The following is a 57671-nucleotide window of genomic DNA, read 5'->3' as shown; positions in this document are numbered from 1 at the left end:
TATGCGTGTGTCCGAAGAAGCAAATAGGCGTTGGCTGCGTGAGCATCGCTATTTCAGCGTCGAAGCTGTTTCGGAGATATTCCCATTCCCCAGGGTTTTCTAGAGCCGCATGTACCAGCATGTTTCTTCCCAGTCTTCTTTTGTATGGAAGGTTTGCCAGCCAAGATTTTTGTGACTCACTTAGCATGCTTCTTGTCCACTCTAGAGAAGCACGAGCTTGGTCATTTAAATTATCAAGCACTCTATCATTTGATGCATCCTCATCATGGTTGCCTTTTACGCAAACACAGTCGATGGCCTGTACTGCTGCTATGCAGTCAATAGGATTGGGGCCGTAACCTACAACATCTCCTAAGCATGCGAAATTTTGTACACCTTGGCTTTTTGCATCGTTAATGACTGCTTCGAGAGCATTCAGGTTCGCGTGGATATCTGAAAATAGTGCGGTTTTAGACATTAATTCTTGGGGGTAGATATATATCACTCTTAATTACATAGGTTTAAAAGAGTGCGTTTCTTGGGTGGTGATGTTTCGTAATCTTCTGAAAGTCAATATATTGAGCTCGATTCAATATGAAACGTTTTACGTGTATCCATGAATTACATTAATATGTTAAATATAAACTATAGTTTGAATTATGATGATATTTTGGAGGTAATGATGAGTTATATTATACAAATCCAGTAGAGAAGGTAACGCCTACTTAGGTTTGGTTAAGTCACCCTCACTCAGGCTAAGGGCGAGCTCTACTACCTCACATATCCGACGATAAATCGAATAAACGACACCGGCGAGTACATGCAAACACCCTCACGCTTCTTCGACGACTTTGACCAAAACCTGGTCGGAAAATGACAAGTCGAGAGCAGCGGATGGTAGAGGGGAGGGGGCTTAATCGCACACACGCCAAAACTCCACCTAATATCGCCTATTTTTCTTAAAGCTCTCCGCGCGACTCTGGCCTCCTCTAGATTGGCACCTACCAATCTAGCTGATTGGCAAGCGTCCTCGGCACTCGAGCATCACCACCCGCACCGGAAATTTCCTGAGGCTTCCACTTACTCGTATCAGTTCTAATTTCCTGATTTCTTACGTCTAATTTCAAACTTCAATCCCCACCACGATGGCGATCTTGAAATTGGACTCCGCCTTTTTAAACTGGATATCGAACTTCTTGCGCTCGTCCTTGCCCTGACCAACGGACGAACAATTCACTGCATACTGGCTTTCTAGCAAGAAATATTGCCTGGCCCCTATACGTGCGCATCCACCGTCGATTTCCTGAAACCAACAGCGCATTTCACGGACCGAAGCCCTCGAGGCGTCGAATTCCGGCAAGACTATCTTATTCAGAATCAGTCTCTATATGGGTCTCGTTTAGTTTCGCGCTCCGCATCGCGTTCAAAACCTTCAGCCAGACCACGAAGGCTCGTTGCAATGCGCGTAAATTTGGCCAAATCATACTGATCGGCACGCGAGCGATAGTTTTCAGCTAACTCCAACTCCGCTTTCCCACCGCTAAAACCATGGACTCCGCGGCTGTTGAACAGTTCTGTAGTTAAACCTCTGCGCATATGCTCGTGTTCGGAGGCATCCAAGCAATTCGCCACTGCTGGGTACTTCAATATACCCTCTAAACCAGCAGGAGAATATTTCAAACTGTGCCCAATCATCTGCTGAGCTATTGTCCAATGTCCCGATTCTTCGCAAAGATCTCGAGATTTTTCAATCCACTTAATAAAGGCGGGTTCGTCAATAGTTTGCTCCAATGTCGTGCCTGGCGGAGTGTGCCAGTTATGTAACAGTCGGTATGCCTGTTCCGCCATAATCTTCGTTTGTTCGTCCACTTCCGGCGACTTGTCGCGATCTTTCTCCGAACGAAAGCAAGTTTTAACGACATCATGAAAAAATAGAGGTTCCGTTGCCAAATTGCGCTCCAAAAACACTGGACTCCCGCCCGAGAACCGATCTAGCAGCTTAAGGCATTGAAATTCTATCCAGGTCATATCGTCAGCATCCACATCATTTGCAGATTGAAGATGTTTAATAACTTCGAGCAAGTGGTGTTGATCGAAGTTTCCAACAGCCCGTTCATCGGTCAAAAGCTGTTTTACTGCCCGAGTCGCTAAGCCGGTAGGAATCTCCTTATTCTCATGCTTGAGGGCGTTTATGCAATCAATGGCGATTTCTGGTCGATCATTTTCAAGAGACTTTTCAGCTGCCTCAATAAAATTACCCTTCACCTGAAAAACATTAGGCCAAATCCGACTCCAATACTCTGACAACTTATCACCGAGAAATAGCTCGGCTAAGCGCCAGACATCAGCAGTGAAAGGAAGATACGACAAGAATAAGCCTCTCTGCTTTAAAGTCCAAGTATTTAGATCTAAGCCTGTGACCCAATCTCCAGGAACATTCTGGTATCGTGCCCATAAATAGCCACGCACGAGCTCCACCACAGGCTTGTCGGTGTTCTGTAGGTATTTCGGCAGAAGAAATCGATCCAAATTCTCGGTGCCGATTCGTCCTAAGGCACTACCTACTTCAACAGGAAAATTTACCACTCTAGCCAATTCTATTACTCGCTGTGGGTCATATTTCTCCAGCACTTCAGTCACAGCATCTTCACGTCTCTTAGCGAGTGCCTTTTCTTCCTCCGCGTAATTATCCGTTACATAGAATTCATGAGCATACGAATTGAAGATCCTTTGATGAATTATTGCAGGATCAGTCGGCTTGATAGCCAGTGCAGCTTTCTCTAATCTTACGATTTCCTCCTCTGGCATCGCCCAGTCGGATTCCGCATATTTGCGGTGACGATCGATTTGTTCAGTAAGTTTCTCCCACAGTTTAAAGCGCTCCTCATTCGGACGTCTCAGAGCTTCCGGCGTCTCCAAATGATCCAACACTTTCTGGAAAATCTCCCGAGGCAGGTGATCCCAGCGAGAAATCAATTCGGTGAGTTTATCAAGATCACCCATTGCAATGTTAACTGCTAAGTTCGTATAGTTTTGAACCTGCTTATGCATTACTGAACGGGTAGTTCCTTCGGACCAGTCACTGGGAAACCAATCTCTCCACGCCGGCTTTTGATTGTGGCTTCCAACTTGGTGACTATCCGGCAAGACTCCAAGCAGAAGATCCCAACCGCATTCTACGTTTTCTTGAATTACTCGCTCCACCGCGGCACGACGCGCATCCACACTAGCCAGTGTTTGCGGCAACCATGTCAAAAACATGCTTCGCAATGTTGCCGCTGGATTATTTCCTGAATTCTGGGGCAGATCGAATTGACAAAGCTTAGCTAGTGCGACGGAAACACGACTCAAGTGATCCGCATTCCAAGCAAGCACTTCAAGTGCCCATAGCAATCCGCAGTGATAGTTCCGCCCGAAAATCGAACCCTCGTAAATAGCGAATAGCTCCTTCAGAGGACTCGATTCTAAATCTTTTAAAGCTTCGTCGACGGCATCGAGAAATACAGTTGGAGCAGCTTCGGCCAATTGTGGCATGATCGAACCCAAACTAGCCCAGCGTTGCCAATCTGCCTCCTTGAATAACGAAAATACGACATTGTCAGCAACTGTCCTTGCGAGATTGGGACTACAGGAAAGTTTACTTCCTTGTCCGCCTAGCAAGGCGAGAGATTCTGCGATACCTTTGCGGAGCGCTGCTGAATGGGTTTCTCGGTTGGTTTTGAAACCTGCAAGATGACGTTCGTCCGCTGGAAGTTCGAGTTCAGGTGAAATATCCGCAAGCAGATGTTCACACGCTGTTTGAAACCGACGAAGGTCTCCGTCGGTCAGAAAATGACCCAATTGTTGCCAAGACTCGTAACGGGAAACAGGTCGGAACAAATTTCCATCCAACAAGATTGGTGGTTCATCATTCCTGGTGAGCGGATAGACCCGCTGAACCCAAATCTCATAATGCTCGCCGATGATTTCAGTGAGAGCTGATCGGTCATGTTCCGATGAATCGCTCCAACCGCCTAAAAGCGCCAGACAACGCAAATGGTAACCTAAGTCTCCCTTTGCCCACTCCGGACGGTCATTGGTTCCAGTTAAAAGCCGAGTCAATATGTGGATATTCCCATTGCTCTGTTGGGCAAGTTGCTCCGCCTTACCTGCGGGATATTCATGCTTTTTTAGAAGCTCTAGAACATCAAACTGCTGTGGCTCATTGAGTGTAACCACCTCCGTAGTATCTGGACGAGGGTTAGCAAGACTGAAGATGACAGCATGGCCACGTTGCCGAGCATGCGGCAGCAGCTCACTGCGGGCAGAATCAAAGTCGAGTTCTGGATCGGCTATGAGGATCTGGTTTGTGACACTCTCAGGTGAGCAAAGAGAGTGCCAAGTTGATTTATCACTAACGAATGAGCAGCGTGGACCGGCTCCCGTTTCGAGTTCACCACGCTGGGCAAGACAGGCCGATATGAATCCGGCAACCTCTTTCGGATATCGAGTACGAATACATAACTCTCTCGTTTTTCCGTCAAACACGGCATTCACTTTTTCGACTGCCTGATCACGCTTGAGAAGGAAAACTTCCTGCATCAGGGAAGGTGTCAGCGTTGCGTTTGGAGTTTCCATATATCGAAGGGCTTTAGTGGTTTTGAAATTGAGTCAGCTTTCAATCCTGTGACTGGGACAAGCGGAGGATTGGTTGCTTCAGACGATGTTCCACTCTCTTTTCCAATTTCTTCTAAAAAAGGACTGAGGGAATCATAGCTGTCTCCGTAGACTAGGGTGTCCAGATAACCATGTTCCTGAAGTGAGTTGAAGAGCCCCGGCTCATCTGACTGCCTACACAAAATATAGTGCCTATGTTGAACTCCCTGAAGCGCATCTCTCGCCCAACGAAGTAATGTCTGGAAATTCGGGTCGAAGAAAGTGTCGCCACACCCAACAAAAAGAAGTGTGTAGTTCCGAGAAAAGTCGCGAAGGAGATCGCGGGTATCCTCGTGAACGCTAATTTTTTCATACGATAGTCGATCCAGAATAATTGAATCGGGGTTTTTCCAAAATCCGTGGAGGTGCAGTACTACGTCCCTCTCTCGGTCGTGCATACAGCGTGTAACCTCAGTCCGTTGATGCCATTCAATAGGGCGCCATTCGGTGACATCTTCCACAAGACTGTCATAATTCAGAGTCGTGACTAGGCCTCCCATCCCTTGAATCGCCCGAATCAGACGGGGTTCTTTTACCGTAAGTTGACCGATTGAATCATGAAGCCACCAATAACGCCCGTTGGTTCTCTTATCTAGGCTGTCGTGAATTCTTTGAGCTGCTTCGATTAGATAGTCGGTTTTGCCATTGTTGGTGCCTATCCTGATCTGCTCCCTAACAAGATTCGCCTCGTCAGCAACGAGAAGTTGATGCTTCAAGCAGTGTTCCACTCCGTGGGTCAAAAGTCCAGGCCAGCCTGCGACATCAGTTGATTGCCCCGGATGACCAACCGATTGAAGCGAGACGCCCGCACCGATAACAACGACTAATCCGTTTCGTCCAATACTATCGAGAACCTCGTCTCGCTTCTGCATGTTTGAGGGATCATCAACCGGTGTTCCTATAGCGGCATCCGCACTTATCCCTGTCGTTTCTGATTTAGAGACGTCGCCTGCTTTCTGGGCTTCAGGATTTGATGTAGTTAGCTGGGCGTCCATAAGTATGCGACTAAAAGCTTAGTTGAGAGACGGGTGGAAAGAGAATCGCATTAATGACCGGAACAAACTAAGAGCGATCATGCAGTCGACGAGGTAGTTCTCGACGATCTTCTGACGGATCGCGCCTTCGCCTTTGGTGTTGGTCGATATGGAGCCGTTGACAAGCACGAAGCCGACGACCCCGTGCTCGGAGACCTTGGAGACCTTGGAGAGAATCCAGGCGTAGTTGGCAGTGTCGGCGACGCGCACGTCCGAGGACTCGACGGAACCGCGGAGCTTGGTCTCGGTTTCCAAGAGAGATTCCGCGAAGGATTTGGTCGGTTTCGCCTGAGCGGATTTTTTAGCAGTCTTCTTTGAGCGGGCATGTTGAGGATGGTCGGAGAGTGGCGCGTTTAGAGTGAAATGGAATGGGGGGCGCACGTGGGTGCGACAGTAGTAAAACAATGACTGAGCGACACATGCTGAGATCACTCTCACTCATAAAAAGTGAGGTCCGTGATGGCGAGGATAAAGTTGTATAAAACGCAAAGTTAACCCTACTGAAGGGTGAGTAAATGGGGCGATGATGGCATTTACTCTTGATGTCATTATTCTAGGAGCTAACTATCCGCCTAGACATCTGTTAGTTGTTATTGCCCCCCATAAAACTACAGGGAGAATTGTAGAAAAAATTTCATGATTGAAGAGAATTACCAGATTGAGGAGATGGTGGAGCAAGCTCCGTTATTTGTGATCTATAGCGCCATTGAGAAGGAATCTGGTCAACAGTGCCTGATCAAACGTTATATGACTGATGATTCTTCTGAGATAGGGAAAGTAGATGGGTGGTCAGAGAAATTCACCCAACTCATCAGTGAATTTAGCGGACAGAATATACCGAGTGTTAGATCTATCATGGATGGTGGTCTAGACCCATGCGATGGCAAGGCTTGTACCATTTTTGAGCAAATCGAAGTCAGCTCCCTAAAGGAGCAACTGTATGAGCGTACTGGACTAGGACTAGAGCTCACTTATGAAATAGCAAAGTCTGTTCTCGAAGGATTTGTAAGTCTACATGCGATGGGAGTCCTACAGGCAAAACTAGCTCCAGATTCACTTTTCTACACCAATGCGGAACACAAGTCTCCATGGGTGATCACCTGGGACCCTATCCGAGCACTGCGCTGTAAATATGGTGTGAACCATTTTAAGAATGATGGTTTCACGGCTCCTGAGCTGATCGCTCGCGAACACGCTTCTGCTCAGTCTGATCTGTTTTGCTTAGGGAAGACATTAGAAGTAGCAGCGGGGGATTTAGCCGCAGACCCAGCATTCAGCGCGTGGAATGCCGCGATGGTTCACGATGATCCACAACAACGCTATGCCAGCGCACAAGTAGCTTTAGACGCACTGATCGCAATGACTCCTGAGCCACAGCCGGTTGCTCAAATCATCCAAACAGCGGCACCAGAAAATCCTGTTGCTCAAGCAGTTGCTTTTGCTGGTCTTTCTGAAGAGTTAGCCACAGACGAAACCGAGGACACGGCACCGGCAGTAGCAGGGGTGACTTCGCTCCCTGTGGCCACAAAGAGCAAACCACCTGTGTTACTCATCGCAGTCTTAGCATGTCTTGTGCTAGCTGGTGGCGCGTACATATTTAGTCAGGGCTCTGATGATGAGGGTGGCTTTGAAGTGGTTTCTGAATATGAGCTGGAGGACATCGATAGCCAGCCACGTAATACGGCAAAGAAAGAAGCCTCAAAGAAGCAGAAGGCGAAGCAGCAAAGTATCCAGCAAGAAGCTAAGATGGTGGCGCAGCAAGAAGCTGAGAAAAAGACTCAGGAGGAAGCTGTAGACGAGATCTCAGTAGACACTTCTGATATTCCAGAAACAGGAGTTATCCTTAAATATAAGGATGTCAAAAAAGCCAAAGCGCATGTTGGTGAGGAAGTGCTGCTCAAAGGTGTGCTCAAGGATATCATTATCGCAAAAGGCAACCTCTACGTCCTTACATTCACTTCAGCAAAATCCCGCAAGGGCACAATCTGTATGTCAGCGGACACAGACAAGTTTTATCCCGAGTTAAAACTCCCAGAACTCAGGCATAAGCTACTGAACCAAAATATAATAGCTACTGGAAAGCTTGTTGAAAACCCACATACCTTTAGTATCCATCTTGTCGATAAAGACGCGATTAAGTTAGTCGATAACGACTAAGTAGCGCGTTCTACCCCTCAGGGTACTGCATGCAGTATTCTAACACGCACATGCTCGTGGCTGTGGCTACATTGTAGCTGAAGGGAAGCCCCCAGATAGGGATCTCTACGACAGCATCGAGCAGGTCTAAGCTGTCTTGAGCTAAGCCTTCTCGCTCAGAGCCTATCACTAAGACACATTTGTGTGGGAAGCGGTAGGTCCCTAGCTTGCTCGAATTCGTCGTTTGCTCAAGTCCGACGAGCTTATAGCCATCAAGCTTCAACTTTTTTAAGACCGGGACTAAGCTCCGTTTTACCGTGAGCTTCACATTCTCCGCGCCATCTCGAGCGATCTTAGGATTCACTTTCGCGCTCCCAGTGGCGATGACTTCTGTCACTCCACAGCAGCCAGCTGTACGAAGAATAGTGGAGAGGTTCACATTGCTGCGCAGGGGCGAGCAGGCAATAATAAGAGGCCGCGGCTGATCGAGCTCAGTCGGTGGTTTATACCGCACATGCTCAAACTTAGGAGCATCACTCAAGTAAACCGCCCACTAATAGTGGGCACGGAGCACAAAGGGTTTTGAAAAACATAGCGCGAAGCTAGGGCGATCCCCGGCTCAAGCAAGGGAAATACGCTGATCAGCGCTAAAGGTTTTCGTAGCTTCGCTGACCCTTATCGATGAGTACAGTCTCCATGTAGCCCGCAGCCTTCGCGACAGCTTTGGCTTTTTCAAAATCCCGGGCCACTTCCGCTGGGTGGTGGGCATCTGAGGAGATAACGAGACCTATACCACCATCGCGAGCGAGTTCTAGGAATTCGCTGTGAGGGTATTGTTCGGCACAGGGTTTGTGCCAGCCAGCGGTATTGAGCTCGATGATGGCTCCGGAGGTGGCGAGCGCATCGATCGCTGGTTCGTAAAAGCGACTCAAATCTCCAGCTGGCTTGTGACCAAATTTCTTAATGAGATCGGGATGTCCGAAAATATCAAACAAGCCACTGTCAATCATGTCAATGTAGGTGCTCCAGTAGGTTTCCCAAACCTGGTCGATATCTGCTTCTGCCCATTTTGAGCCCACCCATTTTGGGTTATCGAAATCCCATTGATCATTGATGTAATGCACGGAGCCAATGAGGTAATCCCAGTCGTATCGTGAGCGTAGGTCTTGAATCCAGCTCTCGCAGCCTGGAAGCCAATCGCATTCCATACCGACGCGGACAGGAAGTTTATCTCCAGCGTGTGCCTTAGCGCGTTCTACCCAGGAAAAGTACTCGGGCAATTGAGATTCAAGCATCCGCCAGTCATCGAAAAACTCTTCACCCACTGGAGCATGGTCTGAAATCCCATATTCAGTCACACCAGCCGCTATTGCAGCATCAATGTATTGCTCGGGTTCTCCCTCTGCATGCATACAGAGGGGTGTGTGCGTGTGGTAATCAGCTGGCATCGCATTGTCGTTTGGAATTTCAGAGTGTGTGATGATGGTTAGCTGATTTCACTAACCATCATCTCAAGATCTTAATTAGCGGGATGGTGCTAATTCAAAGGTGAAGCCTTTGAGGTATTCTGTTTCAGGAATCGCAGGAAGGACTGGGTGATCAAGTCGTTGACCGTGGTTCATAATCATACGCAGTGTGCGTTTAGCGTCGACGGATGCTTGCACCACATTTTGAAGGAAAAGCTCACGTGTAGCATGGTGAGAACAACAATAGGTCGAAATAATTCCGTTCGGGTTGAGGAGTTTCAGTCCGCGAAGGTGGATTTCTTTATAGCCACGCATTGCGTCATTGAGAGTCTTCTTGTTGCGAGTGAACGATGGGGGATCCAGAATAATCAGGTCGTACGTCTCTTCGTGATGCTTTAGGAAGTCGAAAGCGTTGTGTTTGATCGCTTCGATTTCAACACCATTGAGTTCAGCATTACGATTAGTCGCTGCGATAGCGCTTTCTGAAACATCCACAGCAGTCACGCTAGCAGCACCAGCCTTGGCACAAGCGAGTGCGAAGCCACCTTGATTACAGAATACATCGAGCACCTTTTTACCTTTAGCGAGTTTCGCGATGGCGGCATGCGCATCGAGCTGATCGAGATAGAGGCCCGTCTTCTGTCCATCTAGTAGGTCTACTTCGAAAAGTACGCCATTGGCGTCGACAACAAAAGGTCCAGGGTTCTCGCCATGGAGTAGTGTGACTTCTTGCTCAATACCTTCAGCCTTGAGCATAGGGGAGTCATTTCTGAGAATGATAGTTTTTGGCTCGAGCAATGTAAGTAGAGCAGCCACGATAATATCTCTGCGCTGGTGCATAGCAAGCGTCAGAGTCTGCAGCACTAAATGGTCACCATAGCAGTCTACAATAACACCGGGAAGGGCGTCAGATTCACTCCAGACAAGACGACAAAGCTTCATATCCACTCCTTCAGCGCGCTCACGCACGTCAATTGCTTGCTGAATACGGCGTTCGAAAAATTCTTGGTCGAGCTTTTGCTTACGGCGGGAAATACGGCGAGCTACGATCTGGGAATCAGGATTATAAATCGCAGTTCCTAGTGGGCGATCGCGGAAATCTTTCAGAGAGATGACATCGCCAGGCTCTGGAGCTCCAAAGGTTTTCTGAATCTCAGATGAATAGACCCAGTCGTGACCGTGGTATATGCGGGAGCGAGGTTTGATAATTAGTCCAGCCATGATGTAATTGAAATTCAGTAAGTTAAAATGGGTTGTGAATCTGTCTTCTTCTCGAAGATCTCGCTCACAGCACACAGCTACTCGCAGGAGAGCCTGTGGTCAACACTGGAAGCATTGTAAGGTCTCGCAATTTTTCGTCTTGCTAGACCTGCTTGGTAAAGATTAAATGCATCTCACATATATTATGGGACAGCAATTCAACAAAGTAATCAAACGTCGTCGTCGTAAGCAGTATCTTCGTCGTCAAAAAGCAAATGCAGCATTAGCGGCGAAATCTTCGGTAAAGAAGGTGGCAAAGCCAGCTACAGAGGCAAAGCCTGCAGCTAAGAAAGCTACTAAGAAAACAGCAGCTAAGAAAGCTACTAAGAAAACAGCAGCTAAGAAGACAGCAGCTAAAAAAGTTGAGGAAAAAACTGAAGAGTAAGCTTTCTTACTAATTAGATTTATCAAAAAGACCGATTCAGGAAACTGGGTCGGTCTTTTCTGTTTTTAGGGCATGATCGAATTAGCCATTTGAAAGTATCGATAATATAGAGTACTGCTTGGCAAGTAGTTCATGAAGCCCATCTACCACATACAGTTTCTTTTGCTGTGCGCGCACACTTCTCTAGTAGCATCAGCGCCGACCATTACTGAATCGGCCACAGAAAATGTGGAACTATTAGATATGCAGCTCCTTAAGCAGCTCGGCTCAGGTAGTTTTAGTGAACGCGAATCGGCGACTCGTACAATATGGGAGCTCGGTGATGTGATGTTGCCACATTTGAAGTCCGTCAGCGCCTCAGATGACCCAGAGCTAGCCTCAAGAGCAACCATGCTAATTCAGAATATCGAGGCTGGAATTTTCCCGACGACAAACAAAGCCGTGCTGCAGGCGATTGCTGAATACAACAACAGCCAATCACTGCATTCGAAAATTGAGGCACTAGAATCACTGCGAGAGCTCAGAGCCTATAAGCAGGCCTTGTATCTACTGCGCAACGAAAAGGATGATGCCGTACGCAAAAAATTAAGCCGCGAGCACAGCATTCGCCAGCTAGCGAGAGCCGCGGCATACTCTGAGCTCACAGAAGGGAGAATTGACGAAGCCATCTCTATCCTACGGCTAGCACCCTATGAGGAATTTAATCTACGGGCTCTGGCGCACCTGCTGAAACAGAATGGTCAACTCGACCAAGAACTCGAACAGCTCGAAGCACAAGAGATGAATGCCGAGCGCCAACTTTGGAAGCTCACACTCCTACAGACCAAAGGGGATATAGCTCTGCTCAAAGAATTTGCCCAAGACCAGCGTCTCGACGCTATTCTCAGTGTGATAGCGATGCTCGAGGGTAACCCACATCTCATCTTAAACGAATTGATCGAGCGTAGTCATGAAGATCTACATAGGAATGCGCTCAAGACCCTTAAAAGCACCTACCAAAAAAATAGCACTGATTTAGCAGCGGAGTTCACTCAGTCACTAGATGACCCACAGGACGACACCCTACTACTCTACCAAAGTGCTATCTCGATGCTTTTAGGTCAGCGCAGCACTGGTGAGTCTCTACTTGAACTAGCCAGTAAGTCACTAGCTAGCGGATACTATCAGGGGCTCGAATCATCAGCTCAGGAGCTTCGCTTGTTTGGCTGCCCGGATCCAAACCTTGACTACGCATCGTTTCAGAAATGGGTCGTGCAACAAATCTCACTTGAACTCGATTTAGACCAAAACCATCTCGACCACGAATCGGATAGCAAGATCGAGAGCCTCGCTAGATTTTACTACCAGAGAGGTAAAAAGGAGGAGGCTGGCTTCATCTACAAAGAATACCTTCAAGCAGTTAGAAAAAACGATGAAGAGAGCTGGCGTGATACTCTAGCCAATATGCCACAATATGGAATGGCCGAGCTCATGCTCAAATTCATCTATGAATCTAAACCGAGTGATGAAGACCTCCATATTCTGAGTAATAGGATTTTCGGGGATTCTCCAGATGTGGATAAACTCTGGGAAGAGCTAGCAAAGCACAACCAAGGCAAGCAAGAGCAGTTCAGAGAACTCTGCACACTCATGTCACTCCCACGCAGTTCGTCCGAGGGAGCCACCCTAGAAAAGCAGTTACGAGAAAACGCTAAAGACTACGAAGCGGCCGAGCGCCTAGAGCTCATCGAAGCTCTAGCCTACGCCGCCGAGCAAAGGGGCGATTACGTGCAAATGCTCAATTACTACAAACAGCTTACAGCCTTAGATGTCGAAACCGAGCACTACATCACCAAATATAGAGAAGCGGCAACACTCCAATTAGACTGGCAGGGTATTATCGATTCCTACGCGCTCCAGCCTGAGTTCGTTAGAAATAACCCTATTGCTTTAACGCGCTACGCACTCGCTCACAAAGAACTTGGCAAGGAAGGTGATTATCAAGAGCTAATCCAGCGCGCCAAGACTCTCACTCTAGGCGATGCGAAAATCCTTAATAACATGGCCATGGTATTTCACGAATGTGGTTATCAAGAAGAGGCTCTGGAGGTATGGATGCAAAATCTAGCGGGCTCTACCTCTACAAGCTGGGGATTCTTCATGTCCCTCAGCAGTATTAACAATTTTTCTTACCAACTAATTAACCAAGAGGAATGGAAAAAAGCCTCCGCATTTTCTATCGTCGAGGCTGCTATCCATATGGATCCAAGTGCTTACCCCCTGAATTCGGCCATCACTCCATTGCGTCTCGGGTTTGCGGCAAATTTCACCTACGGCATGGCTTTACTAGAAAGCGGCAAAAGGAAGCAAGCTATAGAGTTCCTCAACTACGCACATAATTCTCTCACGGGAGACGGCGTATTAGCCAATCACTTTTTCCCGAGCCTTTTAAAAGTCAGCCTCAAGAAGGAACGAGACCGTTGGTTTCGCGCATCATGGGAGAAGTTAGAGAATGAGCTCAAGATGTTCCCAGAGGCTCACAATACGCACAATACGATAGCATGGCTTGGTTCACGCGCAACGTCGAATCTCCCAGACTCTATGCGTCACTCTGAAATTGCCTTGCGGATTCAGCCGAACCAGCCAGCATACTTAGACTCCTTGGCAGAGGTGTATTTTGCGATGGGAGATCGTAAATCTGCTATCAAAACCAGCCATAAAGCATTGCACGCATTGACCACACAAGCAGGAGAATACAAGCGTAGATCTAGTCTTCGACAGCAACATGCAACTATTTCCAGCATGTTCTGGGATCTCAGCCACCAGCATGCTCGCTTCGTGCACAGTCCGCTTCCAGCTAGTATCACTATAGACTAGTCAGCTATGTGGAGATTATTGATATTGGTGTCTTTGGCACCCTTCATTGCAGGTGGCTTGTTCGCTAATATTTTTGGCCTCCGGCATCTAGTCGGTGATCAGAAAATAAGCCTCAGCGTGAAGGTTTTTCTCGATAAATTTTTAGCCACTACTGGCCGAGAGGACATTACCATCCAGTATAAAGGAAAGCGTGGGGCTATCAATTGCCCCGGCAGGACTCTCACTTTACCTGCAAGCTACGAGACTAGCTATCACACCGCGCACCATGCCAGAGCTTCGCTAGATTTGGGCATGCTACTGCTACATGAGAATCATTCTGGCCCAATCGAGTTTAGACTGAAGATGTTAAAACTCGGTCATCTAGCACCACTCTTCATGACCCTCATAGTAAGCTTCAGTTGTCTACTAGGGAAACTCCCGCCCATCATAGGGATCTCTCTCTTTGCCTTCAGCCTGGGACTCAGCGCTGTTATGCTCTGGCTCAGTATGCCAGTGGAAAAAGAAGCGGCCCACCTAATGGTGAGCCGCATCGAAAAATTACGTCTTGTTCCGAGATTATCAGAAGAAGAGTCATTGGTCTGCTCCATTCGTGCCGTACCTTGGTCGCGGCTTATCCCTGGAGTTCTTCTAAAGCTGGTCCTTAAAGATTAGCAATTTCAGCTGCGAGGATATCCTCAACAGTCTGACGTGGGCGAATCACTTTTCTAGCTGCGCCATCCACTAACACCTCGGCTGGAAGACCGCGTGTGTTATAATTAGAAGCCATCACGAATCCGTAAGCGCCAGCGCTTAGGAGGGCAACAAACTCACCTTCAGCAAAGTCTGGAAGATCGCGATTCTGACAGAAGAAATCACCTGTCTCGCAAATAGGGCCAACCACATCCATAGCGATGTGTGGAGTCTCTTTAGTAGGCTCAGCTACTGGGACGATCTCGTGGTGACCTTCGTAGAGAGCTGGGCGGATTAAGTCATTCATACCAGCATCCACTATCTTAAATGTTTTAGCTGAACCTTTCTTCTCATAGAGACATTCGGTGAGTAAAACACCCGCATTTCCAGAGATATAGCGACCTGGCTCAACAAGAATTTTCAAACCAAGATCTTTAAGGAACGGCACAACACCAGCTGCATATTTTTCTGGTGTGAGTGGACGAGCTTCTTCTGTGTGGCTGTCCCACCAAGCCTGAGAACCGGAAGCAAGAGCAGGGGAATAAACTATGCCGACACCACCACCGATAGAGAAAAACTCGATGCTGTATAGCTCTTTGAGCTTCGCTGCAAGTGGAGCCACTTTTTCAGCAGCTTCGATAAATGGCTTCACGTCAGTGAGCTGAGAACCGATATGCATTTGAAGTCCACGAAGTGTGATGTTTTCTAACTTCGATGCGCGCTCATATGCTGCTTCGATAGATTCAAAATCGACACCAAACTTATTCTCTGACTTACCAGTCGAAATATACTTGTGAGTCTTCGCGTCCACATTTGGATTCACGCGAATCGCAACAGGGGCCTTCTTACCAAGCTCACCAGCGACTTTATCAATGAAGGCAACCTCAGCTTCAGACTCAGCATTGAAGCAATAAATTTCTTGTTCAATAGCGTACACGATCTCTGCACGAGTTTTACCAACACCCGCGAAAGTACATTTCCCTGGATCTCCACCAGCGGCGATGATGCGCTTGAGCTCACCAGCTGAAACGATATCAAATCCAGACCCAAGCTCAGCAAGAAGCTTGAGAACTGAGAGGTTGGAATTCGCTTTCACAGCGTACTCGATGCCGTGATCGAGCCCAGTTAGAGCATTGTCGAGACGTGTGTAGTTATCACGAAGCGTGCCAGCGCTGTACACATAAGTAGGTGTACCAAACTCCTCAGCAACTTGCTGAAGGTTTACGTCTTCACAATAAAGTGAGCCATTCTTGTATTCGAAGGAGTGCATGATTGTTAGTTAGTTGTGTTTGAAATTTTCATATCTTGATAGCTGCCTAGAATCTTAATCATCGAGCAATGCTCCTCAAGTTGGGCGAGGGCGCGTACTACATTGGCATCTTCAGCATGAGCTGAAATATCGACGTAGAAGTAATACTCCCAGACGCGTTGTTTCGATGGACGAGATTCGATCTTAGACATGTTGATCGATTGACCTTGAAAGGTTTGCAGAGCTTTGACTAGGGATCCTGGCTCGTCTTTAACGGAAAAGAGCAGGGAGGTCCTGTCGTCACCAGTAGGCGGACATGTTTTCTCGCCAATCACTAGAAAGCGTGTGGTATTATTAGAGTTATCCTGGATGCCAGACTCCAGCATGTTCAAGCCATACATTTCAGCAGCTAAAGGGCCACCCATAGCGGCAGCACCTTCATTTGCTTTATCTTTGGCGATGCTAGCAGCCTTAGTGGTCGAAGAGACTTCTACGAGGTCGGCATCCGGAAGATTGTCTATTATCCAATGCTTACATTGCCCGAACACCTGTGGGTGTGAATAAAGAGTTTTTATGGAATCGCGTGAAATACTAGCCATGAGACCATTTTCGATACGCATCAAAATCTGAGCGCAAATCTTTAATGGAGAATCTACAAATAGATCGAGCGTGTGAGAAACGGCTCCTTCGGTTGAATTCTCAATAGGAACAACGCCATAACTGGCTTCGCCATCATTAACACATTCGAAAACATCCGCAAAATTAGCCTGAGGTAAATAGGTAACACTGTGGCCAAATTTAGAAATGGCAGCTTGGTGTGTCCAAGTACCTTCAGGTCCGAGGTAGGCAATTTTAAGATCATCCTCGAGCGCTAGAGCTGCAGACATGATCTCACGATAAATCGCTCGGATAGATTTCTCAGGGATTACGCCATCACTGAGCGCTGAAAGCTTACGAAGGAGAGATTCTTCACGCTCAGGTGCATAAATCTGCAAACCTTCTTTTTTCTTAATTTCACCAACGACGTGAACACAATCCGCACGGTCATTGAGGAGCTCAACGAGTTTTGCTAGCTGAGAATCATCGCTGAGAGCCAAACCAGATGAGACGATTTCGCGGTAAATGTAGAACATCGAATCCGCTGGGATGCGCCCATCACTGAGGCTGTCCAATTTGTTGCGCAACTCTGACTCGGTTTGTAGGGACTCAGTGCCGGAACTCAAAGCGCGGTCGTTGAGGATCTGAATGAGCTGGGAATCAATCTCATCGATTTTTTTGCGTATGTCGTTGAGTGGCACTTGAAATATAAAGTTGTGTTGGTGTTGGCTCTAATGAGCGTGTACGCAAATTCAATAAATCTGCATGCGCAAGCAAGCAAGCCTACAGTGCTTCTCAAAAGCACAATTCACACAGAAACATTACAATATGGTTAAATCAAAGCTCATTTAAACACATTAATAACTTAACACAATGTATGTAATGCGGAATTAATAAGTGTTGCACGTGCCCTGCTTGATCTTGACGCATTAGACTATCCGTAAAAGATGTGCGCATGCATTCATTCATAGCAAGAGGTCTCACAGTAATTGCCTCCGCTTTAGTAGCCATCAACCTCACGAACTGCGCTGGCACGATCGGCGGCTCAGGCTCGTCCTCCAGTCTTGGAGGTAAAGAGATTACTGCAGAGCAACGTCAGCTAGATATCCTCACGGAGCCAACTGGCGACTTCTACTATGCTCGCCGCTACTTTGTCTCTAAGACCCGCTTCTGGGGCTACGTGCGTAAACCACGTCAACCTTGGTCAGAGGCCAAGCTCGTCATGATGAATGAATCCGTGCGCCCGCAGCCAGACCGCCTCCCGGAAGATGGTCCATCAAACGCCCGCCACGGGTATGATCAGAATTACGAATACAAGCTCACAGGCTCCTACACCGGTCGCAAAATTTACGATCCAGCCAGCAACCTCTTTTTACCTGAATTTAAAGCCTCTGGCTACCAAGTGCTCGACCGCGCACCGGGCTGGATTTTCTCACCGAGAGATAATTACGATCCATATAAAATCACTCTCGTGAACAAAAACGTAGGTCTTACAACCCGCTAATTTTCACGAAATCCCCCTCTCGACCTCCAGCCAATCTCCACTCGGGATTTTCTGGAGGTTTTTTGTATCCTGACTGTAAGCATAAACCAGCACATCATGAGTCACGCCAACTGAATCCTCTACAGATACGCGAGTGCACTCATATTCATACCCCTCGTACCTATCGAGCTCCTTAAGGAGTTCCAGTGACACCTCGTAAACTTCTCCGATAACCTTAGACCCTTCGCCCAAAACCACACCGGGATACCAATCCACTCGGTACATTTCTCCAGGCAAGAATGCTGCAAATAAAAAACGCGCAGACGTCATGCGTTGCGCGTTTGATGCCCCCTTCCGTAAAGTTCCGTATACGAAAACTAATTCAGAAGGGCTCATTTCAATTTCAATAGAGTGCGTAAATTCACACCCCTAAGATCTAAGGGTTAACTCATTAAGCCTCTTCAGGAGCATCTGATTCTTCACTAGATTCAGTATCCTCTTCAAGATTCACTGCATGCAAGTGATAGCCCACAGTTTCATCGAGATACTCACGTAGATCGCCGAGCCCCAATTCACTTTCTGCTGAAATCGGAATGATTTTCACCTTAGGGAAACGTATTTTGAAGTTTGCGAGATTCTCCTCAGCACCCTCGAGATCCATCTTGTTAGCTACCACGATCCATGGAAACTCAGCGAGCTCTTCATCATACATCTTAACTTCTGTACGAAGTGTTTGCAGATCTTCGATAGGATCACGACCGTCAAATCCAGCCATATCAACTACGAATAGAAGAAGGTGACAACGAGTGATGTGTCTTAAAAATTCGTGCCCGAGGCCACGATTCTCGTGCGCGCCCTCAATAAGTCCCGGAATGTCCGCTACAGTACAGCGACGGAAACCTGGAAACTCAACCACACCTACAGTGGGCTTCAACGTGGTGAAGGGATAGTTGCCAATCTTAGGAGCGGCAGCAGAAAGCTTTCCTACCAATGTTGACTTACCCGCATTAGGGAAACCAACCATACCTGCCTCAGCGATACGGCGTAGCTCAAAGTAGTAGACCGACTCATCACCTTCAGTCCCGAGAGTGTGCTCCTCAGGAGCCCGGTTTATGGATGACTTATAGTGCCAGTTACCCTTGCCGCCCTTACCGCCTTGGCAGAGCACGAAAGTGTCTCCTGGCTTAGTGAGGTCAGCAATAGGCTCAAGGTCGATTCCCTCGTTGCGCTCAAGTTCAACTGCATCCTTAATGGTGAGTGCAGGGCTTTTGTAGATGACGGTTCCTGGAGGAACACGTGCGATCACTTTCTTGCCGTTTTTACCGTGCTTACGTGCTCCTGCACCATGGGCGCCTCCTTTAGCAACTAGCTTAGGGTCGTAGAAGAACTCACGTAGATTATCAGTGTTTGCACTGCATTCAATAATGATGTCACCACCATCACCACCGTCGCCACCATCAGGACCACCTTTTGGTAAATACTTTTCACGACGGAAGTGTACTACTCCGTTACCACCGTCCCCGGCCTTACAGTATACGCGGATATTATCGACAAACATGGCTTCGTTAATGAGTTAAATAATGGTGCTAAAAGTTCTTAGCGGAGCGACTTCTTAGCACCAATTCCCATTTCAGCAACCAACAATCTAGGTGATATTCGACTTTTTTTGACATAGCTGCGTCAAGATCAATCAATTTCGGTAGATTTGACTTGGCAATACACCTAGTTCTGTGCAAGTTCCGCGCACCCGCCGACCCACCAATGGGAAAGCGTTTATCAAATAAACACATATTATTATGGTAGCACTAAGACTAAATCGCCAAGGCACGAAAGATCGTCCTTACTACAAGATCGTAGCAGTTGACAGCCGCGCACGTCGTGACGGCCGTTACATCGATCAGCTCGGAACATATAACCCAATGCAAGAAGGCACTAACTTCACAATTGATCTTGTGAAAGTAGACAGCTGGATCGGCAATGGCGCACAGCCTTCTGACACAGTACGTGACATCATCAAGAAAGCGAAGAAAGCAGCTCTCGAAGCTTAATTCTTACTTCAAGATTTTACACGAAAAGGCCATCCATTCATTTGGGTGGCCTTTTTTATTTAGCGTGACTCGACGTTATGTCGACCTATTCGAGCAGGCTTTTTAAGCCATCGAAGAAACTCTCGGTCTCCTCTTCGGTCGCCTCAGCTCCCATAATGTCGTCGTAATCCTGTTCGATGATGTCTGCGAAAGAAAGCTCCTTGAGGAATTGGCTCGGTTCACAGCTAGCTTTTTCACCGTACTTAGTACGCCAAGCGCAATAACTCATAGTAAACTCATCCTGCGCACGAGTAATCCCAACGTAGAGTAATCGACGTTCCTCATCCGTTGTCCCTTCTTCAAGACTACGTTTGTGAGGGAGGATACCATTTTCGAGACCCACAAGATAAACATTAGGGAATTCTAGCCCCTTGGAGGCGTGCAGTGTGATCATGCAAACTCCTTTTTGCTTTTCAATATCATCGTCTTTATCTGACTGCAGCGCCATATGATCGAGAAACTTCTGAAGTGTCTTATTTTTGGACGAGGCAAAATTCAGGTCTGAGATCAGATCATTTATACCCTCGGAGCGCTGTTGCTTTTCATTATCAGTCTTACAGTAACGCCAGATCCATTCTTCAAAGCCAACTTCACCAAGGAACTCCTTAAAAACCAGCCCCATTGGCTCTTCATTTTTAAGAATCCGTTCATGGTATTTTAGGGTCAACTCGACAAAGGCGTTTACAGAGTTACGCACCTTAGTACTGACTTGGCTTAGCACATCCTCCACCCCCATTGCTTCCCAGATGCTACACTCACGTTCGCGGCTAGCCTCAGTGATCAATAAGGTCGACCCCTGACCAATACCCCTAGGCGGAGCATTCAGAATACGTAGAAGCGGGACATCTGAGATCGGGCTATTCAAAACCTGTAAGTAGGCAATACAATCTCGCACTTCTTTGCGGTCGTAAAAACTCTGCGCACCTACCATACGGTATGGGATTTTCATCTCGCGCATTGCCGCTTCTAGATTACGGCTTTGACCATTAGTTCGGAACAATATGGCGAAATCTTCCCATGGAGTTTTTTCCACAGCATTGCGCTCGTGCATCTCCTCGGCAATGAATTGCGCCTCCTCTTCGTCACCAGGCATAGTGATGAGGCGAAGTGGCTTCCCACCGGGTTTATGCGGTTTAAGCTCTTTCTCTCTACGCCCAAGGTTGTGCTTAATCAGCGAGTTGGCCGTATTTAGTACTGCCGCTGATGAACGATAATTCACCTCCAGGAGAATAACCTTTGGGTTCGGGAAGAACCTTTCGAACTGTAGGATGTTAGTCACATCTGCACCACGCCATCCATAAATCGATTGATCATCGTCTCCCACTACACAGATATTGAAAGGCTCACCCACAAGCTGCTGCAGAAGCTTCATTTGCAGGCCATTGGTGTCCTGAAACTCATCCACCGTGACATGGGTGTACTTCTTACGTATATTCTCACGGACATCGCTATGCTCCCGCAAAAGTTTTTCAGCTAAAAGCAGTAAGTCATCAAAATCGACAGCATTCTGAGTTCTTAATTCATTGTTATAGGCTTTAGCAATCTCGGCGACCAAGTCATCAGCTTGATCATCCGCAGGAATCCCCGCATTTTTATTGTTCGAAATCAGACTAATCACCTGATTCGCATCTAGGTTAAGATCCTTACCACCTTTGCGAACGATAAGCTGCTTAATCATGCCGATCTGGTCTTGTCCGGAATAGATTGTGAAGTTTTTTTTGTAACCGAGCTTTTCAATTCCCTCTCTTAGAATGCGCACACAGAGTGAGTGGAATGTACAAACAGTCATTACGTCTGCTGCCGATTTCGAAACCATGCCAGCCACGCGCTCCTTCATTTCAGAAGCTGACTTATTGGTGAAAGTCACTGCTAGAATATTCTCAGGCAGCACCCCCTTCTGCAACATGTGGGCAATCCTACATGTCACTGTACGCGTTTTACCAGTACCAGCTCCTGCTAGGATCAATACTGGACCATCAATTGCGTCTACCGCTGCGCGCTGTCCATCATTGAGACTGGAAAAGGAAAAGCCTGTTGCCATGGAGCGAGATAGAATCTAGCTCAAGCGCTAGTGTCAAATCAGGAATGGGGAAAGACGGAATAAGTAGCAACTAAATGCTGACTAGCGTATGATTTTCAATAACTTCCCGCCCAGAGCATTCCCCTCAAACTCAGTACCCATTACTTCAAGCTCTACTTGAGGGTCACAGACTATTCCAAACTCCTCGTTGTCGGTGATTTGAGATCTAACAACACTCAGCGCCGTATTGGGCCATTGAGCGAAAACTCCTGAGTGAGCATTCTTCGAGATTTGAGATTTTGAGACTTTAGCTCTAGCTCCTTTACTCACGTAGACACCCGAATGGGTATTGAAGGAAACAGTCGACTCGTCCACCGTTAGAGCAGTCCCTTCACCGATTGCGACCACGCCGGATTGAGCATTGTTTTGCGCCGAGCAACGGGAAAGCCTCAGTGACGCACCCTCCCAAGTATTACACCCACTTCCCCCATTGAGGTATAGTTCGCTATCAATCATTTCGACGGTAGAGCTAACACCGTGTACAGCCACCCCGTCATTATGGTTGTGATGCGCAAGCAGGGATTCAAACCTCACAGCACCGCTTGCAATTTCCACCCCGTGGCCCGAGGAGTTGGTAATAACCACATTACTAAAATCAACGGATACCCCATCAATCAATACCAAGGATTGTGGCCGAATTTGCTTATAATCAGTGCCACGCAACTGAAGCTCTGAAAGCTTTACGACACCTTGTTTGTTCTCAATTTTGAGCATCGGCACGGGTGAAGAAACCCCTTCTAAGATGGTCACATTCGGGCCGAGACCTGAAATCATCATTTCCTTATCAATAGTCACCTGAATAAAGAAAACTCCTGCGCCTAGTCGGATGTGACATTTCTCAGGAGCAACAATCAAAGCCTCTTCGAGGCTGGCAAAGTCGCCAGGGACATCAATCTCCATGAGGTAGGTATCTAGACGCTGCTTCAGTTCACATAACTCTGGGTGCCCTGGATAGTTTCGTAGTGCACTCGAAATTTTGTGATGAACTTCAGGTGAAAACGCCCCTTTGTCGAGCGAGCGTATATTCTCACCCAAGGCACGAGCCTGCTTATCTGCAACTCTTCGGGCTTTGAGAGTTTTAGTATGGCGCACGAGCTCGGAACTCTCCGTGCACAGCTCCATTTCAACAAGGGCCTCATCTGCAGACTCTAACTCCCAATGATTAAGAGCCTCTTTAAACTTCAATACTGCTTTACGCAAAAGCTCTTGCCTTTTTTCTTCTACTTTAAATCTCAGTTTCGAAATGTCGCTTTCGTTAAATAAGTCATGATTCCCCTCAATAAGCTCTATGGCATTTGTGAAGTTGTTCTCGTTTAGAGACGATTGGTAAGATTTCATGACTCCTTCTCTTCGCTTGTCTCTCTGAGCCTTAAGATAAACCCCAGTCACACGAGCAATTTCCATCTGATACGCTGCATTCACGTCGAACAAAGACGCTCTGCGTAGATGGTCTTTTGCCTCATCCAATGCCCCATCAGATATCGCGACTTCAGCCTGATTAACATTACTCTGAATCTTTTCAGCAAGATCCCTTTCAGCCTCAGCAACACGCTCCAGCTTAGCGACGCGTAGCTTCTTAAACTCCACACTTCTCAAATAGAGGAACACACCAGAGCCACCTAGTATAACTAGGAGCAGAATGATCAGAGCGCGAAACAAAACGTTACCCTGACGCTTATTACGAGTGGCGACTAGCATCTTAAGAAGGAAACTAACATAAATTCTACTACTTAGTCTACAAAGCTCTGCACCATCGGCATTCTACGACTCATTCCAAAAGCTTTAGAGGTGACGCGAATACTAGGAGCTGCCTGTTGACGCTTCCACTCGTTGAGATCTACCTTTCTCTGAACCCATCTTACTGTCGATTCATCATAGCCGTGACCAGTTATAATATCCTCTCCGGATTGCTGATAGTCTATGTAGAGCTCCAGAATGAGATCTAACAAAACGTAGGGAGGAGTGAACTCATTGCCGTGTTTGTGTTGTTTCTTCGAGCGCTCTTCCTCACGAGCAATAATATCTTTAGGTATCCACTCGCTGTCGGCATTGAGAAGCTTGGCCAGTTTGTGGACGAAAATTTTCGGCACATCACTCAACACGCCGAGACCAACGGACGAATCTCCCCCAACGACTTCATGACCTATACTGAGATCAGTCTTATTTGCTGAAGAGAGCATTAAGAAATGGTTGTCACGAGCGTATGCCATTAAGAGCATGGAACGAATACGCGAGGCTAGACCGTCGTCTACTAGTGGATGGTTTAGGTTTGGAATGATTTCACCAACCACCAAGTCCGCAGACTCTTTCACGACATCGACGGAGACATTCCTGTATTCGATATCAAGTTTGTCAGCCAGCTCGACGGCTCGTAATGTCGATGCAAAGGAGTCATTCTGAACCGGCATGATCAGGGCTTTTACGGAATCCTTCCCTAAAGCCTGAACTGCAAGGCGCGCAACCACCAACGATTGAATATCACCTTTGAGGATCATACATACCGTTGAGAACCCCGTTTTTCTCACATAATCTTGAATCCCTAACACCAAAGCATCGTGAACATCTTGAATTTCAGAGGTCCGGGGTTTGGGGGCACTTACTCCACCGTAACTAAGATCTACGACCTTACAGCACGCCATGAAACCGGGGAGGTTAGCAATTTCATTTCCCTCTTTATCGAGCGCTAGCGAGTTCCCGTCATACACTAGCTGCTCGTTCATCCCAATAGCATTGCAGTACACGACCGGCACCTTTGCTCCGCATGCTAAAACTTCTAAGAGATTTGAGCGCTTTAACGGACTCCCTTTATAAAAAGGAGCCGCACTAATATTAATCAAAACTTCGGCACCAGCTTCAATCAACTCACGGGCTGGATCACGCTGATAAAGTGGCCTTCTAATGAAGTCATCGAGCCAAATATCCTCACCTATGGTGATGCCTATTTTGACACCATTGAATTCAAAAGGTGTGCAAGCTGTTGCTGGCTCGAAGTACTTATGTTCATCAAACATATCGTATGATGGCAAAAGAGTCTTCCACACTTTTCGCTTAATTCGCCCTTGCTGGAGAAATGCAGCAGCATTCCTAAATGGCTTACCTGGATGAACAAAGTCATGGTAATCAATGTACCCTACAATAAGAGGCACATCACCTACTTCATCAGCTAAGTAATCGAGTGCTTGCAGACACTTCTCAACGAAAGTCTTTTTGGTGATAAGATCTCGAGGTGGATAGCCAACCAGTGAGAGCTCAGGGGTGATAACTATATCTGCTCCAGCATCCACGCAGGCCCTATATGCCTGCATGATACGCTTAGCGTTCTTGGGAAAATCCCCAACATTTGAGTTAATTTGAGCTATACCTACCTTCATGTGTGGTCGAGCTTATGGCACAGACTCTAACTATTTACCAGAGTCCGTATTTACCAAATTGCAGGGCATAAATACCCATAATCAAATTAGCGACTGCGTGCATCAGAATACATGCAGATAAACTCTTCGTCCTCACTGCCAGAAAATACATTAAGCTCCCAAAAAAGAAGGCTCCTAGATAGTCAACTGGAGCGTGAATCCCCATGAAACATGCGGTAACAATCAGATAGGTTTTCCAGCTTGCTAGACCAAATGGCTTCTTCCAGTAGTTCCCATCCGGATTTAACAAAAACCGCATTAAGAAGCCGCGCCAGAAGATCTCTTCCACGAATGAGACTATAACCACCGCTCTTAGAAACCTAAAAATAGTGGATGACCAAATGCCGAGAGCTCCGAACTCACCATCCAGATCACTAGGGTTAAATCCATCACGACGTGGCATCACCCCAAAATGCTCGAGGAAACCCACATTATCTTCAGTAAAGCCAAATACGTCAAACAGGTGAGTTGGGAGAATCCAAATACCAATCCCCACCACGCCTAACAGAGTGGCTAAACCAAGCCCTTTAAATGGTCGGAACTCATACTGTTTCCAAAAGAATGCGAGCAGCCCACCAATAATAAGTGTCTGCAGTGGATACATCCATTGCTCAGGCCACTCCCTCCACCATGGAGCATCTGGATGAGCCCACTCAAGACCAGACTCATTGGCAATCTGCATGAACAGATTGAGAATAAGAAATGCCGCAAACGGGACTACGTGAGCGTAGGTTTTATTCCCTCGAATGGAGCTGATAGTCATTACTTGGAACTCAAACCTCTAACGAAGTCCTCCATGCGATCCATGGCGATGACAATCTCCTCCATAGAAGTGGCATAGCAGCATCGTAAGAAACCTTCCCCGCATTTACCAAATGCATCTCCCGGAACAGCCGCGACGTCTTTAGCATCTAGTAATTTCAGAGCAAAATCTTTACTACTCAGACCTAGGTGTGAAATTTCAGGGAAAACATAAAATGCTCCACCAGGGGTATGGCACGGCAGTCCCATTTCATTCAAGCGCTTCACCATGTAATCACGACGCTGATGGTAACTTGCTTTCATTTTCGCTACGGATTCAGCACCATTCTGGAGAGCCTCTATCGCAGCAGCCTGTGATGTAATAGGAGCACAGAGCATGGAGTACTGATGGATTTTCATCATTGCCTCAATGATTGGCTGAGGCGCGCAGGCATAACCTAGGCGAAAGCCAGTCATCGCGAATGCTTTAGAGAATCCGTGAAGAAGAATCGTCCGTTCTTTCATCCCCGGTAAGCTAGCGATAGAAATGTGATTTGGATCATCATAACGAAGTTCACTATAGATTTCATCGGTGATGACCATGAGGTCATGCTTGATGCAGAGTTGAGCAATTTCCTCTAAATCCTCTTTTCCGATAGTCGCGCCTGTAGGATTGGTAGGAAAGTTAAGCATCAACACCCGACTTTTAGAAGTAATCGCCTTTTCCAAGGTCGCAGCCTTTAGGGAGAAATTATCTTGTTTGTAAGTCTCCACCGACACGCCTTTACCATATGCCATGGTAATGCTCGGACTATAGGACACGTAACAAGGCTCGTGAAATATCACTTCATCACCTGGATTGACCAAGGCGCGTAAAGCTAGGTCGATAGCCTCACTCACTCCCACTGTGATCAATACGTCGCATGAAGCATCGTAATCCACATTGAAAAAATCTCCTACATACTCGGAGATCAACTTGCGTAACTGGAGTAACCCTAGATTTGACGTATAGCTAGTATTCCCTTTTTCTAGCGAATAGATCGCAGCTTCGCGGATATTCCAAGGGGTGGCGAAATCTGGTTCACCCACTCCTAAAGAAATAACGTCAGGACGCCCCTGTACGAGTTCAAAGAAATCGCGAATTCCAGAACGAGGAACTGCTGCGACTTGATGTGCGATTTTGTTAGAATAATTCATTGGATGACTAACAGTTAAATTATGGTGAGACAACAAGACGACCTTCAGGTTCTTCTTGCTCGAAGATGAAGCCGTATTCCTTGTATGATTTTAGTTTGAAATGGGTAGCTGTAGATAACACTCCATCAATCGTGCTAAGCTTTTCGCTCACGAAACTAGCAACCTCGCGCAAGCTAGGCCCTTTCACAATGACGAGTAGGTCGTAACCACCACTAGCTAGGTAACAAGCCTCTACCTGTTCGAAGCGCGCAATACGCATAGCTAATCGATCGAACCCACCTCCGCGTTCAGGAGTGAGTTTCACCTCGATAAATGCCGATACGCTAGTGTCTCCAGATTGCTCACCATTGATCACTGCGTGATAGCCTAAGATAGTGCCATCATTTTCGTACTCGGCAGTCTTCGCCGCAACTGCCGCGGCATCCATATTAAGGATGTCTGAGAGTTCTTTGTGCGAGTAACGTGCTTTCTGACTGAGTAATTGAAGTAATGGATCAACGGACATGACGCGTTCTCCGTAACGAATACGGATCGGTTTGCCAACGCTGATTCTTAATTATCCATTAATATTTACCATTCCCTGCAGAGTTGTTTTTCTAAGCACCTCTCGATCTGCAACAGATAAAGGCAATTACCAGCTCTAGTAACAGACCTATCTAGGCTGTCGCAGTATAGATTGATGCGATCCCGCCACTCAAAGGCTTACAGGTCACTTCAGTGTAACCCTGGTCAGAGATCAATGCGCACATAGCTTGGCCACTTGGGAAATCACCAATAGATCCAGCCAAGTAGCTGTAAGCACCCTCTTGGCCCGTAAGCACACCGGCAATCTTAGGCAGGACTTTATTAAGGTAGAAATCATAGGGCTTGCCTAAAATTCCTTCAGGAGTAGAAAAATCCAAAACTAACAAGTGTCCTCCTGGGCGGATAACACGCTTCATTTCTGTCAGAGCAGCTGCATAATCCGCCATATTCCTGAGACCGAACGCGACAGTGAGTACGTCGCAGGAATTATCCTCAAAAGGCATATTCATGGCATCAACCACTTGCGTTTGCTTTACGCCCCTCTTTGAGGCATGGGCTAGCATTTCTGGGCAAAAATCAGAGGCTACTAAATTCGACGTTGGACACGCCTTTTGAAGCTCTAATGCAAGATCTCCCGTACCTGTGGCAACATCTAGAATGTCGCTAGGGCTCCAAGCTTTTACGATTCGACCGACCTTCTTACGCCAAAGGATATCAGTCCCTAAGCTAAGGACGTGATTTGTAACAACATATCGGTCAGCGATTTTACTGAACGCGTCTTTTACGAAATTAGGATCTTGCATGATACAATCTATCAAAAAATATTGTGTGGAGCTTTTAGCCTGGAAGAATGTCACGGTAGACACCCGGATCACTATTCGGAATCTCAGTAGCACCTATTGTTTTCTCGTAAAACTCACGAGGCCCGACCCCGCCAATGACTCCGTAAACATAACCACTCTCTTTGAGGGCCTCCATACAGCGGAATAATAAAGCTTTACCAATACCAGTACCACGAGCTTCCTCGCTAACTCCCGTGGGACCATAAAAACCTTTTGCAGTAGTTTCTATACAGGCAAACCCGAGAATCTGCTTATCGCGAGTCGCTATGTAACAAGTGATGGGCTGACGACTAAATGCTACTTTCACCTCACTCACCCACTTTGGAGAAAAATGCTCACCCACCCAATCGGCCACAATGTGACGTTCATAGGCATTAGCTCTACGCAGAATGATTCCCTGACCATCTAACTTCTGATAGAGTTCAGAAGCGTCCGGCAGTTCGTAGAGGTTGACTAACATGTCGATCATAACAACGAAACTAAATCTATGAACTGAGCTTACAAACCTAAAAGCTCAAGAAATGGCCAAGATTCAATATCACGTTGACCTCGAATGACATCCGTGATCACCTCAACGCCGCACATTTCTTCTGCGATCCCTTTGTTAGTGATGGTCGCGGTGTCTAACTCATCCACTAAATTATTAAAGACTAGACCAGCGGGCTCGACGCCACGTGCTCGCATAGCCTCTACAGTGAGCATCGTGTGATTGAGTGCTCCTAGTTTATTGCCAACCACCAAAATCACAGGATCACCTATTTCTTTTGCCATTTCAGCGATGGTGTACTCCTTACCAACTATAGGAACGAGTAAGCCACCTGCACCCTCCGTGATAACTACCTGATGTTGCTCTTTAAGTTGTCTATTTATCTGGACCAGCTCATCAGTATCGATCTTTTGATTTTCAAACATCGCCGCTACATGCGGAGCTGCTGGAGTCCTGAGCCAAACCGGATTTATCTGGTCAGCAGTCACTACATCATCAGATGCGTCGACAAGCTCAAGGGCGTCATTCCTGTCACCACAGCAAATCGGTTTATAACCAATCGCGTCTACCCTCTCAGCGCGTAGTGCTCGAATAATCAGAGAGGTTACATACGTTTTACCGCAATCAGTATCTGTGCCTGTAATGAATAGTCCTTTGCTCATGGTCTTGATCCATCTGAACTGTAGCAAAATCCAACTACTTGCAAGCCTAGCTCACAACTATTCGCCCTACTCAGGGAGACTGAGTCCTTCAGCCTCTTCCCTATTCTGAAAGCTAAAACTTTCAATTTCTCCACTAATCAGAAACCAAATCACGATCGCTAGAATCAATGCGGTTATCTTTGCTATCCAATGTTTCTTCAGCATCATCGTTTTCTTTCTGTTGTTCCGGCAAGAAGATCTTTTCCAGCATCTCGCGGAATTCAGTATCTGTAAGATTGCGTGTGAGCTCGCCATTTTCTGCAATAGAAATAGAACCAGTCTCTTCGCTCACCACGATACAAACAGCATCAGTTTCTTCTGTGAGACCGATTGCAGCCCTATGTCGTAAACCTAGTGTGCGATCGCTCATTTCTCGCTGACTCACTGGAAAAACGCAACCCGCTCCAGCTACCCTATCTTGTGCGAGGATCATCCCGCCATCGTGTAGAGCAGCCTTTGGGTAAAAAATACTTTGTGCGAGTTCTGGAGAAAACTCTGCATCTAGCGGCACACCTGTCTCCAAGTGGTCGCGCAGACTAATCTCGCGTTCGAGTGCGAAAAGCGCACCTATACGATGCTTAGAAAGTTGAATAGCTGAGTCAGCTAACACACCAGTGAACTCAAGGCGCTTATTTTTTGAAAAAGAGAAAAACTTACTACTGCCTAACTTAGCTAGAGCACTGCGCAGTTCCGGTTGGAAAATAATCACTAAGGCAAAGACCCCAAACAGGCCCGCGCGTGTTAGAATCCAAGCAATCACCTTCAACTGAAACAAAAATGCCAGTGAGGTGACAATCGCAAGAATCATCACTATACCCACGAGAATTGAGGCTCCTCGCGTAGCGCGGAAGGTCCGATAAAGCTGATATACTCCAATCCATAGAATTAGAATTTCCACTCCGTCTCGCCAATGTTCTTGCAAGAATTGCATTAGTCTTATGTTTAGCTAGAAGCTCAGGGATTGGAAAGAACTATATCAGTCATTAAACAACAAAGCGCCCACCTCGTCTCCAAGGGGGCGCTTTGTAAATTATGATTAAAGCAGTATTATTCGCTAGCTGGAGCTGCTTGCTCTTCCGCTGGAGCGTCCGCATTCAAGTCCTTAAGAAGCACTGGAGTGATATCGAACTTATCCTTAGTGAAAGCAAATACTTCAGTACGCGATGCGCTGAGTGCTGATTTGTCGATCACAAGGTCAAGGTCTTGCTCACGTGCATAACCTGCAACCTTTTCTTGAATTTTCTCAATGATCGCACGCTGCTCTTCAGAAACCTGCTCGCCGAGAGCTTTGTTCTGACGCTGAAGCCACTGGCGGCGCTCATTATCTGCTGCATTACCTTCAGAAACCTTAAGCTTAATTTCACGCTCTAGTTCGAGACGCTTCTTATCGCTGATAGTAGCGTCACCGCGCTGCTTGCTGAGCTTTTCGATTTCAGTTTGAAGACCGCGGATGTGCTCGAGACGGCTCGCGTTATCTTTCTGAATGCGCTCTTGATCTACCTTCACCTGAGCCTGAACCTTTTTGGTCATGTGGTATTCATTGAAGAGTTTTTGCACATTGACTGATGCGATTTTAAGATCTTCTGCATTTGCAGTGGTGAGACCAATCGTAGCGGTTGCGACAACTAGGAAATATTTTAGAATGTTTTTCATATCAAACGGATAGTATGTTCAAAGACTGGCGAAAATGTGCACGCCTTTCCCTGCCGCGTCAACGATCATCCCTAATCTTTTTTACTTTATTCTTACTCAATCTACCCCCACCTTCCAGCCACTAGCATTATGGAAATTGCAAACACAGTAACAGAGCTTCTGTTAGCTAAGAAAAAGTTCCCCTTCGCCCCCGTTCTCGTACCCACTATGGGAGCCCTCCATCGAGGACACGTAGCTCTCATTCGAAAAGCTAGGGATATCGCTGGCCCCAACGGCTGCGTAGCGGTCTCTATCTTTGTTAATCCAATTCAGTTTAACAATGCTAGCGATCTTGAAAACTACCCGAACACTCTAACGGAGGATAGAGCTCTTTGTGAACAAGAAGGCGTCGATCTACTTTTTACTCCATCGGTCGATAGCCTCTATGCGGGAAATCGCTCCGTTACCATCATCGAAAGCTCTCTTTCTTCACAGCTTTGCGGCGCAACACGACCCGGCCATTTCGACGGAGTCTGCACAGTCGTAGCTAAGCTGTTTAATATTTTCGCACCTATCGATGCTGTATTTGGCAAAAAAGATTACCAGCAACTCGCAATTCTAAATCGCATGGTGCGTGATCTCAACTTCCAGACCGTCATTCACGGGGTAGAAACTGTCCGAGAAGATGACGGGCTCGCCTTTTCCTCCAGGAACGTGAGGCTTACCGAAGAAGCTAGAATTCAAGCTCCTGTAATCAATCAATCTCTGAATGCGGCTAACACCTTACTAGAGAGTGGTGAGCACAGCACTGGCGCCTTACTAAATGGCATCCGTGAGCAACTTACCAAGGATGCCCCACTTGCGAAAATTGACTACTTAGAGTGCATTGATGCAGCCACACTGCAACCAGTGTCCTCAGCTTCGCAGAAATCAGTAATCGCTATCGCAGCGTTTTTCGGAGACGTTAGACTCATTGACAATATTGAGCTCAGCCCGAACAATTAGCGCACCTCTTTTTTATTATGGAATCCGACTTTCTTGTAATTGGCTCAGGCATAGCCGGCCTATCCTTTGCGCTTCGAGCCGCTAAACATGGCTCAGTAATCGTCCTTACGAAAGGTAATGCCATTGATTCCAATACAGCTTGGGCTCAGGGAGGTATTTCAGCGGTGCTCGATCCCCCGCTCCACAGTGCCGGGGACAACTGTGAAACGCATGTCGCGGACACTCTAGATGCAGGGGCTGGACTCTGTAATGAAGATGTCGTCCGGGCGATCATTGAAGAAGGCGAAGAAACTATTGAGGAACTCGTGAGCCTAGGGGTCGCATTTGATAAAGACCCGAGCGACGACACCCGCTTCGCATTAGGCAATGAAGGTGGTCACTCCAAGCGTCGCGTTCTACACTCCAAGGACACCACTGGGTACGCTATAGCATCCGCTCTGATTGAAAGAGCTAAGGAGCATCCTAACATCACATTCCTTGAGCACCGATTCGCTATCGACCTCATCACCACTGGTAAGCTGGGAGTTGTCACAGAAGATCGCGTCCTAGGAGCTTACGTGCTCGATGAGCAGACTGGCGAAGTTGATATTTTTCGTTCGAATCGAATTGTCTTAGCGACTGGTGGGTGTGGAAAAGTCTACCTCTACACAACGAATCCAGATAGCTCTACTGGTGACGGCCTTGCTATGGCTTGGAGAGCCGGCGCAACTATCTCTAATATGGAGTTCGTGCAATTCCATCCGACTTGCTTTTACAACCCAGCGGCTCGCGGTGCAAAGGCCCGCTCATTCCTGGTTTCTGAAGCTGTTCGCGGCGAGGGAGGTATACTCATCAACGAAAATGGTGAAGAGTTCACTCTCGAGCACGACCTTCGTGGCTCGCTTGCCCCGCGTGACATTGTCGCACGGGCAATTGACCATGAAATCAAAAAAACGGGTGCTAGCTGCGTCTATCTCGATGTAACCCACAAACCGAAAGGATTCATGAAGGAGCGCTTCCCTAATATTTACAAAACGCTCTTAAACTTCGGGCTTGATTGCGAAAAAGAGCCCATCCCAGTTGTCCCTGCTGCACACTACCAATGCGGCGGCGTAAACACTGATTCGAATGGGAGAACCACTATCCGTGGATTATTCGCCGTGGGAGAAGTGGCGTGCACAGGATTACATGGCGCAAATCGACTCGCCTCTAATTCATTATTAGAAGGGAATGTTGTCGCTCGTAGAGCACTGGACGCAATGATGAAGAGCTACCCACCATCCAGTCCCTCACCTCTTTCACCTAAGATCCCGGAGTGGCACACTGGAGATGCTACTCGTATCGATGAACAAGTACTCATTTCTCACAATTGGGATGAAATACGTCGATTAATGTGGAATTACGTCTCGATCGTTAGAACGGACAACCGCCTCCTACGAGCTGCACACAGGCTACGCAATCTACGCAAAGAAGTCCGCGAGTTTTATTGGGGCTTCAAAGTGAATTCGGATATTCTAGAACTCAGAAACCTCGTGACCGTAGCTGCCCTCGTTGTGGATTGCGCTATTCGCAGAAAAGAATCACGCGGAATCCACTACACTCTCGATTATCCGGAGCGCAGTGAGAAATTCCTCAAGAATACCGAGCTACGTCGCTTCTAAAGTCCTTCGAGCTCTCTAAGCTCAGCAGTGAAACCACCGGACAAGATAGGGAATCTGCACCACGTCTTAGGGTCTAGATTTTTATCGTCTACATGAAACGATGGCGCATAGCGCTCTCGCTTCCATTGATTGCGGCACCATAGCTTGAAAAATTTGATTACCCACGACCGCAACTGTGAGTGATCATAGGACTCACCGAACTCATCATCCAGCAGGACTAGCACATCCTTAGGGGCGCGCTTGTCGCGAATAGCTGCTCGCTCAATTGCATCCAACACCGGGTACGGCATGAGATCTGATTCATCAGTTTGACCACAATCTGTCGGCCTGAGCTCTGCTGTTGGCTGCAAGCTATTAACATAACTTAGAGCAGGAAATACCCCAACCGCAGGTGAGCTCACCGTCTCTAACCAAACGAGCCACTTCCTAAGAAATGCTTTATCAATACCTCCCACGGGACTTAAGCCGCCGGAGGTATCACCATCCATTGTCGCGTAACCTACTGCTGCCTCAGAGCGATTACTCGTCGCCAATAAAAGTGCATTCCGGATATTGGCAAGCATCCATATCCCAGGTGCGCGCACACGCGCCTGAATGTTTTGCAGCGGGATGTCATCAGTGGCCCAACTCAACTCTCGACCCAAACCTTCACTCACCATGGATGTGTAACCATCCACTAGAGAAGTAATCGACCACGATTGATATTCAGCCCCGAGCGAAGTTGCGAGCTCGCGCGCGCTCTCCTCAGTAGCATCACCACTATTATCAGAAGCTTGGTAAACACAGGCGAGAATCACCTTCATCCACTCGGAAGAGTCATCAGGTAAATCGATATACCCAAGACGCTCACGCACGCCCTCTTCACCGAGTTCTCCGATCGCAAGCTTCATCCCAATAGCAACAAGGCAACTCACAGCAGATGAATCAGCCCCCCCACTCAGAGAGACCACGAAGCCACTTGAATAGCTTTTTCGCATGTAATCAAATAAAGCAAGGCCAACGGAATGCGTAAATTCCTCTTCCTTTGAAAATTCACAATGCTGCGCAATTCCACTAGGAGCCTCGCCGCTGAACTGAATAGACCAATCGATCTGTACCAGACCGGGGTGCTTCGCTACCTCAACTCTGCGACTAGCTGTGGCAGCCACTCTCGAGCGATTGAGCTCAACATCCACCAGAGCGGTCGACAGCAAAACATCTTTAAAACTAAACCTCCTACCACTAGCGACAAGGTCACCGTAGTTAGAGATAAGCGGCCCCCCATCGAACACGACCCGACCAGATTCATTCCCGAGAAGGTTCGCATAAAGGTAGGCACAGCCACAGGCTCTCGCCCCTTCATTAATGAAACGTTCACGGAGCTTTTGCTTACCGAAGGCAAAATGGCTAGCGCTGGGGTTGAAAATAAAATCAAGACCGTAAGCGGCGAGGGTCGACCCTGGGCGTGTCGCTGACCACGCATCCTCACAAATTTCAAAACCAAACCGCACACCACCAACATCAAACATGAGATCCCCAAGTGGAATCTCTTTCCCTAAGCAGGTAGTAGTACTCACTTGACCCTGAGGCCAGGCGCAGAACCAACGCGGCTCATAATGAAGTCCATCACCAGCGAGGTGCTGTTTACCAACCAGCCCGACCAGCTCACCATCTACCATTACCGCTGCCACATTAAATAACGCGTGGTGATGCCGCCAAGGGAGTCCCACACTGAGAATCATTCCTTGTGAATGTTTGGCTATTTCACCTAACATCCACTCTGCGCGCTCAACAGTATTAGGCATCATGAAAGCATCTTCACAGCCGTATCCAGTGGTGCATAGTTCAGGTAAACAAAGCATCTGAACATCCTGAGCTCTTGCCTGAGCAATAACTTCAAGAATACGAGAAAGGTTTCCCTCCCAGTCGAGGGGGGTCTGATTAACGCTACCTGCTGCTACTTGGAGAGTCTTCATAGAGTGATGAATCAGCATCACACATGCTCACTATCACGTCCACCCTCTACTAACAAAAAGTACGATCTTGATATTTGTGGCTCCTAAACCTAATTAACTCTTATGGAATCCCACGAAATCTTGCGAAATGCATTTAAAGAAACTTCACCTAAAGTCGTTGCGTCAGAGCTAGGCGTCTCATTATCCCTTGTTTATAAATGGTCTCAAGAGCAGTCTGATTTGGGCTCGGGCAGCCGGAACCCAATTGATCGGATTGTTAATATTTACGAATTGACCCAGCATCAAGGGATTATCGAGCATTTGACGGAACGCTGTGGAGGATACTTCGTCCGCAATCCTGATAGCCATTGCCGAAAAGGCTTCCAGTACCTCCCCGCTACCAATGCGATTGTGAGCCAATTCTCTCACCTACTGACCAGAATCTCTACAGCAGCCTTGGACAACACCATCACAAGCGATGAAGCGAAGGAGATTCGCCAAGTCTGGGATCAACTTAAAGGTTATGCAGAGGGATTTGTTCGCTGCTGTGAAGAAGGTGATTTCGAGATTATGCATGAGAGGACCACACCCCAGCAAACTGATACCCCGGATGAACCGAGGCGCACCCTTTACTAATGGTACCCTTCTGTCTGATCTCGAACCCAGTTAAGATACCCCTCAGACCCTCCTGTTACTGCGGTGCAGATAATTTCCGGGGTGTCATAGGGGTGTAACTCTAGTAGCGCCTTTTCTAGTTGCACATAGCGGCTTTGGGAGGTTTTCATGATCAGTAAGCACTCCCCCTCGTGGTGAACTTTCCCCTCCCATTGATAGATCGATTCCACACCGGGAAGCAGATTCACACATGCAACGAGTTGCTTTTCTACCAGCTGTGTGCCAATCTGACGCGCATCACCCTTTGTGGGGAAAGTGCAATAAACTATGATAACCTCCATTACAGCTGACCTTACATGAAAGACGGCTTCCTAGACAAGCTCATCAAACGACTTGATCGATTTTCACCCAGTGAAGTCCAGAACCTCATAAGTAGGCTCGTTAGGGAAAAAGGCTTCCTTGAAAATGTTTTCGAAGCATTGCGTGAGGGTGTCCTCATTCTCTCACCCGAGGGTGTGATCACATTCGCCAACAGAGCGGTTCAAGAGATGTTTGGGATTGGTCAACAAGCGTTAGGCCAGCACATCAATTCAGCTATCCGCGGTTTCGACTGGAGTGCCGTCGCTAAACCGGAGAGCACCACAAATAGGGATATGGAGGTATTTTACCCTGAACACCTTATGCTTAATTTTTACATATCTCCTTTAAGTGGTTATATTGCTAAAAATGATGAACATTTAGGCTACGTCATGCTAGTACGTGACATCACTAAGTCAAAAAAGGAAGCTGAGGAAATGCTCGAAAGCGAGAAGCTCAATGCCCTCACATTACTTGCCGCAGGAGTCGCTCACGAGATTGGTAATCCACTCAATTCCCTCGATATTCACCTTCAATTAATGCAGCGCAAATTGCGCAAGCTACCAGAAGAACACCAAGCTGATCTAGGTGATCTCCTCAACACAGCCCAAGGTGAAATAAAAAGGTTAGACTCCATATTAAAGCAATTCCTCCACGCGGTCAGGCCAACAGTCCCGGAAAGAAACAAAGTTCAGCTCCACGACATTTTAGCCACCACATTAGGTACGCTCGAAGCAGAGCTGGAGAGCAAACATGCTAAGATCATTTTAGAGCTAGCTCCCACCCCACCCCTTCTCGATCTGGACCCGACGCAAATCCAACAGGCACTCTACAATCTGATTAGAAATGCAGCTCAGTCATTACCAGCTTCTGGTGGAACGCTATTTATTCATACTGAAGCGAATGAGTTTGAGGTTACCCTCAGCATCCGCGATAACGGCACAGGAATTTCCCCAGAAGATATGGGCGCACTCTATGAACCATATCGCACAACGAAAAAATCAGGGACTGGTCTCGGGCTGATTGTGGTCAGACGAATCATTCGTGAACACGGTGGAGAGCTAGAAGTCCAAAGTGAAGTTGGCGAAGGAACCACGGTGACTATTCACTTTCCTCGTCACGAAAAGCAACTCAAGCTACTACCCGCTGCATCCCCTACTATAGAAATCGAAAGCTAATATGGACGCTACTATTCTCATTGTTGATGACGAAAAATCCACGCGCGACGGGCTGCGCATGGCGCTAGAGGACTCATTTGATTGCTATGTTGCATCAGACATCCGCGAAGCGATGAATATTTTGACTTCCGAGAAAGTCGATCTAGTGCTCACCGATCTTCGCATGGGTGGTGATAGCGGGATGGATTTGCTTGATGAAATTCTCAAGTTAAAGTCGCCCCCTATTGCGATCATGATGACAGCCTATGGCTCCGTCGACACCGCTGTAGAGGCGATGCGGCGTGGAGCGTGGCATTTCGTAACTAAGCCACTGAACCTAGATGAGGTGGAATTACTTATTAAGCGCGCACTAACGAGTAAGTCACTCGAGCTTAACAATAAAAAGCTAGAAAGCGAAAATCAAGAACTCCGGCAAAAAGTCGGGAAGCAAGCGCATGGCCTTGACCGTTTAATTGGTCAATCAAGTTCTATGGCTCAGATCCATAGCATGATCACCCAAATCGCACCGACGAAAGCCACCGTTCTCATCGAAGGTGAATCTGGAACAGGTAAAGAGCTAGTCGCGGAAGCGATCCATAACCTAAGTGGACGACCGAAGGAGAAAATCATTACCGTAAACTGCGCCGCGCTCTCACCACAATTATTAGAAAGTGAATTATTCGGTCATGAAAAAGGGGCGTTCACAGGAGCCTCCCAACGTAGGATCGGTCGATTTGAACAAGCAAGTGGAGGAACTCTCTTCCTCGATGAAATTGGAGAAATCGATCAAGCTACCCAGGTCAAACTTCTCCGCGTCTTATCTGAAAAAACGATAGAACGAGTCGGCTCCAACACTCCCATAAAAATTGACGTTCGGGTGATCACTGCGACCAACAAAAACTTAGCCAAGATGGTCGCCAAGGGAGATTTCCGTGAAGATCTCTTCTTTAGATTAAACGTGGTAAAAGTTACCCTCCCTCCCCTGCGAAATAGAAAAGAAGACATCATCCTTCTAGCTAACGCGTTCCTCAAAGAGTTCTCCAAGGAAAATGATAAGAACATCACATCATTTTCAGATTCAGCATTACAGCACATGCAGAACTACAACTGGCCGGGTAACGTGCGAGAGCTGCGAACAGCGATAGAGCACGGCGTCGTCATGTGTAATGGATCTGAAATCGAAGCAAACCAACTACCACTCAACGTCCAATCTGGCGCCTCTTTATTACAGCTCGAAGGTCTAAGCCCAGAATTAAGTGAGGATGAAATTAACACTAGCCGAGAAAACACCCTTGCACCCCCTCAAGAATTCAACTTGCATGCACTGGAAAGTGTGACGATTAGGCGAGCGTTATCACATACTAAGAACAATCGGACTGCAGCTGCCGACATACTCGGCATTAGCCGTCGCACCCTCCAAAGAAAACTCAAAGACCTAAGTCTCTAATACCATTCTCTAATGATATCATCCAATAATTTTGATTCAGGAAGCTTTTTTAGGCGCTCCATTTTCGCAGTTTTGTTGATAGGGGTTTTCCTCCTCAACACCACATTCAACTTTAAAGGTCTTACCCATCCCACCGGCATCGACCAGGCGCAGTCGGCTAGAGAGGTAGCCAAAGGCAATGGCCTCACCACTCAGTTCGTCCGACCTCTAGCGATCCAACAGCTAATCGATAATGATAAAGAGGTAAATATCGAGCACATGTTCGAGACCTATCATTCGCCACTTAACATTCTCGTCTATGCAGGGATTCTAAAAATGGTGGGAGGCGATGATCCCGGCAATTTCCTTATGCAGGCTGACGACCACTTCTATTTCCTAGACCAAGTTATTGCAATGACTTGCGCTATATTTTTTGTAATTTCGATTGGTATCAATTACTTACTCATCAGTCGAATTTTTGACAAAAAGATAGCCTCTGTCGTAGCTATTCTCATGCTCTTTTCGGAGTATATGTGGCAAATCACCCACACTGGCCTGCCGCAGATGCTCATGCTCACGCTATTCTCAACAGCCATGTACCTCTCTTGGAGAGCTGTTGAGGCGCAAGAAGCGGAGCGCTCACCGATCGTTCCCGCACTACTGTCTGGCTTTTTCTTTGGACTGTTAGCCCTAACACACTGGATGACCCTTTGGATCTTCATCGGCTACTTCATCTTTGCCACTTTCTATTTTAGACCTAGAGGCGTCATTGCCGTCGCTTTAGTGGCAATCATTCTCCTATTCATCTGCGGACCATTAATTTTTTATTACAACCATACAGGACAAGTACTGGGTACTGCATTTCATGCCATCCACGGATCTGAAGCCGTCCTCCGGCAGATGGAAACACCAGGGTTCAACGTAAAAGGACTTCTAGGCACAACAGCGAATGCAGCACTCCTCCAAGCATCTAACATTCATAACTACTTAGGTGGATTGATTATTGCTCCAGCGTTCTTCATCTCACTACTCCACCCCTTCAAGCGCTCCAGCATCTCTATATTCCGTTGGAATATCCTTATTATGTGGGTGTTTGCAGCTATCGGAATGGCCCTCTACGGGCTTCGAAGCAATGCCATTGACGCAAATCAGCTACACATTCTTTTTGCGCCACTCATGATGGCCTACGCTGTAGCAATGATGAGTATCATTTGGTCGCGCTGCGAGCTAAGCCAACAACCCGGCCTATTGGGCAATCTGCACTTCGTAATCATCATTTTAGTCACTGCAGCACCAATGATACTCACAGTTAAGAATCTTGATAATTCTGCCATCCGGAATTCATCCGTTGCTGGAGTTCACGCATTCAGCTTAAACAAAATACTCGCAGAAAACTCTTCGGAGACAGACATCATTGTGTCCGATCAGCCGTGGGCAGTTGCTTGGTATGCTGACCGCCATGCCATATGGACTCCTTCAAACTATGACAACCTTGAAAAAGTAGAAGAAATCGCTAGTTTCTCCAACCCTATTGCTGGGATTCATGCTTCAAGCATGAGTTGCCGAGGCCAAGACATTCGTAGCACATGGATTCATCAAAGAGACCTCACCCCCCTATCCTACTCGGTTTGGATGAACTTTTTCGCAGGCTCCGATGAATACCTCTACCGAAACAACAAAAGCATTAATGAGTTGATCAACCCACAAAGCGGTCGTTACCCCGCTAGACTCTATCTTTCTGGCCTTCTTGAGCCAAGTATCTACTACAAGAGGAATTCAGGTTTATAATTCTCACTCAGCGATCAACTTAACAAATCTCATGCCTAAAAAAACACTCAACTTTGAAGCATCTATGGAGGAACTCGATTCCATAGTTGAACAAATGGAATCAGACCAACTCCCTCTCGAAGAGCTGATTAATCACTATGAGCGCGGAGCAAAGTTACTAGAGGAGTGCGAATCAGCTCTTTCAGTTGCTAAAAAGCGACTTGAAACTATCAAAAAAGGTGGCACCAAGGGTAGCGTTGCACCTACGCAACAAAAAGCAAACAGCACCCCATCATCCTCAGACGACGATGAAATCAGACTCTTCTAACTCACCAGAGCCGCTTCCGCGCCTCCTTTCCACCATTAACGAACCAAGCGATCTTAAGAAGCTGCATCGAGCAGATCTTCCTGAGTTGGCTCAGGAGATTCGTGACGTCCTCATTTCGCGTCTTTCTGTCACTGGTGGTCACTTAGGCCCAAATCTAGGTGTTGTGGAACTAAGCATCGCACTACACTACGTTTTCGATTCACCGACTGATAAGTTTACATTTGATGTATCCCACCAAGGGTACGTCCACAAAATGCTGACTGGGAGAGCAAAGGAAATCCATACAATCCGCACCTACGAAGGCCTGAACGGCTTTTTGTTACGCACCGAATCTGAACACGATTGCTATGGTGCCGGTCACGCAGGAACTGCTGTATCCTCTGCTCTTGGAATGGCATCGGCTCGCGACCTCGCAGGCAAGAATAATGATGTTATCGCAGTTGCTGGCGATGCGGCGTTCACTTGCGGCACTACGCTTGAAGCTCTAAACAATATTTCCGATGCAGCCAAAAAATTCATTATTGTCCTTAATGACAATGAATGGTCCATCGATAAAAACGTTGGAGCTCTGGCGCGTCACTTTAACAGCCTGCAGACAAGCTCTACCTATTCTTCTGTTCGTAACAAAACTGCGGACATCCTAGAGAAGATTGGCGGCATGAGCGCACGAAAGCTCGCCCACAAGCTTGAGCAAGGTGCTAAGAATCTCCTAGCACCAAGCGTACTCTTCGAAAAATTTGGTCTTCGTTACTTCGGCCCCATCGATGGGCACAATGTCGGCACCCTCATTGATACTTTCGAGTACTTAAAAGCACAAGAAGAGCCTGTAGTCCTACACATTATCACTGAAAAAGGGCGAGGCTATAAGCCAGCTCTCAGCAATCCTGGAAAATTCCACGGACTTGGCGCCTATAAAGTAGAGGATGGATCTACAGCAGCAGCTGACTTACCTACCTTTTCTGAAATATTTGGTCGCACGCTCACTGAGTTTGCAAAAAAAGATGAAAAGATAACAGCAATCACCGCAGCTATGCCTGGCGGTACCAAGCTCGACATCTTTAAAAATGAAGTGAATGAACGCTATTTCGATGTCGGGATTGCAGAGGAGCACGCCGCTCTTTTCGCGTGTGGTCAAGCCTGTGAAGGCTTCCGCCCCTTCCTAACCATTTACTCGACATTCATGCAGCGCGCCTATGACATGATCATTCATGACATGGCACTCCAGAGTCTTCCTGTCAGACTATGTATGGACCGCGCTGGCCTCTCTGGTGACGATGGCCCTACACATCACGGTCTCTTTGACATTGGTTATTTACGCGTCGTCCCCGACATCGTGCATATGCAGCCAAAAGATGAAGAAGAGTTCGTCGACATGCTCTGGACAATGGCTAACTACGACCAAGGACCAATCGCTATCCGCTACCCACGTGGTGCTGGAGTTGGAGCAAAATCAAAGGCCGAGCCACAACTTCTCACTATAGGCGAAGCAGAGCTCGTACAAGAAGGTTCAGATGTGTGCCTCATTGGCCTCGGGCACCTTTTCGAAATGGCGACTGAAGTAAAAGGTGAACTTGAAGCCCAAGGCTACTCTGTAACTCTAATTAATCCACGCTGGATTAAGCCACTCGACGCTAATCTAATCACTCAGCAAGCCGCTAAGTGTAAAGTGGTATGCACCTTCGAAGATCACGTACTACCGAACGGCTTTGGTGCCAGTATCATTGAGCTTTTAGCTGACGCTGACATTACCACTAAAGTGGAGCGTATAGGTTGGCCAGATAAGTTTGTGGAGCATGGCAAAGTGGACATTCTCCGTGAACTTCACGGAATTACCCCGGCGAATGCACTCAAACTTATAAGCAAGCATCTCAGTTAATAATTCTTTCCAAAGGCGCACAATGTGCGCCTTTTTTATTGCCTTATTTCACCGATTTTTCCATTGGCATTTCAGATTCCACGTTTAGTCTCAGCTCTGTGAGTTATCAGGTATTCGCTAGAAAGTATCGTCCTAAGACATTCAATGACGTCCTTGGCCAGGATCATGTGATCCAAACGCTGCGTAATGCAATCGACCAAAATCGACTCGCCCACGCCTACCTCTTTGTTGGCCCCCGAGGAACCGGTAAAACATCTACTGCGCGCATCCTTTCAAAAGCACTGAATGCCCCAGGAGGTCCCAGCATCGACTTCGATCCCGATTCAGACATCGCTCAAGAAATAGCCGAAGGTCGTTCGCTCGATGTCCTCGAAATCGATGGCGCTTCTAACAACGGCGTTGAGCAAGTACGTGACTTACGTGATAATGTCCGGTTTGCCCCTTCACGTTGCCGCTTCAAAATTTACTACATTGATGAGGTACACATGCTGACCACCGCAGCATTCAATGCTCTACTCAAAACTCTAGAAGAACCGCCTGATCATGTGAAGTTCATCTTCGCAACTACGGAGCCTAACAAGATCCTCCCGACTATCATTTCTCGCTGCCAGCGTTTTGACTTACGGCCTATCGGCACGCAAACAATAGCTGATCACCTTGATTATATAGCTAAAAACGAGGGAGTCACCCTCGATCCAGCAGCAGCATGGGCCGTCGCCAAAGGCGCTGATGGAGGTATGCGAGATGCGCAATCCATGCTCGATCAGCTCGTAGCTTTCTGTGGTAACCATATTGGGGAAGAAGACGTACTGAATGTCTTCGGTTTCACTTCGCGTGAGACAGTGGCAAGCCTCACCCAACACATTCTTAAAAAAGAGACCTCTGCCGCACTGAGCGTTCTCAATGAACAGGCTAAAGCGGGAAAAGAGCTCTCACAGCTTCTCGACGACACAATCAGCTGCCTGCGTTCCCTGCTTGTAGCCAAAGTTGACCCTAATGCTGGAAGTGATGGGATTCCTCAAAACCTTTGGGAACTACTTAGCTCTGTGAGCAAAGGCGTGCAAACTGACCGCCTACTAAACCTTGTTGATATTTTTGCGGAAACCCAATCACGCATGAAGTGGGCGAATAATAAAAAGTTGCACTTCGAGATCGGTGTCATCAAGGCTGTTCAGTCACTCAACGACGCACGCATTTCCGATGTGATATCCGCTCTAGCAGGTGCTGGAACCCTCCAAGCAGAGCAACTCCCCTCTGGTGAAGTTGAAGAAGCGGTTGCTCCCATTGAAGTGAAAGAGAACACTCCACCTCCTGTTAATACTCCCGCAGCAACCAGCGACGCACTACCAGCGCCCAATACTCAGCCTGCAGCCCCAGTTAAAGAAATTACTCCAGTCGCACCTGCCAAGGCCTCTCCAGAGCCAGCACCCCGTTCTGAACAAGAGCATGCCCAAGGGCCTCCACCGCTTGAGAAGCGTAGTGTCTCAGAAACTATTTCAAGTCTTGATAGCCTCATTGACTCAGCACCCGAAGTCTCTGATGCACCTCCTATCGTGGTTCACTCTCAAACGACTAATGAAGCTCCTAAAACTGAAGCAAAAAAAGAGGATATTGATAAAAACGCATCTACACAGTTCGATGAAGATGACTTCTACAAGGATCCTCTCATAGTCAATGCCTTGGAAATTTTTGAGGCAACACTCAAACAAGCATAACTAACTTTTAAAAACATACACAGACCATTATGGATATTAACAAACTCATGAAACAGGCCCAGCAAATGCAAGCTGGGATGCAGAAAGCGCAAGAAGAACTCTCGAATCAAACTGTCGAAGCATCTGTCGGTGGCGGCAAGGTTATTGTCGTTGCAACAGGAGCTGGCGAAGTACAGGACATCAAGATAGATCCATCTATCGTTGATGCAGAAGATGTCGAATTCCTTCAAGAACTCGTACTTAAAGGTGTTCAAGAAGCGATCACCAAAGGCAAAGAAATGGCGACTGGCGAAATGTCCAAGCTCACTGGCGGCCTTAACATTCCCGGCTTAAGCTAAGTCACATTTTGTCCCAAGCACAGATGACACGCGAAGATATCGCAGACGTGTTAGACAACATCGCCCTTCTGCTCGAGCTGAAGGGCGAAAATGTTTTTAAGACTCGCGCCTATAAAAATGGAGCTGAAATAGTGCGCTCAGATGAGAGCGACATCATCGAGCTCGCTAAGAATAATCAGCTCGGCAGCATTCCAGGTATTGGCAAAGCTCTACAGGAGAAAATCCAAGAGCTAGCCACCACTGGTAAATTGGAGTTTTACGATAATTTGCGCGCTGAGTTTCCCCCAACACTGTTCGAACTCTTCGACATCCAGGGCTTGGGACCTAAGAAGATTAAAGCTCTTTACGACAAGCTGTCTATCGATTCCGTCGCTTCACTTAAAGAAGCATGTGAGTCAGGTAGCATTAGTAGCTTGCGTGGCTTTGGCGATAAGACCGTGGAGAAGCTGCTCGGAGCCATCGAACTGCGTGAAAAGTTCGCCTCACACTTTCGTTTAGGTGATGTAGCTGTCATGGCTGAAATATTGTTAGATTACGTAAGAAACCACCCATCCACACTTCGTTCCTGCCATGCAGGCTCCTACAGGAGGTCAAAAGAGATCCTACATGACATCGACATATTAGTAGCTACCGACAGCCCCTCTGAGCTAACAAAATACTTTTCACAGCTCGATGAGGTCGAAGACGTCATTGTCTGTGGTGATACTAAGGCATCTATCAGACTAGAAAATGGACTACAAGCAGACTTGCGAGCTGTTCCTAACAAGGCTTTCCCGTTTGCTCTGCAATACTTTAGTGGCAGCAAGGAGCACAATGTAGTCTTGCGCCAGCGCGCCTTAAAACGCGGATGGTCACTCAATGAATACGATTTCACCGTAAAAGAAGGAGCCGAAGCACCTCCTGAAGTTTACGAGGAAGCTGATATCTATAAAGCGCTTAACCTTGACTACATACCACCAGAATTACGGGAAAACCGTGGTGAGTTCGAAGCTGCAGAGAATGGCCAAATCCCCCGTTTAATCGAACTTGAAAACCTCCGTGGCACTTTCCACAATCACACCACCGCATCTGACGGCCGTAACTCGCTCGAGGAAATGGCTGATGCGGCAATGGAACTTGGTCTCGAATACCTTGGAATCGCCGATCACTCAAAAGCATCTTTCCAAGCTAATGGACTCTATCCTGATCGATTACTTAGACAAGTAGAGGAAATCAGAAAACTCAACCAAGGGTGGGATGGTAACTTCCGTCTTCTTGCTGGGTCAGAAGTCGATATTCTTAAAGATGGCTCACTCGATTTCAGCGACGACATTCTTTCACAGTTAGACTACGTAGTAGCATCTGTGCATAATGCGTTCACACTGCCAGAAAAGGAAATGACGGCTCGCATTATCAAGGCAATGGAAAACCCACACGTCACCATGCTAGGCCACCTTACTGGTCGCTTATTACTCCGCCGTGAAGCCTATGCAGTCAACGTAGATAAAATCATCGACTGCGCTGCTGAGACCGGCACCATCATCGAACTCAACTGTAATCCTCGCCGACTCGACATGGATTGGCGTCATTGGCACAAAGCGAAAGAGAAAGGCGTGAAATGTGCTATCAATCCTGATGCGCACAGAGTAGAACAGTTACAGTTCTTAGCTTTTGGTGTGAGGCTTGCTAGAAAAGGTTGGCTCACGAAAAATGATGTTCTCAATACGAAGACGCTTCCTGAAATTCTCGACTTTCTAAAACTAGATTAAAAATTAAATAAAACACCTAATATGTTTCACCAATCACTTGCTCAAGCACCAATAGATGCTCCTAGTTTTGTTACATTTATCATCGCAGGAATACTGCTGCTATTCGGACTCATTTTCTTCTATCTCATTCTCAAGTTCTTCAAGACTTGGTTACGAGCTAAACTTTCTCAAGCACCAGTAGCCTTTGGAGCACTCATCGGGATGTGGCTAAGAAAAGTCCCATTCCCACTTATTGTAGATAGTCGTATCACTGCCGTTAAAGCAGGATTAGATTACAGCACAGACCTACTAGAAGCTCACTATCTAGCAGGTGGTGATGTCGCAGACGTAGTTCTTTCCCTTATTGCTGCAGACAAAGCGGGCATTAGTTTATCATTCGAGCGCGCATGTGCAATCGATCTAGCAACCAAAGATACTGGTAAGACAGTACTCGAGGCGGTCCGTACCTCCATTAACCCAATGGTGATTGATTGCCCAACACCAACCAACGGTATCAATAAAATCACAGCAGTTGCTAAGGACGGTATCGCAGTAAATGTCAGAGCCCGAGTCACAGTAAGAACCAACCTCGACGGTTTTGTCGGTGGTGCTACAGAAGAAACTATCATTGCTCGTGTGGGCGAAGGTATCGTTACTTCCGTAGGTTCAGCAGAATCCTATAAGGCAGTCCTCGAAAACCCTGATTCTATTTCAAAATTAGTACTCTCTAAAGGAGTGGATTCATCCACAGCATTTGAAATCCTCTCCATTGACATCGCTGACATCGATGTCTCAGACAATATTGGTGCACGTCTACAAGCGGAACAAGCAGAGGCAGACAAGCAAATCGCCCAAGCAATGGCGGAAGTTCGTCGAGCAGCTGCTGTCGCAGAAGAGCAAGAGATGTCAGCACGTACTCAAGAGATGAAGGCGAAAGTGGTTGAAGCTGAAGCTCAAATCCCAATGGCTATTGCAGAAGCATTCCGCAGCGGCAACCTCGGTGTCATGGACTACGCAAAATACCAGAACATCAACTCTGATACAAAAATGCGTGATTCTCTCTCCGATGGAGAAGAGTAAACCATAACACTCTTTAGTATTATGTATTTCTACGAGCTACTTGCGCAAGACGACGGATTTCCGATTCAAGGGATTCTATTCCTGATTATCGCTGTCTTCAGTTTTCTCAAGTGGCTCTATGAAAACATAGTCTCTAAAAATAAAAAGGAGCAGGGAGAGACAGATAGCATAGATGACATCTACGAACAGTATCGTGATGAAATCCACCTGCGTAATAATCAAGCTCCCGAGACGCTAAGCAGCTCGCAACCACAGTTTATTCCCCCGCCAATTCCCTCGGCTAAGGCTACTACTGTAAAATCTCCTGGCCCATCAAAGCCGAGCAACACTTTTAGCCCTACTTTCACTCAGAATGACATTGAACGCATGCGTTCAACTAAAGCGAAAACAGTATATAACATCCAAGCGGCTGGCACAGCTAAGCTGCAGATGAAAACGCAACGTAATGGCCTAAGAGCTGAGCTCCAAACTAAGGCATCGTTACGCAAAGCAATTATCCTGCGCGAGATCATCGGCCCACCTAAAGCCCTTACCGACTAGGATTAGAATTAGGATAAGCGCTGTGATCCAGCATAGCAGTTAAAGCGAGGTGGTCTCAAAAAGCCAATGAGCGTCTGCCCACTTTCTTCCGCAAAATCCACAGCTAATGAAGTTGGTGCTGAGATCGCCGAGATAATCGGTATTCCTACAGCATGCGCTTTTTGCATCACCTCAAAGGAAACTCGGCCTGAGACCTGCATTAATACTTTCGAAAAATCGACAGCATTTGTTGCCGCCCAGCCGATTATTTTATCAATCGCGTTATGTCGCCCGACATCCTCGCAAAGAACTAACAAGTCACCATCTAAGGAAAATAGACCGGCTGCATGTAGCCCACCGGTCTCCCCAAAAGTTTTTTGTGCAGCTCTCAGTGTGTCAGGAATGGCAAGTAACACACTCGACGACACTTGATGAGTTGAAGTGATTTCAGGGTGTTCTTGGCGGATTGACTCGATGGTTGCTTTACCACAGATCCCGCAAGAAGACGCGGAATAGAGATTGCGCTGAAGTCTCTGGTAATCAATCTCAACATCATCCTTCAGAAACACCAAAGCGTGATTCAGTTTTTGTTCTAAATCAATTCTGCTTACTGCATCGATATCTGTTAGAATGCCTTCAGTGAGTAAAAATCCTTTTACTAAATCAGCGTCATCACATGGAGTTCGCATCACCACAGCAATCGGACAGCCGTCCAGTGTAATCTGAAGCGGCTCCTCAACAGCGACAGAGTCATCAACGCTATCCACAAATCCATGCTTGTAGATTTGAACTACTTTGGAGCGGGAACTAGACATCACCGAGCACCTCTAACTCGTATTCACCAGTACCGAGTGATCCATCATTCAGAATTCTACAGCGTAGTCCTCCGCGACCTTTGAGAAATTCTTCCGTTCCTCTACCACACGCTTCATTCATCCAGAAACAAGGAGAGCACTCACACGAGCCGGAATACTCCACACCATTTAAAGTGAATCGCTTACCGATCAATGTATTTAGGTCAACTCCTTCGAGAACCACATTTCTACGAAAATAGGACGGATCAATCTCCTTAGACGCGACCTCATCAACTACCTTCTGAAACACCTCCCAATCAAAGAACGTGATCTGACCCTTATAATCTTCTTCGTAGTCAAAAAATCGATCATCCACGACCCCACTCCCCGCTACAAGGTCGACAGACTCACGCTCAACAACCTGGTGGCTAAGCGATTTCTTACCATAACGACCAAAATAATTGTGATCAGGTGAGATATAGATATGACGGACTTGGACTTTCATCTAAAGCAATGCTGGCTTTGCAAAGCAACTGAAACAAGCCAATATTTCGACTAAGAATTAAACGACTCATCTATGAATCCATTCACCCACATTGACTCAGAAAACCAACCTGGAATGGTTGACGTCTCAGATAAAAATACAACTAAACGCGAAGCCACGGCAGAATCCATTGTTTTCCTAGGTACTGAAGTGATGCAGCAACTCCAAGGTGAAGAAATTCAATCCAAAAAAGGGCCAGTATTTCAAACTGCGATCATTGCAGGGACCATGGCTGCCAAAAACACCTCTAACCTCATCCCCTTCTGCCATCCACTGCCACTGGAGAAATGTAAGTTTAAAATCGAAGTGATCGATTCAGCACACGTGTCCGTAAAATGCACCTGCCTCACCAATGCGCGTACGGGTGTTGAAATGGAAGCACTCACCGGAGCCAACGTCGCAGCCCTCACGATTTACGATATGTGTAAGGCGGTTAGCAAAGCGATTGTAATCAAAGACACGCGCCTACTCACAAAATCTGGCGGCAAGTCCGACTTCTCTGCTAAATAACACAAAAATGCACGGCCTGATATAGGCCGTGCATTTTAAAATACTTTAGTTATAGCGATCTAGACCGCAGTCAGACTAGAAGTAAAAGCGAACTGCAGACCATAGAGTGGTCGCGTTATTGCTACCATCAGGAGTACTGAGAGTTTCGTATTCAACACCAGTCATGATCTTAGCATTGTTACCACAGAAGTAGTAGTTAAGGCCAGCATAAACACTGTTATGAAGATCACCACGACCACCAAGAGCAGTACGTGAGTAGCGGCTATTTACACCAACACCTTCTTCTTCAGAAGCTGCCTGGAAGTAGTAGCGACCTACGAATTCGAGCTTATCTTCGTAGATGAACTTAGATGGTTGAATCACAAGACCACCAAAGAAACCACTTTCATCTTCGTCGTCACTCTCGGCATCACCAAGAACAACGTTAAATGCCCAGTCCCAATTCCAAAGATCAGTACGGTAAGCAACGGATGCCGCCCAGTTATTCTTGTAATCTTCTGCTTGCTCAGCATCTGTGTTGATGATGAGGTCAAAGATAAGATCACCAGACTCAAGGCCGTGAGCAGAGGAAAGGTACACAAGAGTTTCACCGCTGTAGTCATCAAAAAGTTGACGATCATTTCCTTCGTCAGAAGAGAAAATACCAAAGGCACCTTCCCAGTCACCTTTTTCAAGGCTAAGAAGACCACCTACGTTGTTGTCTGGGCGAACAGCACCAGTGAGAGCGGAACGCTCAACAGTTTTGATTTTCTTAGAAGAAGTGTGCACATCTTCACCAATGGAGATTTTATGTCTACCGTAGGTGAGTTTTGCTTTATCAACAAAACTAGGGTTGAATGCCTTACCAAGGTCAAAACCAAAGTAAGCTTCGTCATAACCACCGAAAGCGAAATCGTTATCGTTTGCACTACCGTCTTCTAGGTTAGCGCGAACTTTTGCACTAAAGAATTTTGCAAATTTAACTTCTGCACCAAGACGAACGCGGCGCCATTCAGCATAACCTTCAGAATCCGCATCACTACCATCTACGTAGGCATACTGGAACTGTGCGCGACCAAAAAGCTTAACTTCTTGGATCCATGGGTTTGATTCGTTCTTATAAACTTTTCCAAGATTCTTGAGAGCATCACATGTGTATGACTCGCAAACTGGAGCTGGTGCTATTACTTCTTTTGCAGAAGGCTCACCTGCGAAGACTGACCCTGAGAGGGCAGCTGCGCCGAGAATTGTTGTTACTACTTTGTTATCCATAGTTTTGTTAATGTCGTTATTGCGAATCTACTTGAGAAGATCTCTTCGCTTTTTCGTTTCGCAGCTTCTGTTTAGGAACTATTTAAGATTTAGGAAATTTATTCGTGTGTTAAAAACGTCACAATTGCTCAAAGCCCTCAATAAAACACTAACAGAAAACATCCTCAACTCACTTGAAAACAAACATCGAAAACAAGGTAACCCGCTACTAATAAAGGCCTACAGCCTGTTTCGCACAAGCTAGAGCAAACTCTTTTTTTGTCTTTGTCGGGCGGGCCGGTGAAATTTCTTTCCAACCAAATTTTTCACCTTCTTCTCTCAACTTCTCTGTTGGGTGCACCATTACATTGCGTTCACAAAGGTACAACATAGGTAAATCGGCATGACTATCTGAGTAGCCATAGCTATCAGGAAGAACATCTCCATCTTTCCAACTGTCAGGAAATAGATGCTTCATTCTTCCAATCTTCACTTTCCCTTTATTGTTATCTCCTTTGATATCTGGGAATAGAGAAACGTGATTCCCTATCTCTACTTGTGTTCCGAAGAAATGGTCGAACCCTAATTCCTCAGCAATGTATTTCACCCAGATTTCTGGGCTAGCTGAGTTCAAGACTGTGAGACGCCCGTCAGCCTTATGCCCTTCCACTATTTTAACAACCTCAGCATACAAGCCATCAGGTATCAGTTCATCGACGAACGCTCTAGCGTATTCATCAAGAGTGTGAGCATCCATCCCTGCTAAGTAATTCAGAAACACGCGCTTCATCGGCCCTGGACCAATCCATTTAGCGAACGGTGCAAAAGGAATGAAACTTAGAAGATATAATGTACGAAAACGCTCTTGTTTCAGAACGTAGTTACAAAATAGCAACTGGGTATCCCATGGGACAATAGTTTGATCTAAGTCAAAAAGTGCGTAGCCGGAGGTCTTAGAAATCACCATGCTATTCTTCGTGGAATGAGTAAAATAACAAGAGCTTCTTAAGCTAACTCGACAAACTCTAAAGAAATATCCAGAGCCACAGCCGAATGCGTGAGTGCTCCTACTGAGATGAAGTCGACTCCAGTTTCTGCGATACCCTCTACAGTAGAAAGGTTAACGCCACCACTAGCCTCTAGCTTAGGACCAGATCCTCCACGCATCTCCACTGCCTTTTCGAGCATCGCATTAGACATATTATCCAGCAAAATGTAATCCACACCTCGCAGAGTGAGGAAATCAGCAACCTGATCTAACCTATCCGCTTCTAACTCGATCTCCACATTTGGCTTATCCTGCTTCAATTGAGTGATCGCGACTTGCATTTCCTGAAGCCCACTTTCGGCTACGAGATGGTTATCCTTCACCATCGCTCTATCGTAGAGCCCCATTCTATGGTTTTTCCCACCACCGGCACGAACCGCCATCTTTTCTAGCCAGCGCCAGCCTGGAGTCGTTTTACGCGTATCTAGAATCTTAGTCTTAGTATCCCTCACCAAATCGACAAATGAAGCAGTCTTTGTCGCAACGCCAGAAAGACGCTGAGCGAAATTTAAGGCCGTACGCTCAGCGGTTAACAATGCCTGTGATGAGCCGGTAATTTCCATCACTCGAGTACCATGGGTCACTCTATCTCCATCATTAACGAGCAGTTTGACGCTGAGGCTCGGGTCCACTTTTTTAAAAACGTGCTGAGCTACTTCGAGTCCAGCAATAACCCCCACATCTTTCACTAACATGTAGGCTCGAGATTGTTTTTCACGCGGCACAAAATATTGCGCTGTCACATCCCCTTCTCCGATATCTTCACGGAGTGCCATATCAATGAGCTGTTCTACCTCTGCTTGCATGAGCGCAGCCTAGCGTGAGATTTCTCTCTGAAAACCCAAAAAACTTGCATGTTTCGGTGGCTTTGCTTTCACTCAGCCCATGCCGACTGAAATGCAACAAACACTCGCTGCACCAGCAACCCTCGAGGGATCATCCCTCCACACTGGTCAAAAGGTGACACTCACTATCAAACCAGCTCCTGCTGACTCAGGTTTCCAGTTCCGTCGTATCGACCTGGACGACCAACCATTCATCGATGCTGACGTCTCCAAGGTGCAAACTGTGGAACGCGCTACCACTCTAGCTGAAGGCTCTGTAAAGGTGCACACAGTCGAGCATGTTATTTCCGCCCTCACAGGCATGGGAGTCGATAATGCTCTTATCGAAATGGATGCCAATGAGCCACCAATTGGCGATGGTTCATCAGCCCCATTCGTAGAACTCATTAAGCAAGCAGGCATCGTAACTCAAGACGTCCCTGCCAAAGTATGGGAAATCCGTGAGCCTATCCATTACGACACAGGCAAGGGCTCATTCATCACCATCGTTCCAGATAAGAAGTTCCGCGTTTCCTGTACCAATGTCGGCCCGGACGGTCGCTTCACCCAGTATTTCTCTAGTGAAGTCAATCCTGAGACTTACGAAAAGGAAATCGCTCCAGCGCGTACCTTCGTTTACTACGAAGATGTGAAGCCACTTTTAGACAAGGGTCTTATCAAAGGCGGTTCGCTCGAAAATGCGGTTGTGATCCGCGGTGAGGAAATCATGAGCAAGGAGCCACTGCGTTTTAATAACGAATTCGCCCGTCACAAGGCGCTCGATGTTATTGGCGACCTTATGCTCAGCGGCAAGCGCATCACTGGCCACGTTATCTGTGTAAAACCTGGACACGGGCCTAACACAAAGATGGCTGCCATCCTCAAAGACGAATACTCCCGCATGCGTTCTATGGTGCCGCCACTTGCTATTCCTAAGGGTGAAGCAGTGCTCGACATCAACGACATCCTCAAGATCCTCCCGCACCGTTACCCATTCCTACTCGTTGATCGCATCATCGATTTCGAAGGCGACAACAAGTGCACAGGCGTGAAAAACGTCACCATCAACGAACCATTCTTCCCAGGTCACTTCCCAGGCCACCCGATCATGCCGGGTGTTCTCCAGCTCGAAGCTATGGCGCAGGTCGCGTCCTGCCTCATGCTGCGCAAGCCTGAGAACCAAGGAAAAATTGGTTATTTCATGAGCGCTGACAACGTCAAATGGCGTCGTCCAGTGCTTCCAGGTGACACACTCTTCATCGAGGCTGAAATCATCAAGACCCGTCGAAACATCGGTTTTGCAACATGCCGCTGCGTTGTTAACGGTGTTGTGGTCTCCTCTGGCGACCTTAAGTTCTCACTTATCGACGAATAGTCGCTCTGAACATTTCTTATTCTAAAGCCAACTGCATGCACTTGCGGTTGGCTTTTTTATTGGTCTGCCAACTCCCACATCGCCGCAACACTCGCACGCTGAAGGTTTTTCTGAGTAGAACACAAGCCCACCACGTAAGGTTCGAGTTGAGGTGCATTTTCTAACACCTCAATATCATCGCGAAATGGACTCTTCTCTAACACCAACTCGGGAACCACTCCAATACCGCAGCCGAGACGAACCATCGCTAGAATCCCCTCATTGCCACTCACTTCAGAAATCCTCGCAGTGTGCGCACCTAGTTCCCTCAAACATTGATCCATGCGCACTCTAGAAAGACCACTACGCGCCAAAACCAACGGCAACTTCCGTAGATCTTGAGGTTCCTTGTATTCCACACCAGCTGTAGGTTTCTTTGGCCCTACAAAAACTAAGTTCGTGGTCAACAAAGGTAAAAACTCGACGCGAGCAATCTGCCTATCAGGTAAAGCTGCTACCGCCATATCGATTTCACCAGCTACGAGTTTCTCAATCGAGTCCTCCGCCGCCCCAGTCTTCAGGCTTAACTTCACCTTCGGGTAAGCAGCCCTATAACTTTCCAGTAGATTGGGTAACACCGTGTAGACCGCAGTGACTGATGCATAGATCGACACAGCTCCCTGCACGGATCCGTCGTCGACCAAGTCTTCACAAACATTCTCCCAATCACGCAAGGCCTTTTGTGCATACTCCATAAACCTCTCACCAGCCAATGTCAGCTGGACATTGCGGTTATCCCGAAGAAACAATTCCTGCCCCAGCTCCTGTTCTAATCTCTGAATACTCCGCGTCAGTGCCGAAGCGCTCAGATTACAGAGTTCACTGGCTCTACCAAAATGCAGAGTTTCAGCAACAGTTAGAAAATTCTTAATCTCGTGGTGATTCAAACTGAGCTCATCTTAAGTAAGAGATACGATTGCACAAGTCTTGGAACAATCAGCCCCGTTACTCACCTTCTATTGCCATTTCTTTGATTTTTATCGATCACGCCATCGGCATCCTTATCCGCGCCTTTCACCATATTATCACTGTAGTTAATCTTCATCTGACGACCTTTCGTGAGATGTTGCCGGTAATCCTTCGGCTCCTCTTGCGCTTTGAATGCTTCATTAAGCGTCAACAATGACGACTGCATCTTAGCTTGATTTGAACCGAGTGGAAAATGGCCTACCACCTTGCCCTTCAGTCCAAACTCACCAGCATGAATCACAAAGTATCCCGTCTTAGCCTGCACTCCTGTAACCACATTTCCCCACTCCGCATCACTATTCTCAGCAGTATCATAGTGAAACTTACCCCGAACCTCAGGGTCATTCGCTACTGGCATGAGAGCTTGTTGCGCTACATCACGTTGATTCATTGGAGCCACAGTCAAGACCAGTAGCCTCTGGTCAGCCGAACTCACATTGAGAGCCTGCTTGAAGCTATAGAAATCAGGTGAACGAGCATCCTTTTCATTCCCACGTGGTGGGTACTTACTTAAAATTTTCTCAGAAGCCTCGATCACATCCGCCAGCTTAGCACTGTCCTCTTTTTTCTGACTACTAAAACTCATTGTCGGGGAGCGGCTTCCTCGAGATAGCTGCGATTCACCATCGGGAGAAAGTATCACAAAAGAGGTGTTCGCAATATTTCCATCAAGCACCTCTCTCACACGCTTTTGGTTTTCCTCGCTCTCATAGGTCTCCAAGCGAAGGCACACAAACTTACGTGAGAGTGCTACAAAATCTTCATCCGCGAACAAACTGCTCTGCTGTCGTGTGTAGCCTGGTCAAAACACCCCTGAGACTGACGACGCCTGGCAGGCAGCTGACATGAAAAATATGGGCCTATTGCTACGCTTAGCCTCCTCGACCGCCACATCCCAAGTGGCATACCACACGACACCTTCCTCACCTATTTTTAGCTGCGAGACACCTACTGGCTCAGTATTTCTTGGGGAGCTCCGTCTCTGGCCCGACGCTAAACTACACATTCCTAAAAGTACCGCCGTAGAATAAATGAGTGAATGTCGCATAGAAATATAAACCTTTTCACCAAGCTAAAGTTGCAAAATCCATCAAACCATCCTCATCGCCGCTCTCACCGATCTTCGACACCACGTCCATTCATTCTAGGTAAAAAAAGTTTCATCAAACCAGCTCCAACATGGTGGTATTTTCGACACTTTCGAATATTTCGCGGTAAATCAGTTTCATCAAGCCCCCCATTCGTACGATTCGTACGATTCGTGCCATTCGTGCCATTCGTGCCATTCGTGCCATTCGTGCCATTCGTGCCATTCGTGCCATTCGTGCCATTCGTGCCATTCG

The 57671-nt window shown here is 47.1% G+C and carries 53 protein-coding genes and 1 pseudogene (1 of these 54 running past the window's edge); 21 read left to right on the top strand and 33 right to left on the bottom strand.

All coding sequences use genetic code 11. The annotated features are described in order from the left end of the window. The 5 genes and pseudogenes from ACSHX2_RS10280 to ACSHX2_RS10260 all read right to left on the bottom strand — a co-directional run. A protein-coding gene (locus ACSHX2_RS10280; RefSeq protein ID WP_435692857.1) for a metallophosphoesterase family protein crosses the window boundary here: on the bottom strand, nt 1-457 show its 5' portion. 272 nt of this gene lie to the left of the window's left edge; only the first 457 of its 729 coding nucleotides appear in the window; its start codon is at nt 455-457; its stop codon lies off the left edge, out of view. Nucleotides 458-1102: 645 nt separating this feature from the next. Continuing rightward, complete coding sequence (locus tag ACSHX2_RS10275; RefSeq protein ID WP_435692856.1) at nt 1103-1300, bottom strand: hypothetical protein; 198 nt, start codon at nt 1298-1300, stop codon at nt 1103-1105. Nucleotides 1301-1356: 56 nt separating this feature from the next. Further along, nucleotides 1357-4596 carry a hypothetical protein gene (locus ACSHX2_RS10270; protein WP_435692855.1) on the bottom strand — a complete coding sequence of 1080 codons (3240 nt, stop codon included), beginning with the start codon at nt 4594-4596 and terminating at the stop codon, nt 1357-1359. Beyond that, nucleotides 4572-5669 (bottom strand): SIR2 family NAD-dependent protein deacylase, encoded by a 1098-nt coding sequence (locus tag ACSHX2_RS10265; protein WP_435692854.1) that lies wholly within the window; start codon nt 5667-5669, stop codon nt 4572-4574. The genes ACSHX2_RS10270 and ACSHX2_RS10265 overlap by 25 nt, the downstream gene beginning before the upstream one ends. Before the next feature lie 69 nt (nt 5670-5738). After that, nucleotides 5739-5921: pseudogene (locus tag ACSHX2_RS10260) on the bottom strand (N-6 DNA methylase); the annotation flags it as partial. Between the two features lie 423 nt (nt 5922-6344). Between ACSHX2_RS10260 and ACSHX2_RS10255 the strand changes: the two are divergent. After that, entirely contained in the window at nt 6345-7865 is a 1521-nt protein-coding gene (locus tag ACSHX2_RS10255; RefSeq protein WP_435692853.1) for a hypothetical protein, read from the top strand. Nucleotides 7866-7875: 10 nt separating this feature from the next. On the opposite strand, the gene ACSHX2_RS10250 is transcribed toward ACSHX2_RS10255, so the two are convergent. The 3 genes from ACSHX2_RS10250 to ACSHX2_RS10240 form a co-directional block, all read right to left on the bottom strand. Next, the gene (locus ACSHX2_RS10250; protein WP_435692852.1) at nt 7876-8358 is read right to left on the bottom strand and encodes a TrmH family RNA methyltransferase; all 483 of its coding nucleotides are present in this window, start codon (nt 8356-8358) and stop codon (nt 7876-7878) included. 133 nt (nt 8359-8491) lie between these two features. After that, complete coding sequence (locus ACSHX2_RS10245; protein WP_435692851.1) at nt 8492-9292, bottom strand: histidinol-phosphatase; 801 nt, start codon at nt 9290-9292, stop codon at nt 8492-8494. A 75-nt stretch (nt 9293-9367) separates the two neighbouring features. Beyond that, nucleotides 9368-10531, bottom strand: a complete 1164-nt coding sequence (locus ACSHX2_RS10240; RefSeq protein WP_435692850.1) for a class I SAM-dependent rRNA methyltransferase — start codon at nt 10529-10531, stop codon at nt 9368-9370. A 166-nt stretch (nt 10532-10697) separates the two neighbouring features. Between ACSHX2_RS10240 and ACSHX2_RS10235 the strand changes: the two genes are divergently transcribed. The 3 genes from ACSHX2_RS10235 to ACSHX2_RS10225 all read left to right on the top strand — a co-directional run bounded on the left by ACSHX2_RS10235 (nt 10698) and on the right by ACSHX2_RS10225 (nt 14462). Then, a complete protein-coding gene (locus ACSHX2_RS10235; protein WP_435692849.1) occupies nt 10698-10955 on the top strand; it encodes a hypothetical protein in 258 nt (85 codons plus the stop codon). 132 nt (nt 10956-11087) lie between these two features. Beyond that, nucleotides 11088-13811 carry a hypothetical protein gene (locus ACSHX2_RS10230; protein WP_435692848.1) on the top strand — a complete coding sequence of 908 codons (2724 nt, stop codon included), beginning with the start codon at nt 11088-11090 and terminating at the stop codon, nt 13809-13811. 33 nt (nt 13812-13844) lie between these two features. Continuing rightward, on the top strand, nt 13845-14462 hold the full coding sequence (locus ACSHX2_RS10225; protein ID WP_435692847.1) for a hypothetical protein: 618 nt from the start codon (nt 13845-13847) through the stop codon (nt 14460-14462). Here ACSHX2_RS10225 and lysA read toward each other — a convergent pair. Both lysA and pheA read right to left on the bottom strand, forming a co-directional pair. Continuing rightward, nucleotides 14452-15750, bottom strand: coding sequence for a diaminopimelate decarboxylase (lysA, locus tag ACSHX2_RS10220; protein ID WP_435692846.1), 1299 nt, complete (start codon nt 15748-15750; stop codon nt 14452-14454). The genes ACSHX2_RS10225 and lysA overlap by 11 nt on opposite strands. Nucleotides 15751-15755: 5 nt before the next feature. Next, the gene (gene pheA / locus ACSHX2_RS10215; protein WP_435692845.1) at nt 15756-17027 is read right to left on the bottom strand and encodes a prephenate dehydratase; all 1272 of its coding nucleotides are present in this window, start codon (nt 17025-17027) and stop codon (nt 15756-15758) included. Nucleotides 17028-17281: 254 nt separating this feature from the next. On the opposite strand from pheA, the gene ACSHX2_RS10210 reads away from it, so the two are divergent. Further along, the gene (locus ACSHX2_RS10210) at nt 17282-17830 is read left to right on the top strand and encodes a hypothetical protein (protein ID WP_435692844.1); all 549 of its coding nucleotides are present in this window, start codon (nt 17282-17284) and stop codon (nt 17828-17830) included. Between the two features lie 3 nt (nt 17831-17833). Here the strand turns inward: ACSHX2_RS10210 and ACSHX2_RS10205 are convergent, their stop codons facing one another. Further along, a complete protein-coding gene (locus tag ACSHX2_RS10205; RefSeq protein ID WP_435692843.1) occupies nt 17834-18205 on the bottom strand; it encodes a gamma-glutamylcyclotransferase family protein in 372 nt (123 codons plus the stop codon). Between the two features lie 55 nt (nt 18206-18260). Further along, the gene (gene obgE, locus ACSHX2_RS10200; RefSeq protein ID WP_435692842.1) at nt 18261-19367 is read right to left on the bottom strand and encodes a GTPase ObgE; all 1107 of its coding nucleotides are present in this window, start codon (nt 19365-19367) and stop codon (nt 18261-18263) included. 238 nt (nt 19368-19605) lie between these two features. On the opposite strand from obgE, the gene rpsP reads away from it, so the two are divergent. Further along, entirely contained in the window at nt 19606-19857 is a 252-nt protein-coding gene (rpsP, locus tag ACSHX2_RS10195) for a 30S ribosomal protein S16 (RefSeq protein WP_435692841.1), read from the top strand. An 85-nt stretch (nt 19858-19942) separates the two neighbouring features. Here the strand turns inward: rpsP and ACSHX2_RS10190 are convergent, their stop codons facing one another. The 11 genes from ACSHX2_RS10190 to ACSHX2_RS10140 form a co-directional block, all read right to left on the bottom strand. After that, on the bottom strand, nt 19943-21937 hold the full coding sequence (locus ACSHX2_RS10190; protein WP_435692840.1) for an ATP-dependent helicase: 1995 nt from the start codon (nt 21935-21937) through the stop codon (nt 19943-19945). Between the two features lie 81 nt (nt 21938-22018). Next, on the bottom strand, nt 22019-23674 hold the full coding sequence (locus ACSHX2_RS10185; RefSeq protein ID WP_435692839.1) for a right-handed parallel beta-helix repeat-containing protein: 1656 nt from the start codon (nt 23672-23674) through the stop codon (nt 22019-22021). Nucleotides 23675-23706: 32 nt separating this feature from the next. Continuing rightward, complete coding sequence (nadE, locus tag ACSHX2_RS10180) at nt 23707-25347, bottom strand: NAD(+) synthase (protein WP_435692838.1); 1641 nt, start codon at nt 25345-25347, stop codon at nt 23707-23709. A gap of 34 nt (nt 25348-25381) precedes the next feature. Continuing rightward, nucleotides 25382-26149: a CAAX prenyl protease-related protein gene (locus ACSHX2_RS10175; protein WP_435692837.1), complete on the bottom strand. Its 768-nt coding sequence runs from the start codon at nt 26147-26149 to the stop codon at nt 25382-25384. Beyond that, entirely contained in the window at nt 26149-27324 is a 1176-nt protein-coding gene (locus ACSHX2_RS10170) for an aminotransferase class I/II-fold pyridoxal phosphate-dependent enzyme (protein ID WP_435692836.1), read from the bottom strand. The genes ACSHX2_RS10175 and ACSHX2_RS10170 overlap by 1 nt, the downstream gene beginning before the upstream one ends. Before the next feature lie 19 nt (nt 27325-27343). Beyond that, on the bottom strand, nt 27344-27829 hold the full coding sequence (locus ACSHX2_RS10165) for an Lrp/AsnC family transcriptional regulator (RefSeq protein WP_435692835.1): 486 nt from the start codon (nt 27827-27829) through the stop codon (nt 27344-27346). Between the two features lie 151 nt (nt 27830-27980). Continuing rightward, complete coding sequence (locus tag ACSHX2_RS10160; protein WP_435692834.1) at nt 27981-28652, bottom strand: ubiquinone/menaquinone biosynthesis methyltransferase; 672 nt, start codon at nt 28650-28652, stop codon at nt 27981-27983. 34 nt (nt 28653-28686) lie between these two features. Further along, nucleotides 28687-29160, bottom strand: coding sequence for a GNAT family N-acetyltransferase (locus tag ACSHX2_RS10155; protein ID WP_435692833.1), 474 nt, complete (start codon nt 29158-29160; stop codon nt 28687-28689). 29 nt (nt 29161-29189) lie between these two features. Continuing rightward, complete coding sequence (bioD, locus tag ACSHX2_RS10150) at nt 29190-29840, bottom strand: dethiobiotin synthase (RefSeq protein ID WP_435692832.1); 651 nt, start codon at nt 29838-29840, stop codon at nt 29190-29192. 133 nt (nt 29841-29973) lie between these two features. Further along, entirely contained in the window at nt 29974-30810 is an 837-nt protein-coding gene (gene cdaA / locus ACSHX2_RS10145) for a diadenylate cyclase CdaA (RefSeq protein WP_435692831.1), read from the bottom strand. Nucleotides 30811-30926: 116 nt separating this feature from the next. After that, on the bottom strand, nt 30927-31532 hold the full coding sequence (locus ACSHX2_RS10140; RefSeq protein WP_435692830.1) for an OmpH family outer membrane protein: 606 nt from the start codon (nt 31530-31532) through the stop codon (nt 30927-30929). Between the two features lie 129 nt (nt 31533-31661). On the opposite strand from ACSHX2_RS10140, the gene panC reads away from it, so the two are divergent. Together panC and nadB are read left to right on the top strand one after the other, a co-directional pair. After that, on the top strand, nt 31662-32516 hold the full coding sequence (gene panC, locus ACSHX2_RS10135; RefSeq protein WP_435692829.1) for a pantoate--beta-alanine ligase: 855 nt from the start codon (nt 31662-31664) through the stop codon (nt 32514-32516). A 17-nt stretch (nt 32517-32533) separates the two neighbouring features. Beyond that, nucleotides 32534-34156, top strand: a complete 1623-nt coding sequence (nadB, locus tag ACSHX2_RS10130; RefSeq protein WP_435692828.1) for an L-aspartate oxidase — start codon at nt 32534-32536, stop codon at nt 34154-34156. Here the strand turns inward: nadB and nadE (ACSHX2_RS10125) are convergent. Next, complete coding sequence (gene nadE / locus ACSHX2_RS10125) at nt 34153-36111, bottom strand: NAD(+) synthase (RefSeq protein ID WP_435692827.1); 1959 nt, start codon at nt 36109-36111, stop codon at nt 34153-34155. The two genes, nadB and nadE (ACSHX2_RS10125), sit on opposite strands and share 4 nt — an antisense overlap. Nucleotides 36112-36213: 102 nt before the next feature. Here nadE (ACSHX2_RS10125) and ACSHX2_RS10120 point away from each other — a divergent pair, with 102 nt between their 5' ends. Next, entirely contained in the window at nt 36214-36726 is a 513-nt protein-coding gene (locus ACSHX2_RS10120) for a phage regulatory CII family protein (RefSeq protein ID WP_435692826.1), read from the top strand. On the opposite strand, the gene cutA is transcribed toward ACSHX2_RS10120, so the two are convergent. Further along, a complete protein-coding gene (cutA, locus tag ACSHX2_RS10115) occupies nt 36723-37046 on the bottom strand; it encodes a divalent-cation tolerance protein CutA (RefSeq protein ID WP_435692825.1) in 324 nt (107 codons plus the stop codon). The two genes, ACSHX2_RS10120 and cutA, sit on opposite strands and share 4 nt — an antisense overlap. A 15-nt stretch (nt 37047-37061) precedes the next feature. On the opposite strand from cutA, the gene ACSHX2_RS10110 reads away from it, so the two are divergent. The 10 genes from ACSHX2_RS10110 to ACSHX2_RS10065 all read left to right on the top strand — a co-directional run bounded on the left by ACSHX2_RS10110 (nt 37062) and on the right by ACSHX2_RS10065 (nt 49016). After that, complete coding sequence (locus ACSHX2_RS10110) at nt 37062-38240, top strand: two-component system sensor histidine kinase NtrB (protein ID WP_435692824.1); 1179 nt, start codon at nt 37062-37064, stop codon at nt 38238-38240. Between the two features lies 1 nt (nt 38241). Continuing rightward, nucleotides 38242-39666 carry a sigma-54-dependent transcriptional regulator gene (locus ACSHX2_RS10105; RefSeq protein ID WP_435692823.1) on the top strand — a complete coding sequence of 475 codons (1425 nt, stop codon included), beginning with the start codon at nt 38242-38244 and terminating at the stop codon, nt 39664-39666. A 12-nt stretch (nt 39667-39678) separates the two neighbouring features. Next, a complete protein-coding gene (locus ACSHX2_RS10100) occupies nt 39679-41433 on the top strand; it encodes a hypothetical protein (protein WP_435692822.1) in 1755 nt (584 codons plus the stop codon). A gap of 31 nt (nt 41434-41464) precedes the next feature. After that, nucleotides 41465-41740, top strand: a complete 276-nt coding sequence (gene xseB, locus ACSHX2_RS10095) for an exodeoxyribonuclease VII small subunit (RefSeq protein ID WP_435692821.1) — start codon at nt 41465-41467, stop codon at nt 41738-41740. Next, nucleotides 41721-43616: a 1-deoxy-D-xylulose-5-phosphate synthase gene (gene dxs, locus ACSHX2_RS10090; RefSeq protein ID WP_435692820.1), complete on the top strand. Its 1896-nt coding sequence runs from the start codon at nt 41721-41723 to the stop codon at nt 43614-43616. The genes xseB and dxs overlap by 20 nt, the downstream gene beginning before the upstream one ends. Before the next feature lie 98 nt (nt 43617-43714). Beyond that, a complete protein-coding gene (gene dnaX, locus ACSHX2_RS10085; RefSeq protein WP_435692819.1) occupies nt 43715-45331 on the top strand; it encodes a DNA polymerase III subunit gamma/tau in 1617 nt (538 codons plus the stop codon). A 29-nt stretch (nt 45332-45360) separates the two neighbouring features. After that, nucleotides 45361-45669 carry a YbaB/EbfC family nucleoid-associated protein gene (locus ACSHX2_RS10080; protein ID WP_435692818.1) on the top strand — a complete coding sequence of 103 codons (309 nt, stop codon included), beginning with the start codon at nt 45361-45363 and terminating at the stop codon, nt 45667-45669. Nucleotides 45670-45677: 8 nt separating this feature from the next. Then, nucleotides 45678-47417 carry a DNA polymerase/3'-5' exonuclease PolX gene (polX, locus tag ACSHX2_RS10075; RefSeq protein ID WP_435692817.1) on the top strand — a complete coding sequence of 580 codons (1740 nt, stop codon included), beginning with the start codon at nt 45678-45680 and terminating at the stop codon, nt 47415-47417. 21 nt (nt 47418-47438) lie between these two features. Then, a complete protein-coding gene (gene floA / locus ACSHX2_RS10070) occupies nt 47439-48476 on the top strand; it encodes a flotillin-like protein FloA (RefSeq protein WP_435692816.1) in 1038 nt (345 codons plus the stop codon). 21 nt (nt 48477-48497) lie between these two features. Further along, nucleotides 48498-49016, top strand: a complete 519-nt coding sequence (locus ACSHX2_RS10065; RefSeq protein ID WP_435692815.1) for a hypothetical protein — start codon at nt 48498-48500, stop codon at nt 49014-49016. Between the two features lie 8 nt (nt 49017-49024). On the opposite strand, the gene fdhD is transcribed toward ACSHX2_RS10065, so the two are convergent. Further along, nucleotides 49025-49810: a formate dehydrogenase accessory sulfurtransferase FdhD gene (fdhD, locus tag ACSHX2_RS10060; protein ID WP_435692814.1), complete on the bottom strand. Its 786-nt coding sequence runs from the start codon at nt 49808-49810 to the stop codon at nt 49025-49027. Next, on the bottom strand, nt 49803-50294 hold the full coding sequence (locus tag ACSHX2_RS10055) for an MOSC domain-containing protein (protein WP_435692813.1): 492 nt from the start codon (nt 50292-50294) through the stop codon (nt 49803-49805). The genes fdhD and ACSHX2_RS10055 overlap by 8 nt, the downstream gene beginning before the upstream one ends. Before the next feature lie 72 nt (nt 50295-50366). Here ACSHX2_RS10055 and moaC point away from each other — a divergent pair, with 72 nt between their 5' ends. Further along, entirely contained in the window at nt 50367-50843 is a 477-nt protein-coding gene (gene moaC / locus ACSHX2_RS10050) for a cyclic pyranopterin monophosphate synthase MoaC (protein WP_435692812.1), read from the top strand. Nucleotides 50844-50918: 75 nt separating this feature from the next. Here the strand turns inward: moaC and ACSHX2_RS10045 are convergent, their stop codons facing one another. The 3 genes from ACSHX2_RS10045 to nadC form a co-directional block, all read right to left on the bottom strand. After that, nucleotides 50919-52094 (bottom strand): porin, encoded by a 1176-nt coding sequence (locus ACSHX2_RS10045; RefSeq protein WP_435692811.1) that lies wholly within the window; start codon nt 52092-52094, stop codon nt 50919-50921. Nucleotides 52095-52302: 208 nt separating this feature from the next. Continuing rightward, the gene (locus ACSHX2_RS10040; protein ID WP_435692810.1) at nt 52303-53040 is read right to left on the bottom strand and encodes an HAD-IB family hydrolase; all 738 of its coding nucleotides are present in this window, start codon (nt 53038-53040) and stop codon (nt 52303-52305) included. A 38-nt stretch (nt 53041-53078) separates the two neighbouring features. Then, on the bottom strand, nt 53079-53927 hold the full coding sequence (nadC, locus tag ACSHX2_RS10035; RefSeq protein WP_435692809.1) for a carboxylating nicotinate-nucleotide diphosphorylase: 849 nt from the start codon (nt 53925-53927) through the stop codon (nt 53079-53081). A gap of 79 nt (nt 53928-54006) precedes the next feature. On the opposite strand from nadC, the gene ACSHX2_RS10030 reads away from it, so the two are divergent. Continuing rightward, nucleotides 54007-55320: a bifunctional UDP-3-O-[3-hydroxymyristoyl] N-acetylglucosamine deacetylase/3-hydroxyacyl-ACP dehydratase gene (locus ACSHX2_RS10030; RefSeq protein ID WP_435692808.1), complete on the top strand. Its 1314-nt coding sequence runs from the start codon at nt 54007-54009 to the stop codon at nt 55318-55320. 56 nt (nt 55321-55376) lie between these two features. On the opposite strand, the gene ilvY is transcribed toward ACSHX2_RS10030, so the two are convergent. The 3 genes from ilvY to ACSHX2_RS10015 form a co-directional block, all read right to left on the bottom strand. Then, nucleotides 55377-56246 (bottom strand): HTH-type transcriptional activator IlvY, encoded by an 870-nt coding sequence (gene ilvY, locus ACSHX2_RS10025; protein WP_435692807.1) that lies wholly within the window; start codon nt 56244-56246, stop codon nt 55377-55379. Between the two features lie 62 nt (nt 56247-56308). Next, complete coding sequence (locus ACSHX2_RS10020) at nt 56309-57103, bottom strand: hypothetical protein (RefSeq protein ID WP_435692806.1); 795 nt, start codon at nt 57101-57103, stop codon at nt 56309-56311. A 338-nt stretch (nt 57104-57441) separates the two neighbouring features. Then, the coding region (locus ACSHX2_RS10015; protein ID WP_435692805.1) for a hypothetical protein at nt 57442-57671 on the bottom strand (230 nt) is incomplete at its 5' end.

This window comes from Rubritalea sp., from assembly GCF_051252225.1.
In the GTDB taxonomy this organism is placed as follows: Bacteria; Verrucomicrobiota; Verrucomicrobiia; order Verrucomicrobiales; family Akkermansiaceae; genus Rubritalea.
The sequence above is the reverse complement of the archived record's forward strand: the minus strand, read 5'-3'. Positions and strand labels throughout refer to the sequence as shown.

Coding starts and splice junctions, on each gene's coding strand:
- ACSHX2_RS10275 (WP_435692856.1), bottom strand. CDS start 1,300: ATGCGCTGTTGGTTTCAGGAAATCGACGGTGGATGCGCACGTATAGGG.
- ACSHX2_RS10270 (WP_435692855.1), bottom strand. CDS start 4,596: ATGGAAACTCCAAACGCAACGCTGACACCTTCCCTGATGCAGGAAGTT.
- ACSHX2_RS10265 (WP_435692854.1), bottom strand. CDS start 5,669: ATGGACGCCCAGCTAACTACATCAAATCCTGAAGCCCAGAAAGCAGGC.
- ACSHX2_RS10255 (WP_435692853.1), top strand. CDS start 6,345: ATGATTGAAGAGAATTACCAGATTGAGGAGATGGTGGAGCAAGCTCCG.
- ACSHX2_RS10245 (WP_435692851.1), bottom strand. CDS start 9,292: ATGCCAGCTGATTACCACACGCACACACCCCTCTGTATGCATGCAGAG.
- ACSHX2_RS10240 (WP_435692850.1), bottom strand. CDS start 10,531: ATGGCTGGACTAATTATCAAACCTCGCTCCCGCATATACCACGGTCAC.
- ACSHX2_RS10235 (WP_435692849.1), top strand. CDS start 10,698: ATGCATCTCACATATATTATGGGACAGCAATTCAACAAAGTAATCAAA.
- ACSHX2_RS10230 (WP_435692848.1), top strand. CDS start 11,088: ATGAAGCCCATCTACCACATACAGTTTCTTTTGCTGTGCGCGCACACT.
- lysA (WP_435692846.1), bottom strand. CDS start 15,750: ATGCACTCCTTCGAATACAAGAATGGCTCACTTTATTGTGAAGACGTA.
- ACSHX2_RS10210 (WP_435692844.1), top strand. CDS start 17,282: ATGCATTCATTCATAGCAAGAGGTCTCACAGTAATTGCCTCCGCTTTA.
- ACSHX2_RS10205 (WP_435692843.1), bottom strand. CDS start 18,205: ATGAGCCCTTCTGAATTAGTTTTCGTATACGGAACTTTACGGAAGGGG.
- obgE (WP_435692842.1), bottom strand. CDS start 19,367: ATGTTTGTCGATAATATCCGCGTATACTGTAAGGCCGGGGACGGTGGT.
- rpsP (WP_435692841.1), top strand. CDS start 19,606: ATGGTAGCACTAAGACTAAATCGCCAAGGCACGAAAGATCGTCCTTAC.
- ACSHX2_RS10190 (WP_435692840.1), bottom strand. CDS start 21,937: ATGGCAACAGGCTTTTCCTTTTCCAGTCTCAATGATGGACAGCGCGCA.
- ACSHX2_RS10185 (WP_435692839.1), bottom strand. CDS start 23,674: ATGCTAGTCGCCACTCGTAATAAGCGTCAGGGTAACGTTTTGTTTCGC.
- nadE (WP_435692838.1), bottom strand. CDS start 25,347: ATGAAGGTAGGTATAGCTCAAATTAACTCAAATGTTGGGGATTTTCCC.
- ACSHX2_RS10175 (WP_435692837.1), bottom strand. CDS start 26,149: ATGACTATCAGCTCCATTCGAGGGAATAAAACCTACGCTCACGTAGTC.
- ACSHX2_RS10170 (WP_435692836.1), bottom strand. CDS start 27,324: ATGAATTATTCTAACAAAATCGCACATCAAGTCGCAGCAGTTCCTCGT.
- ACSHX2_RS10165 (WP_435692835.1), bottom strand. CDS start 27,829: ATGTCCGTTGATCCATTACTTCAATTACTCAGTCAGAAAGCACGTTAC.
- ACSHX2_RS10160 (WP_435692834.1), bottom strand. CDS start 28,652: ATGCAAGATCCTAATTTCGTAAAAGACGCGTTCAGTAAAATCGCTGAC.
- ACSHX2_RS10155 (WP_435692833.1), bottom strand. CDS start 29,160: ATGATCGACATGTTAGTCAACCTCTACGAACTGCCGGACGCTTCTGAA.
- bioD (WP_435692832.1), bottom strand. CDS start 29,840: ATGAGCAAAGGACTATTCATTACAGGCACAGATACTGATTGCGGTAAA.
- cdaA (WP_435692831.1), bottom strand. CDS start 30,810: ATGCAATTCTTGCAAGAACATTGGCGAGACGGAGTGGAAATTCTAATT.
- ACSHX2_RS10140 (WP_435692830.1), bottom strand. CDS start 31,532: ATGAAAAACATTCTAAAATATTTCCTAGTTGTCGCAACCGCTACGATT.
- panC (WP_435692829.1), top strand. CDS start 31,662: ATGGAAATTGCAAACACAGTAACAGAGCTTCTGTTAGCTAAGAAAAAG.
- nadB (WP_435692828.1), top strand. CDS start 32,534: ATGGAATCCGACTTTCTTGTAATTGGCTCAGGCATAGCCGGCCTATCC.
- nadE (WP_435692827.1), bottom strand. CDS start 36,111: ATGAAGACTCTCCAAGTAGCAGCAGGTAGCGTTAATCAGACCCCCCTC.
- ACSHX2_RS10120 (WP_435692826.1), top strand. CDS start 36,214: ATGGAATCCCACGAAATCTTGCGAAATGCATTTAAAGAAACTTCACCT.
- cutA (WP_435692825.1), bottom strand. CDS start 37,046: ATGGAGGTTATCATAGTTTATTGCACTTTCCCCACAAAGGGTGATGCG.
- ACSHX2_RS10110 (WP_435692824.1), top strand. CDS start 37,062: ATGAAAGACGGCTTCCTAGACAAGCTCATCAAACGACTTGATCGATTT.
- ACSHX2_RS10105 (WP_435692823.1), top strand. CDS start 38,242: ATGGACGCTACTATTCTCATTGTTGATGACGAAAAATCCACGCGCGAC.
- ACSHX2_RS10100 (WP_435692822.1), top strand. CDS start 39,679: ATGATATCATCCAATAATTTTGATTCAGGAAGCTTTTTTAGGCGCTCC.
- xseB (WP_435692821.1), top strand. CDS start 41,465: ATGCCTAAAAAAACACTCAACTTTGAAGCATCTATGGAGGAACTCGAT.
- dxs (WP_435692820.1), top strand. CDS start 41,721: ATGAAATCAGACTCTTCTAACTCACCAGAGCCGCTTCCGCGCCTCCTT.
- ACSHX2_RS10080 (WP_435692818.1), top strand. CDS start 45,361: ATGGATATTAACAAACTCATGAAACAGGCCCAGCAAATGCAAGCTGGG.
- floA (WP_435692816.1), top strand. CDS start 47,439: ATGTTTCACCAATCACTTGCTCAAGCACCAATAGATGCTCCTAGTTTT.
- ACSHX2_RS10065 (WP_435692815.1), top strand. CDS start 48,498: ATGTATTTCTACGAGCTACTTGCGCAAGACGACGGATTTCCGATTCAA.
- fdhD (WP_435692814.1), bottom strand. CDS start 49,810: ATGTCTAGTTCCCGCTCCAAAGTAGTTCAAATCTACAAGCATGGATTT.
- ACSHX2_RS10055 (WP_435692813.1), bottom strand. CDS start 50,294: ATGAAAGTCCAAGTCCGTCATATCTATATCTCACCTGATCACAATTAT.
- moaC (WP_435692812.1), top strand. CDS start 50,367: ATGAATCCATTCACCCACATTGACTCAGAAAACCAACCTGGAATGGTT.
- ACSHX2_RS10045 (WP_435692811.1), bottom strand. CDS start 52,094: ATGGATAACAAAGTAGTAACAACAATTCTCGGCGCAGCTGCCCTCTCA.
- ACSHX2_RS10040 (WP_435692810.1), bottom strand. CDS start 53,040: ATGGTGATTTCTAAGACCTCCGGCTACGCACTTTTTGACTTAGATCAA.
- nadC (WP_435692809.1), bottom strand. CDS start 53,927: ATGCAAGCAGAGGTAGAACAGCTCATTGATATGGCACTCCGTGAAGAT.
- ACSHX2_RS10030 (WP_435692808.1), top strand. CDS start 54,007: ATGCCGACTGAAATGCAACAAACACTCGCTGCACCAGCAACCCTCGAG.